This is a genomic window from Bacillus sp. AP8 (assembly GCF_000321185.1).
Classification (GTDB): Bacteria; Bacillota; Bacilli; order Bacillales; family DSM-1321; genus Bacillus_AD; species Bacillus_AD massilioanorexius.
Window position 1 is genome coordinate 173,015 of record NZ_CAPG01000027.1, and the last position, 57,671, is coordinate 230,685.

At 34.2% G+C, this 57,671-nt stretch carries 53 protein-coding genes, 1 pseudogene and 1 riboswitch (1 of these 55 cut by a window edge); of the genes and pseudogenes, 46 read left to right on the plus strand and 8 right to left on the minus strand.

Annotation, left to right across the window (positions count from 1 at the left end):
• The 8 genes from opp3C to BN349_RS23410 form a co-directional block, all read left to right on the plus strand.
• A protein-coding gene (gene opp3C, locus BN349_RS05530) for an oligopeptide ABC transporter permease (RefSeq protein ID WP_019241282.1) crosses the window boundary here: on the plus strand, positions 1-29 show its end. Its footprint begins 1,006 nt before the window's first position; only the last 29 of its 1,035 coding nucleotides appear in the window; its start codon lies off the left edge, out of view; the stop codon is at positions 27-29.
• 14 nt (positions 30-43) lie between these two features.
• Positions 44-1,087, plus strand: coding sequence for an ABC transporter ATP-binding protein (locus BN349_RS05535; RefSeq protein ID WP_019241283.1), 1,044 nt, complete (start codon positions 44-46; stop codon positions 1,085-1,087).
• Between the two features lies 1 nt (position 1,088).
• Complete coding sequence (locus BN349_RS05540) at positions 1,089-2,036, plus strand: ABC transporter ATP-binding protein (RefSeq protein ID WP_019241284.1); 948 nt, start codon at positions 1,089-1,091, stop codon at positions 2,034-2,036.
• A 302-nt stretch (positions 2,037-2,338) separates the two neighbouring features.
• Entirely contained in the window at positions 2,339-3,571 is a 1,233-nt protein-coding gene (locus BN349_RS05545; RefSeq protein WP_019241285.1) for an aminopeptidase, read from the plus strand.
• 67 nt (positions 3,572-3,638) lie between these two features.
• Positions 3,639-3,822, plus strand: a riboswitch (cobalamin riboswitch).
• 325 nt (positions 3,823-4,147) lie between these two features.
• Positions 4,148-4,696 carry a cob(I)yrinic acid a,c-diamide adenosyltransferase gene (locus tag BN349_RS05550; protein WP_019241286.1) on the plus strand — a complete coding sequence of 183 codons (549 nt, stop codon included), beginning with the start codon at positions 4,148-4,150 and terminating at the stop codon, positions 4,694-4,696.
• 108 nt (positions 4,697-4,804) lie between these two features.
• Positions 4,805-5,779, plus strand: coding sequence for an ABC transporter substrate-binding protein (locus BN349_RS05555; RefSeq protein ID WP_019241287.1), 975 nt, complete (start codon positions 4,805-4,807; stop codon positions 5,777-5,779).
• Positions 5,745-6,812, plus strand: coding sequence for a FecCD family ABC transporter permease (locus BN349_RS05560; protein WP_019241288.1), 1,068 nt, complete (start codon positions 5,745-5,747; stop codon positions 6,810-6,812). The genes BN349_RS05555 and BN349_RS05560 overlap by 35 nt, the downstream gene beginning before the upstream one ends.
• 14 nt (positions 6,813-6,826) lie before the next feature.
• A complete protein-coding gene (locus tag BN349_RS23410) occupies positions 6,827-8,188 on the plus strand; it encodes an ABC transporter ATP-binding protein (protein ID WP_019241289.1) in 1,362 nt (453 codons plus the stop codon).
• Positions 8,189-8,252: 64 nt separating this feature from the next.
• Here BN349_RS23410 and BN349_RS05570 read toward each other — a convergent pair whose 3' ends face one another.
• Both BN349_RS05570 and BN349_RS05575 read right to left on the minus strand, forming a co-directional pair.
• On the minus strand, positions 8,253-9,371 hold the full coding sequence (locus BN349_RS05570) for a radical SAM/SPASM domain-containing protein (protein WP_019241290.1): 1,119 nt from the start codon (positions 9,369-9,371) through the stop codon (positions 8,253-8,255).
• Positions 9,372-9,548: 177 nt separating this feature from the next.
• Positions 9,549-10,367, minus strand: coding sequence for a glycerophosphodiester phosphodiesterase (locus BN349_RS05575; protein ID WP_081591184.1), 819 nt, complete (start codon positions 10,365-10,367; stop codon positions 9,549-9,551).
• A 256-nt stretch (positions 10,368-10,623) separates the two neighbouring features.
• Here BN349_RS05575 and BN349_RS05580 point away from each other — a divergent pair, with 256 nt between their 5' ends.
• The 3 genes from BN349_RS05580 (at position 10,624) to BN349_RS05590 (ending at position 11,535) form a co-directional block, all read left to right on the plus strand.
• A complete protein-coding gene (locus BN349_RS05580) occupies positions 10,624-10,839 on the plus strand; it encodes a DUF1659 domain-containing protein (protein WP_019241292.1) in 216 nt (71 codons plus the stop codon).
• Between the two features lie 225 nt (positions 10,840-11,064).
• Complete coding sequence (locus BN349_RS05585) at positions 11,065-11,286, plus strand: DUF2922 domain-containing protein (RefSeq protein ID WP_019241293.1); 222 nt, start codon at positions 11,065-11,067, stop codon at positions 11,284-11,286.
• Positions 11,287-11,388: 102 nt separating this feature from the next.
• Positions 11,389-11,535: a YvrJ family protein gene (locus tag BN349_RS05590; RefSeq protein WP_019241294.1), complete on the plus strand. Its 147-nt coding sequence runs from the start codon at positions 11,389-11,391 to the stop codon at positions 11,533-11,535.
• A 233-nt stretch (positions 11,536-11,768) separates the two neighbouring features.
• Here BN349_RS05590 and BN349_RS05595 read toward each other — a convergent pair whose 3' ends face one another.
• The 3 genes from BN349_RS05595 to BN349_RS05605 form a co-directional block, all read right to left on the minus strand.
• On the minus strand, positions 11,769-11,972 hold the full coding sequence (locus BN349_RS05595) for a cold-shock protein (RefSeq protein ID WP_019241295.1): 204 nt from the start codon (positions 11,970-11,972) through the stop codon (positions 11,769-11,771).
• A gap of 267 nt (positions 11,973-12,239) precedes the next feature.
• Positions 12,240-12,698: a GNAT family N-acetyltransferase gene (locus BN349_RS05600; protein WP_019241296.1), complete on the minus strand. Its 459-nt coding sequence runs from the start codon at positions 12,696-12,698 to the stop codon at positions 12,240-12,242.
• A 202-nt stretch (positions 12,699-12,900) separates the two neighbouring features.
• The gene (locus tag BN349_RS05605; protein ID WP_019241297.1) at positions 12,901-14,121 is read right to left on the minus strand and encodes a NupC/NupG family nucleoside CNT transporter; all 1,221 of its coding nucleotides are present in this window, start codon (positions 14,119-14,121) and stop codon (positions 12,901-12,903) included.
• A gap of 540 nt (positions 14,122-14,661) precedes the next feature.
• Here BN349_RS05605 and BN349_RS05610 point away from each other — a divergent pair.
• The 9 genes from BN349_RS05610 (at position 14,662) to BN349_RS05650 (ending at position 30,007) form a co-directional block, all read left to right on the plus strand.
• The gene (locus BN349_RS05610) at positions 14,662-16,242 is read left to right on the plus strand and encodes a peptide chain release factor 3 (protein ID WP_019241298.1); all 1,581 of its coding nucleotides are present in this window, start codon (positions 14,662-14,664) and stop codon (positions 16,240-16,242) included.
• Between the two features lie 581 nt (positions 16,243-16,823).
• Positions 16,824-18,203, plus strand: coding sequence for a Na+/H+ antiporter NhaC (nhaC, locus tag BN349_RS05615; protein ID WP_019241299.1), 1,380 nt, complete (start codon positions 16,824-16,826; stop codon positions 18,201-18,203).
• 221 nt (positions 18,204-18,424) lie between these two features.
• A complete protein-coding gene (locus tag BN349_RS24775; RefSeq protein WP_019241300.1) occupies positions 18,425-19,636 on the plus strand; it encodes a murein hydrolase activator EnvC family protein in 1,212 nt (403 codons plus the stop codon).
• A 551-nt stretch (positions 19,637-20,187) separates the two neighbouring features.
• Positions 20,188-23,373: an efflux RND transporter permease subunit gene (locus tag BN349_RS05625; RefSeq protein ID WP_019241301.1), complete on the plus strand. Its 3,186-nt coding sequence runs from the start codon at positions 20,188-20,190 to the stop codon at positions 23,371-23,373.
• A gap of 37 nt (positions 23,374-23,410) precedes the next feature.
• Complete coding sequence (locus BN349_RS05630) at positions 23,411-24,940, plus strand: aldehyde dehydrogenase family protein (protein ID WP_019241302.1); 1,530 nt, start codon at positions 23,411-23,413, stop codon at positions 24,938-24,940.
• 312 nt (positions 24,941-25,252) lie between these two features.
• On the plus strand, positions 25,253-26,032 hold the full coding sequence (locus BN349_RS05635; RefSeq protein ID WP_019241303.1) for a TerC family protein: 780 nt from the start codon (positions 25,253-25,255) through the stop codon (positions 26,030-26,032).
• 344 nt (positions 26,033-26,376) lie between these two features.
• On the plus strand, positions 26,377-27,771 hold the full coding sequence (locus BN349_RS05640) for a purine-cytosine permease family protein (RefSeq protein ID WP_019241304.1): 1,395 nt from the start codon (positions 26,377-26,379) through the stop codon (positions 27,769-27,771).
• Positions 27,772-27,817: 46 nt separating this feature from the next.
• A complete protein-coding gene (gene deoD, locus BN349_RS05645) occupies positions 27,818-28,528 on the plus strand; it encodes a purine-nucleoside phosphorylase (RefSeq protein WP_019241305.1) in 711 nt (236 codons plus the stop codon).
• A gap of 267 nt (positions 28,529-28,795) precedes the next feature.
• Positions 28,796-30,007, plus strand: a complete 1,212-nt coding sequence (locus BN349_RS05650) for an MFS transporter (RefSeq protein WP_019241306.1) — start codon at positions 28,796-28,798, stop codon at positions 30,005-30,007.
• Positions 30,008-30,054: 47 nt separating this feature from the next.
• Here BN349_RS05650 and BN349_RS23420 read toward each other — a convergent pair.
• Positions 30,055-31,230, minus strand: a pseudogene (locus BN349_RS23420) (L-lactate permease); the annotation flags it as partial.
• A gap of 143 nt (positions 31,231-31,373) precedes the next feature.
• On the opposite strand from BN349_RS23420, the gene BN349_RS05660 reads away from it, so the two are divergent.
• Complete coding sequence (locus BN349_RS05660) at positions 31,374-31,712, plus strand: DUF2568 domain-containing protein (RefSeq protein ID WP_019241308.1); 339 nt, start codon at positions 31,374-31,376, stop codon at positions 31,710-31,712.
• A gap of 38 nt (positions 31,713-31,750) precedes the next feature.
• Here the strand turns inward: BN349_RS05660 and BN349_RS05665 are convergent, their stop codons facing one another.
• Positions 31,751-31,942, minus strand: a complete 192-nt coding sequence (locus BN349_RS05665) for an alpha/beta-type small acid-soluble spore protein (protein ID WP_019241309.1) — start codon at positions 31,940-31,942, stop codon at positions 31,751-31,753.
• 407 nt (positions 31,943-32,349) lie between these two features.
• Here BN349_RS05665 and BN349_RS23425 point away from each other — a divergent pair, with 407 nt between their 5' ends.
• The 10 genes from BN349_RS23425 to BN349_RS05710 all read left to right on the plus strand — a co-directional run bounded on the left by BN349_RS23425 (position 32,350) and on the right by BN349_RS05710 (position 39,109).
• Positions 32,350-33,315 carry an NAD(P)/FAD-dependent oxidoreductase gene (locus tag BN349_RS23425; RefSeq protein WP_051024201.1) on the plus strand — a complete coding sequence of 322 codons (966 nt, stop codon included), beginning with the start codon at positions 32,350-32,352 and terminating at the stop codon, positions 33,313-33,315.
• Positions 33,303-33,566, plus strand: a complete 264-nt coding sequence (locus BN349_RS24780; RefSeq protein WP_148335279.1) for an FAD-binding oxidoreductase — start codon at positions 33,303-33,305, stop codon at positions 33,564-33,566. The genes BN349_RS23425 and BN349_RS24780 overlap by 13 nt, the downstream gene beginning before the upstream one ends.
• A 375-nt stretch (positions 33,567-33,941) precedes the next feature.
• Positions 33,942-34,868: a stage III sporulation protein AA gene (gene spoIIIAA / locus BN349_RS05675; RefSeq protein ID WP_019241311.1), complete on the plus strand. Its 927-nt coding sequence runs from the start codon at positions 33,942-33,944 to the stop codon at positions 34,866-34,868.
• The gene (spoIIIAB, locus tag BN349_RS05680; RefSeq protein WP_019241312.1) at positions 34,865-35,380 is read left to right on the plus strand and encodes a stage III sporulation protein SpoIIIAB; all 516 of its coding nucleotides are present in this window, start codon (positions 34,865-34,867) and stop codon (positions 35,378-35,380) included. The genes spoIIIAA and spoIIIAB overlap by 4 nt, the downstream gene beginning before the upstream one ends.
• Positions 35,381-35,403: 23 nt before the next feature.
• The gene (gene spoIIIAC / locus BN349_RS05685) at positions 35,404-35,607 is read left to right on the plus strand and encodes a stage III sporulation protein AC (RefSeq protein ID WP_019241313.1); all 204 of its coding nucleotides are present in this window, start codon (positions 35,404-35,406) and stop codon (positions 35,605-35,607) included.
• A 25-nt stretch (positions 35,608-35,632) separates the two neighbouring features.
• Positions 35,633-36,013: a stage III sporulation protein AD gene (spoIIIAD, locus tag BN349_RS05690; protein ID WP_026089190.1), complete on the plus strand. Its 381-nt coding sequence runs from the start codon at positions 35,633-35,635 to the stop codon at positions 36,011-36,013.
• A 24-nt stretch (positions 36,014-36,037) separates the two neighbouring features.
• Entirely contained in the window at positions 36,038-37,231 is a 1,194-nt protein-coding gene (gene spoIIIAE, locus BN349_RS05695) for a stage III sporulation protein AE (RefSeq protein WP_019241315.1), read from the plus strand.
• Between the two features lie 13 nt (positions 37,232-37,244).
• Complete coding sequence (spoIIIAF, locus tag BN349_RS05700) at positions 37,245-37,862, plus strand: stage III sporulation protein AF (protein WP_019241316.1); 618 nt, start codon at positions 37,245-37,247, stop codon at positions 37,860-37,862.
• A gap of 17 nt (positions 37,863-37,879) precedes the next feature.
• A complete protein-coding gene (gene spoIIIAG, locus BN349_RS05705) occupies positions 37,880-38,524 on the plus strand; it encodes a stage III sporulation protein AG (protein WP_026089191.1) in 645 nt (214 codons plus the stop codon).
• 12 nt (positions 38,525-38,536) lie between these two features.
• On the plus strand, positions 38,537-39,109 hold the full coding sequence (locus BN349_RS05710; protein WP_019241318.1) for a SpoIIIAH-like family protein: 573 nt from the start codon (positions 38,537-38,539) through the stop codon (positions 39,107-39,109).
• Positions 39,110-39,261: 152 nt separating this feature from the next.
• On the opposite strand, the gene BN349_RS05715 is transcribed toward BN349_RS05710, so the two are convergent.
• Positions 39,262-40,647, minus strand: a complete 1,386-nt coding sequence (locus BN349_RS05715; protein WP_087960615.1) for a methyl-accepting chemotaxis protein — start codon at positions 40,645-40,647, stop codon at positions 39,262-39,264.
• Positions 40,648-40,992: 345 nt separating this feature from the next.
• Between BN349_RS05715 and accB the strand changes: the two genes are divergently transcribed.
• From accB to BN349_RS05790, 15 genes are all read left to right on the plus strand, one after another.
• Complete coding sequence (gene accB / locus BN349_RS05720) at positions 40,993-41,493, plus strand: acetyl-CoA carboxylase biotin carboxyl carrier protein (RefSeq protein WP_019241320.1); 501 nt, start codon at positions 40,993-40,995, stop codon at positions 41,491-41,493.
• A 13-nt stretch (positions 41,494-41,506) separates the two neighbouring features.
• Entirely contained in the window at positions 41,507-42,859 is a 1,353-nt protein-coding gene (gene accC / locus BN349_RS05725) for an acetyl-CoA carboxylase biotin carboxylase subunit (protein WP_019241321.1), read from the plus strand.
• Between the two features lie 27 nt (positions 42,860-42,886).
• Complete coding sequence (locus BN349_RS05730) at positions 42,887-43,297, plus strand: Asp23/Gls24 family envelope stress response protein (protein ID WP_019241322.1); 411 nt, start codon at positions 42,887-42,889, stop codon at positions 43,295-43,297.
• 444 nt (positions 43,298-43,741) lie between these two features.
• A complete protein-coding gene (gene nusB / locus BN349_RS05735; protein ID WP_019241323.1) occupies positions 43,742-44,134 on the plus strand; it encodes a transcription antitermination factor NusB in 393 nt (130 codons plus the stop codon).
• Between the two features lie 34 nt (positions 44,135-44,168).
• Positions 44,169-45,026 carry a bifunctional methylenetetrahydrofolate dehydrogenase/methenyltetrahydrofolate cyclohydrolase FolD gene (folD, locus tag BN349_RS05740; protein ID WP_019241324.1) on the plus strand — a complete coding sequence of 286 codons (858 nt, stop codon included), beginning with the start codon at positions 44,169-44,171 and terminating at the stop codon, positions 45,024-45,026.
• Between the two features lie 307 nt (positions 45,027-45,333).
• A complete protein-coding gene (gene xseA, locus BN349_RS05745; RefSeq protein WP_019241325.1) occupies positions 45,334-46,689 on the plus strand; it encodes an exodeoxyribonuclease VII large subunit in 1,356 nt (451 codons plus the stop codon).
• A complete protein-coding gene (gene xseB, locus BN349_RS05750) occupies positions 46,682-46,915 on the plus strand; it encodes an exodeoxyribonuclease VII small subunit (RefSeq protein WP_019241326.1) in 234 nt (77 codons plus the stop codon). Before xseA ends, xseB begins: the two co-directional genes overlap by 8 nt.
• Positions 46,916-46,919: 4 nt before the next feature.
• Positions 46,920-47,813, plus strand: a complete 894-nt coding sequence (locus BN349_RS05755; protein ID WP_019241327.1) for a polyprenyl synthetase family protein — start codon at positions 46,920-46,922, stop codon at positions 47,811-47,813.
• A gap of 222 nt (positions 47,814-48,035) precedes the next feature.
• On the plus strand, positions 48,036-49,928 hold the full coding sequence (dxs, locus tag BN349_RS05760) for a 1-deoxy-D-xylulose-5-phosphate synthase (protein ID WP_019241328.1): 1,893 nt from the start codon (positions 48,036-48,038) through the stop codon (positions 49,926-49,928).
• Between the two features lie 3 nt (positions 49,929-49,931).
• Positions 49,932-50,762 carry a TlyA family RNA methyltransferase gene (locus BN349_RS05765; RefSeq protein WP_019241329.1) on the plus strand — a complete coding sequence of 277 codons (831 nt, stop codon included), beginning with the start codon at positions 49,932-49,934 and terminating at the stop codon, positions 50,760-50,762.
• Between the two features lie 235 nt (positions 50,763-50,997).
• Positions 50,998-51,447: a transcriptional regulator AhrC/ArgR gene (ahrC, locus tag BN349_RS05770; protein WP_019241330.1), complete on the plus strand. Its 450-nt coding sequence runs from the start codon at positions 50,998-51,000 to the stop codon at positions 51,445-51,447.
• Positions 51,448-51,466: 19 nt separating this feature from the next.
• Positions 51,467-53,176 carry a DNA repair protein RecN gene (gene recN, locus BN349_RS05775; RefSeq protein WP_019241331.1) on the plus strand — a complete coding sequence of 570 codons (1,710 nt, stop codon included), beginning with the start codon at positions 51,467-51,469 and terminating at the stop codon, positions 53,174-53,176.
• 308 nt (positions 53,177-53,484) lie between these two features.
• Entirely contained in the window at positions 53,485-54,777 is a 1,293-nt protein-coding gene (gene spoIVB, locus BN349_RS05780; RefSeq protein WP_019241332.1) for a SpoIVB peptidase, read from the plus strand.
• Between the two features lie 435 nt (positions 54,778-55,212).
• Complete coding sequence (gene spo0A / locus BN349_RS05785; protein ID WP_019241333.1) at positions 55,213-56,010, plus strand: sporulation transcription factor Spo0A; 798 nt, start codon at positions 55,213-55,215, stop codon at positions 56,008-56,010.
• A gap of 150 nt (positions 56,011-56,160) precedes the next feature.
• Positions 56,161-57,138 carry a tyrosine-type recombinase/integrase gene (locus BN349_RS05790; RefSeq protein WP_019241334.1) on the plus strand — a complete coding sequence of 326 codons (978 nt, stop codon included), beginning with the start codon at positions 56,161-56,163 and terminating at the stop codon, positions 57,136-57,138.
• Positions 57,139-57,671 lie beyond the last annotated feature (533 nt).

The window sequence follows — 57,671 nt, forward strand, 5'->3', positions numbered from 1 at the left end:
ATGCACTAGATCCAAAAATGCGTGATTAAGGTAGGTGAATACAATGAAAAGTATATTACAAGTAAAGGATTTACAAGTTTCATTTAATACATTTGCGGGAGAAGTTCAGGCTATACGAGGAGTAAGTTTTGACTTAATGAAGGGTGAAACACTTGCCATTGTTGGTGAATCAGGATCAGGGAAATCGGTCACTACAAAAACTATTATGCGTCTGTTGCCACAGACAAATTCTATCATTAAAAATGGCGAAATCCTTTTTAATGGAAAAGATCTTTCTAAACTATCAGAACGTGAGATGCAAAAAATTCGAGGGAAAGATATTTCGATGATTTTTCAGGATCCGATGACTTCTTTGAATCCAACGATGAAGGTTGGTAAGCAGATTATGGAGCCGATTATTAAACATCACAAATTAAGTAAGGTAGAAGCAAAGCAAAGAACGATTAAACTATTACAGCTTGTTGGCATTCCTAATCCAGAACAACGGTTTGAGCAGTACCCTCATCAATTTTCTGGTGGAATGAGACAGCGTGTCGTTATTGCGATTGCACTCGCTTGTAATCCGCAAGTTTTAATTGCAGATGAACCTACAACAGCACTTGATGTCACTATTCAAGCTCAAATATTAGAACTTATGAAGTCGTTACAAAAGAGAACGAATACAAGTATTATTTTCATTACCCATGATCTAGGGGTAGTTGCCAATGTCGCAGACCGGGTTGCAGTAATGTATGGTGGCAAAATTGTTGAAATTGGAACCGTAGATGAAATTTTCTATAATCCACAACATCCGTATACTTGGGGACTTATAAGTTCAATGCCTGATTTGGATTCTCGAGGAACAGAATTATATGCAATACCTGGAACGCCTCCGAATTTACTACATCCACCAAAAGGAGATGCATTTGCAGCTCGTAATGAATATGCCATGCAAATAGATTTAGAAGAAGAACCACCGATGTTCAAGGTTTCTGAAACGCATTATGCGGCTACATGGTTACTTCATTCAGATGCACCAGAGGTTGTACCACCTGAAACGGTTTTAAAGAGAAAAAAATACTTCCTCTCATTAAAAGGAGGACGATAATATGACTGAAAGAAAGGTTTTGCTTGAAGTAAAAAATTTAAAGCAATATTTTAACGCAGGAAAATTGAATATGGTGAAAGCAGTAGATGATGTATCCTTTTTCATTTATGAAGGTGAAACACTGGGATTGGTCGGTGAGTCTGGATGTGGCAAATCAACAACTGGTAGAACGATAATTCGATTATATGAAGCAACAGGTGGAGAAGTATTGTTTCGAGGGAAAAATGTTCATGGAAAGAAATCTAAAGCGGAACTAAAGGAATTTAATCACAAAATGCAAATGATTTTTCAGGACCCCTATGCTTCTTTAAACCCACGAATGAAAGTAAGTGATGTAATTGCTGAAGGTATCGATATCCACGGTCTAGCCACAACGAAGCAAGAACGTATGGAAAAAGTGTATCAATTATTAGAAACTGTAGGTTTAAACAAGGAACATGCCAATCGATATCCACATGAATTTTCTGGTGGACAAAGACAAAGAATTGGGATAGCTCGGGCTTTAGCCGTACAACCAGATTTTATTATTGCTGATGAACCAATATCTGCCCTCGATGTGTCCATTCAAGCCCAGGTTGTTAACTTAATGAAAAAGTTGCAACAAGAAAAAGGATTAACTTATTTATTTATTGCTCATGATTTATCGATGGTGAAATATATAAGCGATCGAATTGGTGTTATGTATTTTGGCAAAATTGTTGAATTAACTACGAGTGAAGAATTATACAAAAATCCACTACATCCTTACACAAAATCATTATTATCTGCTATACCTCAACCAGACCCAGTAAGTGAACGTTTAAGAAAACGAATCACCTATAACCCTTCTATGCATCAGTATAGTCAAGATGAAGAAGTTAAAATGCGTGAAGTAAATCCTGGCCATTTTGTATTGTGTTCAGAGAAAGAGTACAAACAATATCAAGTTGAAGTTGCGGCTGTGAAATAAATCGCATTTAAAGAGATGGTTACTTCCACAAAAAGAAAAAGCTTAGTGGAAATTCTAGAGGCTCAAGCTGAACAATCGAACTAATTGGAGTTGAATTTTCAATAATGAAGTAAAAATAACGAGAGAGGTTGGATCTAGTTGTTGATGAATGTATAGTTTGAATCAACAGTTCTAGTAACAAACTCTCTTTTAACATGCAAAAAAAGAAAGGTATTGTTGAAAAATTACTATACTAAATCATATAAGATTTCACATTACAATGATACAATTAGATAGAATATTTAGTTTAGGAGTGGTAAGTAATGAGTAATTTCGAACAAAATTTAGAAAAATACGCTGAACTCGCTGTAAAAGTTGGAGTGAATGTTCAAAAAGGACAAACGCTTGTTATAAGAACAACTTTAGAAGGTGCTGAATTGGTAAGAGTTATTACAAAAAAGGCATATGAAGCAGGTGCTCATAATGTTATTGTGCAATGGAGCGATGACGCGATCACACGCTTAAGATATGAACATGCAGGTGATGAAGTCTTTAAAGAATACCCAGTTCATCAAGCTAATGAAACGAATGAATTGGCTGAACAAGGCGCTTCATTCTTATCCGTAATTTCTTCATCGCCTGATTTATTAAAAGGAATTGATTTAGAACGTTTAGCGAATAGTCAAAAGGCTTCTGGTCAAGCACTAAGCAAATTCAGACAAATTATGCAAGCAGATAAAGTATGCTGGTCAATTGTAGCTGTTCCTTCGCAAAGCTGGGCAGATATGGTATTCCCAGAAGCAGCGAAAGAAGAGCGCATCGAATTATTGTGGGATGCTATATTTAAAGCGACTCGTATCGATTTGGATAATCCGGTTGAAGCTTGGAAAAAACATGATGAATCTTTACATACAAAAGTAGATTATTTAAACGAGAAGCACTATAAAAAGCTACATTACAGAGCACCTGGAACAGATTTAACCGTGGAACTTCCAGAAAAACATATTTGGTGTGGTGCAGGTAGCATCAGTGAGGCTGGCGTTGAATTCATGGCAAATATGCCGACAGAAGAAGTGTTTTCAATGCCATTAAAAACAGGTGTGAATGGAGTAGTATCTAGTACAAAACCTTTAAGCTATGGTGGTAACATTATTGATAAATTTACATTGACTTTTGAAAATGGACGCATTGTGGATGCGAAAGCTGAAGTAGGCGAAGAAGTGTTAAAAGGATTAATTGCAACTGACGAAGGTTCGCATTACTTAGGTGAGGTGGCATTAGTCCCTCATCATTCTCCTATATCTGAATCAAATATTTTATATTATAATACATTATTTGATGAAAATGCGTCGAACCACTTAGCAATTGGAAGTGCGTATGCATTTAATTTAGACGGTGGTAAAACAATGACTCGTGAAGAATTAAATGAAAATGGTGCAAATGAAAGTATAACACATGTTGATTTCATGATTGGTTCTGATCAAATGGATATAGATGGAATAGCGGAAGATGGTAAAGCTGAACCGATATTTAGAAAAGGAAATTGGGCATTTTAAATTAATTTGAATGAAAAAAATGACAATTTATTATATTTTCAGTACAATAAAAAAGATTGTACAATTAACTTAATATCACTTAATGAGTGCCTTGTATTCAAAGGGTAATAGGGAAATCGGTTAGAATCCGATGCAGCCCCCGCTACTGTAAGCATGATTCGTATTGCTCGATATGCCACTGAACAAATGTTTGGGAAGGCTTGAGAGAAATAATGCTAAGCCAGGAAACCTGCTCATTAAGATTATTCTTGTTTTTCGGTGGGAAAAGTAAGTCGAGAGTGAATTTGTATTGTATGTTCGAGCCTTGACTGTTTTTCAGTTGAGGCTTTTCGTTTTTGTATGGGACGAAGGAATTAAAAAGTGAACAATGGATTATTTTAAATCTAACAGCATAATTGTGGTGTTAGTAAGAGTTGAATTGTCTGTTAGATGATAGGTTCACATTGTCTCATATTATTAGTACTACTTATTGATGTAAATGACTAGAGAAAGATAAGAATCTACTTGATGAGTACATTCTAAGGGAAGTTATTTACGTAACAAATGATTTATTCATACTGAGGAGGATGGCTACTAATGAAAAGAGATTCAAAATCTGCTGGGAAAGTGTTGGTTTATACGGGAAATGGAAAAGGGAAGACAACAGCCTCATTTGGTTTAGCAGCAAGAGCATTAGGGAGAGATTTTAAAGTTATTATTCTTCAATTTATCAAATCTCCTGATCGCACATATGGAGAACAAATTTCTCTTGAAAAACTCGGGGCTGAGGTGTATCAACTAGGAATCGGTTTTACTTGGACAAAAACCCCAGAAGAACATCGTCAATCCTTGAAACAAGCTTGGGAATTTGCAAAAGAAAAGCTGAATAGTGAAGAATATGATCTTGTTATTTTTGATGAATTAAATAATGCCTTAAGTATTGATAGTTTTCCTATAGATGATGTTTTACCTTTGGATGATGTTATTCAAACGATCAAAAATAAACCATTTAAAACACATGTTGTTGTAACAGGGCGAGACGCAAAACAAGAAATGAAAGATATCGCAGATTTAGTTTCTATTATTGAAGAGGAAAAACACTATTACCAAGAGGGTGTAGATGCTATTTACGGAATTGAGTATTAATAGTAAAGGAGTACTGGATTTGTAATCAAAAGATAGAATGACAAATGATAATTTGAACAATCGCACATGCGTTTTTTTACATTACATAACTTTGGAGGATTTTTCATCATGAAAAAGCGTTTATTAAAAGGATTAAGTATATTTTCACTATTATTCATCCTGCTACTAGCTGTGTTAGCAGGGTGCGGATCGACATCTGAAAATAAGAAAGATGACTCAGGAGCATCATCAACAACACAAGCAAAAGGTTTTCCTGTAACTATTAAAGATGATGTTGGAAATAAGGTTACAATTGAAAAGAAGCCTGAAAAAATTGTATCACTACTCCCAAGTACTACGGAAACATTATTCGCCTTAGGTCTTGATGATCAAATTGTAGGTGTATCAGATTATGATAATTTTCCAGAAGCTGCTTTGAAAAAAGAAAAAGTTGGCTCACAAGACATGAATATCGAAAAAATCTTGTCGCTTCAACCAGATGTTGTGTTTTTACAGGAATATCAATACAAAAATCATGCGGATATGATTAAGCAATTGCAAAATGCAGGGATAACAACAATCATTATTGGTTCACAGGAATCCTTTGATAAAGCATATAAAGGTATTAGCCTCCTCGGTAAAGCTACAGGAACTGAAGAGGAAGCGAATGCTATTGTCAATAATATGAAAGAAAGAATTAATAATATCAAAGATAAAGCGAAAAAAGTGGAATCAAAAAAACGCGTTTGGGTAGAAATATCCCCTCAACCAGAGATTTTTACAACAGGTCAGAATACTTTTATGAATGAGATGCTTGATATGATAGGTGCAGAAAATGTTGCAAAAGGTCAAGTTGGCTGGGTGAAAATGAGTGAGGAAGAAGCGGTTAAATTAAATCCTGACGTGATTCTTACAACATATGGTAGCTATGTTGGAAATGCGACAAAGCAAGTTCTAGACCGAAAAGGCTGGCAACAAGTGAATGCAGTGAAAAACAAGCAAGTTTTCGACGTAAATAATGATACCACCTCTAGACCAGGGCCTCGCTTAGTAGATGGAGTTGAAGAAATTGCAAAAGCAGTCTATCCGGAAGTCTTCAAGTAAAAAAATAATTGTATTATCTATATTTACCATTTTATTTGTATGTACGGCTCTTATTTTAGGTGTTTTTGTAGGATCGGTTACGATTTCTGTTTCGGACATTTTAAAAATTATTTTTGGGAAATTAACAGGAATGTCTTTTTATAATGGAGATAATAGTACAGAAATGATTATTTGGGAAATTCGTTTTTCAAGAGTCATCTTAGCCTTTTTAGTGGGAGCATCCTTGTCATTAGCAGGAGCAACGTTTCAAGGATTATTGCGAAACACTTTAGCCGACCCATATACAATAGGTGTATCTTCAGGTGCATCCTTAGGTGCTGTTTTAGTTATATTTTTTCAAATTCCATCCACACTTTTATTAGGTTTTACTCAGCCTGTCATTGCTATTTTATTTGGATTAGGCACATTATTAATTGTGCTTTTCATTACTAATTTTGCTACAGGCAAACTCTCGAATGAAACAATTATTTTAGCGGGAGTTATTATTTCTTCTTTTATGAGTGCGATTATCTCGCTGATGATAGCTTTAACACCGAGAGAAGATATTGCTAATATTTTGTATTGGATAATGGGAAGTGTGGCTATGAGGGGATGGGGGCATGTACAATTGATTTTTCCTTTCTTTATCATAGGTACTGGAATTGTTTTATATCACTATCGAGAATTAAACAATATGGCACTTGGGGAACAATCTGCTCAATTTGCAGGAATGGATGTACGAAAAAAGAAAAAGGTTATTTTAATTGGTGCATCTATACTTACTGGATCGGCCGTTGCCGTATCAGGTGCAATTGGTTTTGTAGGATTAGTTATTCCACATCTTGTTCGATTAGTGACAGGTGCTAATCATCGTTATGTTTTGCCGTTTTCTTTATTTATTGGTGGAGCTTATTTAGTAATGGCGGATTTAATCGCAAGAACAGTAGTTGCTCCCAGCGAATTACCAATCGGTGTAGTGACGGCATTAATTGGTTCGCCTATTTTCACCATTTTATTAATTAAACAAAGAATGAAGAAAAATGATGTACATTAATCGGGGGTTGGAAAATGATCACACTTAAGAATGTTACAGGTGGATATAACGCTTCTACTGCGATTGTTAAAGACCTATCGTTTACTGTTGAGAAAGGTTGTTTTTTTGCTTTACTTGGACCGAATGGAAGTGGGAAAACGACGATTGTTCGTCTGATTATGGGGGCTTTACATTTACATCGTGGCTCTGTTGCAATTGATGGTAAAGAAGTAAAAGAGTTTAAGCCAAGAGAACTAGCGCAAAAAGTTGCTGTCATGACTCAAGAAAATGAAATTGGATTGGATTTTACCGTTAAAGAAATTGTTAGTTTAGGCCGTTATCCTTATCAGAAATCTTTATTCTTGAAAGAAAATACAAAAAGAGATGAAGAAGTAATAAAGCATGTTATGGAGCAAACAAAGGTTTGGGAGTTCCGTCATAAAATATTTGGTAATTTAAGCGGTGGTGAAAAGCAACGGGTTTTATTAGCAAAGGCGCTTGCACAAGAGCCGAAGTTACTGTTGTTAGATGAACCTACAAATCATCTAGATGTACGACATTCGATGGAACTATTAGATTTATTGAAGAACTTACAATTAAAGATGAATTTAACGGTTTTTGCTATTCTTCACGATTTAAATATCGCTTCTTTATATGCAGACAGTATCGCGCTCTTGAATGAGGGACAGCTACAAGGAATTTACAATGGTTTATTAGATGAAAATCAAGAAGAATTCAGTGATGTTTATCAAGTTCGCATGAATTTTCATCCTCATCCGGAGGTGGCAAAAAATCAGATTTTAATATCACCTGATTTCTTATTAGAAAATCGTTCTGATATTATACGAAATAAAGTATTTGTTGAAATTCAGCAGGAGAGAAAGAAGATCACTTTTCATAAACCTTTAAGAACCTTATCGATTGGGGCAAAGGGAAGTGGGCTAACATGGATGAAGGGCTGGACAAACCAATACAAAGAGGATAATCATGAGAACGCTGTATTAGTTGGAGATATTTATGCGTATGCCTATAATAAGCAGAACGAATCATGTGAAAAATGGGAGCTGGAGGGAGAAATTAAATCTGATTGGACATCTTTAATATGCCTAGCAAAATCTCATCAAGAATATCATATCGCATTTGTTACAAATCACGCTTTTAATGATGTGCAATTAATGAATCAGGCAGCTAGAATAGTTGCATTAAAAACAAAACTAGATGTTGATAATACTAATTCCTTTGATACTGCGATGCCTTTATTATCGATTAGTACTTGTTCAAGTGAGAGGTATGATGAAGAAAATGGAAATGAGCTATTGCGATTATTTCAATATGCCTGGAATAGAACAAGAGAAGCAAGTAATAATTGTACGAAGTATGAAGTGAAAATGAATTAATGTGAAAAGGGCTGACTAAAAGGATCTAAATCATTTGTCAGTCCTTTTCTGTTTCGATGTATCTTTAAATCTTATTTTTTTGCAGTGCTTTCGGTGTGTAGGCACAATAAGGTTCTTCAGCCATATAATTACCTGATTCATGATAAGCTCGTGCACGGCAGCCCGAGCATACATTTATGTATTCACACACTCCGCATTTTCCTTCAATGGACGTTGGATTTCGTAATTTGTTAAATAAAGAAGAATGGTTCCAAATCTGTTCGAATCCTTCGTCTAAAACATTTCCTGCTTTCACTGGTAGATATCCGCATGGTTGGACGTTTCCTTTATGTGAAATAAAGCAAACTCCTGTCCCAGCCAAACACCCTTTCGTTACTGCTGCCATACCATGTGATTGGACAGTAATTCTTTCACCATTTTCCTTAGCTTTTTGACGCATAATACGATAGTAGTGTGGCGCACATGTGGCACGTATTTCGAAATTAACTTCACGAGAACGATTGTAAAACCATTCTAAAACTTCTTCGTATCTTTTATCACTTAACATATTACTTTCAACAATTTGTACCCCACAGCCGACAGGGACTAGCATAAACAAATGCAAGGCATCTACATCCATATCTTGACTTAAAGTGATCATTTCCTCCAAATAATCAACATTATGTGATGTAATAGTTGTATTAAATTGAAGCTGTAGGCCTTGTGCTTTAACATGAGCAGCTCCAGTAAGTGCTTGTTGGAAGGAACCTTGTAATCCTCTAAAGTGATCATGTATGGAAGCTGATGGACCATCAAAACTAATGGCTACACGACGAATACCAGAGGCTTTGATTTTCTTCGCGATTTCTTCTGTGATTAATGTACCGTTTGAAGCCATTGCAAGTGTAATACCCTTTAAATGGGCATAGGAAGCGATTTCAAAAAAGTCAGGTCGATATAAAGGCTCGCCTCCTGTGAGAATTAATATTGGGCTACAAAAGTCGGCAATTTCATCAATTACTTGAAATGCTTGTTGTGTTGTTAACTCATCCGGAGATCTTTCAGGCTGTGCTGTTGCTCTACAATGGATACACTTGAGATTGCATCCTTCAGTTAATTCCCAAAAAATAATTCTCGGACCATTTTCATAAGAGACAAAATGATTATTAGCAGTCAAATGTCTGTTGATGTTCTGTGATTTCAACTTCATCGGCTCCTTTTGAGTCATATATTACTATTGTAAAAGAACCATAAGATAGAATGTTTGAATTAACGTACATTTCTGTGAATTTTATCTTATAAAATGAAATCCAGCTCGATAATGGCTAACTTATCTGGAGCTGGCAATGAACGAATATATTAAGGTACAATGTACTCTATTTCAAGTTTGAGATTTATACCATTCTGGGTAATCTGTCACGATACCAGTAGGATGTAATCTTTCTAACTTTTGGAAATCTTGTTTGTTTTTTACTGTCCATATAAAGCAATGGGCACTATGTTTAAATATTTTTGAAAGAAGCTGTTTATTTGCCATAGTAATTTTGGGATTTATAAAAGTTGCAAATGAGGACATTTCTTTAATTCTCGCTTCTGACAATCCGTGATATTGATGTCTAACTAAAACGCCTATTGCGATTTGTGGCATTTTTTTATGAAAGGCTCTTAAAAATGAAACGTTAAAACTTTGAATAATAATATCATCCCATATGTATTGGTAATCATCTAAGAGATTGACAAGCAAGTCAGCGTATTTTGGTTGATTTTTAGCAAATTTTACTTCTATTAAGAATTTAGTTTTACCATGATACTTTTCTAATACCTCTAGTAAGGAGGGGATTCTTTCTGTAGAAAAAGTAGGGCTTTTCCACGAACCAGCATCTAATTCTTGTAATTCTTTTAGAGTACAATCACTTACTTTACCTTGACCATTTGTTGTTCTTTCTAATGTTTGATCGTGAATAACGACAAATTGTAGGTCTTTTGTTAACTGTATATCAAATTCAATAAAATCTGCCTGACAATCTATAGCTGCCTGAAAAGAGCTATGTGTATTTTCAGGATAATCCCCAGAGGATCCTCTATGTGCAATCACAAATGGTTTATTTCTTAAGCTTTTAGATGCATGCTGACTTCGCTTAAATAAATAGAATGATAATACTAGAGTAATGATTACTAGTAGCAGATAAATGAACATCATTAACCTTCCTTTATCAATACAAAAATGTATAGCGTTTTTATGGTCTAAATACCCGTTTTTTCGTTGTCTTGTTTGTAAATGCCTATTTACGCAAAAATATGTTGCCTGTAAACAAGGAGTAAGTATAGGCTGAATTCTGCGCCAAGATGCTCGCTTCTCATTCCATAGAAGTCTCGTAAAAATTATCCACTTACTTTTAAATACGCTACTTTTCCCTTGCTTGTTTATATAACAAGTGTGAAGGGAGGTGAAAGATATGGCAAATGAAACAATAGTATCTCAACAACTAAGATTATGCTTTCAAGAAGGCTTTGATACTAAAGGCAATCCTATTATTAAAAGAAAATCATTTACAAAAATTGATGAATCAGCAACAACTGCACAATTGATAGCAACAGCAAATGCTATCGCTGTTTTACAAACCCTACCAATGGTTAAGGTAGAGAAACAAGAAATCCAAGCTTTATCGTAGTGAACGACATCATTCTAAAGAAATAAGCAATGAGTATAGGTAGAATAGGATTCTCCAGGATGCTCACTTTCCGATGGCTAGGAGGGTAGCATCCAAGATTTATAACACCTATGGATTGTAGCTATTCCGTTGTTTCTGCAGGTATCTCACATCTTACGTTCCTATAGCTATTTCCTGTACTTTATAAAAATCAAATCCGTTTAAAGGAAAAGAGGTGAAGAAAAAATGAATACAAACCATACACTCGAACTAGTGTTTACCACGGCTAATAACAAAACTTCTACGATTACTATTGAAAATCCTAAGTTACCGATTGATCTTGATCAAGTGAAGGCTTCTATGGATGAAATTATATCACAAAGTACTTTAACAACTACTAGTGGAAAACTAGCGGTTAGAAAACAAGTTCGACACGTAGAAAAAAACGTTCAAGAATTTACAGTTTAAGCATTTCAGCTTGATTTTATACCGTTTTTGGGGGGTGTATGGCAAGAGCGAATCAATTGCTGCATCCTCAAATTCTTTTTCTAATAGATGGAGGTGATAGGGGTGGAAGCGGTTATTCCTCTAATAAGTGAAGTAGGCTTTCCGATTATTGTAAGCTTGTATCTATTGTACCGAATTGAAACAAAATTAAATACATTGATAGAAGCAATCCTAAGCTTACCAGTGAAATTAAAGGAAACGAATGAATAGTGTATAAAAGAAAGAGAACGATAGAATCATTAGATACATCGTTCTCTTTTCCTATATGAAAGAAGGATGTGAAGTTGGCAGAATAGTAAAATATATCTATAGGATGTTATGAAAAGAAAATTTATTATAGGGTAGTGAATGTAAAAAGAAGAAAATGCTATTAGTGGATCTTAAACAGAGCAAAGACGTTACTAAAATAGTAACGTCTAAATAAACGTAAGTGAAAGTTTAAATTAAAGTTTTACCACGTTTTTAGCTTGAGGTCCACGGCTACCATCTTCGATTTCGAATTCAACTTCTTGACCTTCATCAAGAGTTTTGTATCCTTCACCTTGGATAGCTGAAAAATGTACGAATACATCGTTTCCGCCTGGTACTTCGATGAAGTCAAAACCTTTTTCGCTATTAAACCATTTTACTTTACCTGTAACTGTCATTCGATAAATCCTCCTAAATTTTAAACAAAAATTAATATGCTACTGTATTACTTCCCAAGTGAGAGAATAACATTCACACATTATCAAGCTTCAAAAATAGCGTTTGATTCTTGATAATATGTGAATTATTTAGAATCGTTTGATAGAATTTATTATACATGATTAATATTTAAATAACAAGTTCCTGAGAGAAAAAAACTGAAATTTATAAAGAGTGTTTTTCCTTCTCTCAGCCTTGTGAGAGAAGGATGTAAACGTTTTACATTTTTAGAGCTTTTTCTCGTAGCAATCGACAAAATTATCGTTAAGTTTTGATTGTTTAAAATAGGTGAAATTAAATTTTTTCCAGAAAGATTTTCCTATATGGTTTTTTTCTAATACTCCTAATCTAACAGTTTCTATCCCTTTTGATTTGAGTTTTTGTTCAAACTCTCCATAGGCAATAGAACCGTAACCATATCCATGATAATCATGATGAATCATAAAAAACCCAATCCAGGGTGTATTGTCTTTAGGATTATTCTCTAAAAAACTTAACACTCCAATATAAGTATCATCCGCTTTAATAAAGTAATGCTCACTTATTTCATCTAAAACATCCTTTTGAATCTCTTCATCTGTTCTATGAGGTTGTCCATTTTCAATTTGATTATACTCCTTATTTGAATTAACAATTTCTTTTACAATATAAAGGTTTTCTTCTGTAATTGGTTCAAATGTAATCATTGTATCGTCTCCATCTTATACATAATCATTTTTTCAAAGTTTTGAAATAAACTACTATGTATTATATTAAATGTTAAGTTTGATATCGAAAAGAGGATTGACAAAGAATCTTAATAATTAAAATAGAAAAAGCGATTTATAAAGAAAACTTCTCCTTATAAATCGCTTTAAATAATCTGTATATTTCGGATTGAATTGAGAGTTACAAAACAAGCATTCCAGCGATAGCGGCGCTAAGGCATGATGCTAATGCACCAGCAATAACAGCTTTCATTCCTAATTTCGCAATTTCTGGTCTTCGGTTCGGAGCCAATTTACCCAAACCTCCGAGTAATATCCCGAAGGAAGAAATATTAGCAAATCCACATAACGCAAATGAAATAATAGCAACCGTTTTTTTAGAAAGATCTGGAATATAAGGTGCAAAAGAAGAATAGGCAACAAATTCATTTAAGATCAATTTTTGTCCAATAAAATTACCGGCGAGTAATGCTTCATTCCATGGTACACCAATAACAAATGCTAATGGAGAAAAAATATAACCTAAAATAAGCTCCAATGACAGTTCGCCAAAACCGAACCATCCACCAATAAAGCCTAATAATCCATTCAATAAAGCAATTAGGGCGATAAATGCTAGCAACATTGCGCCGATATTTAAGGTTAGTTGTAGACCAATAGAAGCTCCGTTTGCTGCTGCATCAATAACATTGGCAGATTCTTCATCTTTATAAATAGCAAATTCTTCATCAGTTGTGCTTTTTTCTGTTTCTGGAAAGATAATTTTTGAAAGCACTAGTCCAGCAGGTGCACTCATGAAGCTAGCAGCAAGTAAATATTCAAGTGGTACTCCAAGTAGTGAATAACCGATGAGGACACTTCCGGAAACAGAAGCTAAACCGCAAACCATTACAGCAAACAATTCTGATTGAGTGATTTTTGCTAAGTACGGTTTAACTACGAGAGGTGCTTCTGTTTGTCCAACAAATATATTGGCTGTAGCAGAAAAGGATTCTGCTTTTCTTGTACCTAATAATTTTGATATAGCGCCACCAATATATTTAATAACTATTTGCATAATTCCGAGATAATACAAAACGGAGATTAAAGCAGAGAAAAATATAACTACGGTTAAAACGTTAAAGGCAAAAACAAATGAAATTCCTGATTCAGGTGTATAAATGCCTCCGAAAACAAAATCAATCCCTTCATTTGCATATGTAATAATGGCATTCACAACATCTGTGAGTTTTTGGAGGACAAATCGGCCCCACGACCATTTTAATACCATAAAGGCAAACGACAGTTGTACTATTAGGCCAACAATAACAGTTCTTTTATTAATTTTTCTCTTATTGTTTGATAATAGAAAAGCGATTAAAAGGATACATAGCATACCACATAATCCCCATAAATAATTCATAAAAACACCTCAAAAATAAAATGGAATAGTTGCTTAAAGTAAATGTGCATCATAATCTATGAGATAAACAGGCAAACTTACACATTCCATATTGTGAGCGAATTAAGAGAAATTATTCGAAATTCATTTTGGAAAGGAATATTATGAAAGAAGATATTTTGAATTGGCGAAAGATTATTGTGTTTAAATTAGTTCTGTAAAGTCAACTAATTGATCAAAAGGTAAGTTGATTGGTGAATGTAGGAGAATTCCTGGATAACAAGAATTTAAAACGAATGTCAGCCGTTTCGCTCTGACTGAATTAAAAAGAAATAAAAAGTATGATAACAAGCCATTTGATTATGCTGGAAAACGTGTGAAACCATTTCAAAAAGGATTTCATAAATAATTTTTTAACACCGCTTTTCTTTGCTTCTATAAAAAAATAAGGAAAATATGAAACAAGACCTTTAAAAAGATAGATATGATAAAGGAGTTATGGTATATTTTTTAAGTCAAGATTATGAATCGGGTAGATTTAAATAGATAAGGATGTATAAAATGAACTTTTCACTACAAAATGAAGTCCAATCAAGAAAGACTTTTGCAATTATTTCCCATCCGGATGCTGGTAAAACAACGATTACAGAAAAGCTATTACTTTTTGGTGGTGCTATTCGTGATGCTGGAACTGTTAAAGCACGTAAAACGGGTAAATATGCAACATCTGACTGGATGGAAATCGAAAAACAAAGAGGAATTTCTGTTACTTCCTCCGTTATGCAATTTGAATACAAAGATTGTAAAGTAAATATTGTTGATACACCGGGTCACCAAGACTTCAGTGAAGATACGTATCGAACACTAACTGCTGTTGACAGTGCAGTCATGGTAGTTGATGCGGCTAAGGGTATAGAGGATCAAACAATGAAGCTCTTTAAAGTGTGTCGTATGCGAGGAATTCCGATCTTTACATTCATTAATAAAATGGATCGACAAGGTAAAGAACCGTTAGAATTACTAGCTGAACTAGAAGAGGTTTTGGAAATTGAATCATATCCTATGAATTGGCCTATTGGTATGGGAAAGGACTTTGAAGGAATATATGATCGTTATAATAATCGTATTGAACAATTTAAAGTTGAAGGTGAAGACCGATATTTGCCACTAAACGACGAAGGTGAATTGGAGATTGATCACCCAATTAAAAATTCTCCATTATATGAGCAAACACTTGATGAAATTATGCTTTTAAATGAAGCTGGTAATGAGTACAGTATTGAAAAAATTGCTGAGGGTGAGTTAACCCCTGTATTTTTTGGAAGTGCATTAACGACTTTTGGTGTGCAAACCTTCCTAGACGCATTTTTAGATTTTGCTCCATCGCCACAACCTAGAATGTCATCCGCTGGAGAAATTAATCCAGTTAGCGAAGATTTTTCTGGTTTCATTTTTAAAATTCAAGCTAATATGAATCCAAAACACCGTGATCGTATTGCTTTTTTACGTATCTGTTCAGGTAAATTTGAACGTGGTATGAATGTGAATTTAAGTAGAACAGGAAAATCCATTAATTTATCTTCATCTACACAATTTATGGCAGATGAAAGAGCGACTGTAAATACTGCTGTAAGTGGAGACATTATTGGTTTATACGATACAGGAAATTATCAAATTGGTGATACTATTACTACAAGTAAGGATGTGTTCCAGTTCGAGAAGCTTCCTCAATTTACACCAGAGATTTTTATGAAGGTTTCTGCGAAAAATGTTCTAAAGCAAAAACACTTTCACAAAGGTATTAATCAATTAGTTCAGGAAGGTGCTATTCAATTGTTTAAGACCGTTTCAATGGAAGAATATTTGCTAGGAGCTGTTGGACAGCTTCAATTTGAAGTGTTTGAAAATCGTATGAAAAACGAGTACAACACAGATGTTATAATGGAACGTATTGGAAACAAAATGGCTCGTTGGGTTGAGGGAAATGTTGTCGACGAAAAACTAAATAGCTCAAGAAGTATATTAGTAAAAGACCGATACGATCAATATGCCTTTTTATTTGAAAATGAGTTTGCATTACGTTGGTTCCAAGATAAGAACCCTGATGTTAAATTATATAATCCTATGGATGGAAAACAATAAAAAGAAAAGACTTACATACAGATGCATTCTGTATGTAAGTCTTTTTTGTTATTTAATACTATTTGAAAGGATAATTGATGGCGAATTGAATGGTTTTTTAGGCTGTTTTATACGAACAAGTAGTGTTAGTGTAAATAGGATAAGTTATACTGCACCATCGATCGTTTTATACTAATTTTTATTCAATGAACGTCTTTATAAACAATAAACTTTTTGGTGATATCCCTTTTTAAGCTGTAAATGATGTTATTTCGAAATATTAATGTTGACAAAATAATGCTTATCCATTACATTAATGATATGCTTTAGCGCTAAAAAGCGTTTAAGCAAAAAAGATAATCTGTTTGCAGATTGAGTAGCGATGTTTTTGCAGCAAAAAGAGACCAGATGAGTGGTGGAAATCTGGGCGGAAACAACAGTGAATTACAACTGCCTTGGTAAAACAGAAAAAATGAGTGGGCAAGGTTAACTTGTCAAATAGGGTGGTACCGCGAAGTTTCTTCGTCCCTATGTGGAGAAGGGGCTTTTTTGTTTTTTCTCCTTTATCATCATTGTCATGCAAATTGGGAGGAATTGAATTCATGTTACAATCCGCTAAATTAAGGCTACCTTTATGGGAAGCTGCACTAGTATTAGTTATTATCTTATCGATGGTAAGCTATGGCATCATTTTTCTAGGTGTTAAACCGCATTTACCAATGATTTTTGCCATTATGATTTTGATGGCTTACGGCATAATAAAAAAAGTTCCGATTGCCGATTTAGAAAAGGGGATTATGAATGGTGCTCGTACAGGGCTTGGAGCTGTTTATATATTCTTTTTTATCGGTATGCTAATTAGTAGTTGGATGGCTAGCGGGACAATTCCAACTTTAATGTTTTACGGTTTTGAATGGTTTTCAAATTTACCGTTATATTTTTCAGCTTTTGTAGTGTGCGCTATAGTTGGGACATGTATAGGAAGTGCATTTACTACATCAGCAACTATTGGTGTTGCATTTCTAGGTATGGCAACAGCAATGGATGCATCACTAGCCATTACAGCCGGTGCAATTGTATCGGGTGCATTTTTAGGGGATAAAATGTCTCCTTTATCAGATACTACTAATCTTGCATCTGAAACGCTAGGGGTTCCACTTTTTGAGCATATTAAAAATATGTTATGGACAACAATTCCTGGTTTTGTTATTACAGCCATTATCTTTTTCTTTTTATCGCCAACTAGTAGAGGTAAAACGGAAGAAATCACCACTTTTTTACAAGCATTACAAGAACATAGCTATATTAGTTGGGTATCATTAATTCCTTTTATTATTGTAGTCGTATTAGCAATTAAAAGAGTGTCTGCGATACCAACACTTTCTGCTGGAATTATAAGTAGTGTTATTATTGCCTTAATTGCTGATTCTTCCTTAACTTTATCAAAAATGTCAAGCATTCTTTTTTCTGGATATGTCATGAACAGTAACTTAGAACAACTAAATACCGTCTTATCAAGAGGTGGAATTGAAAGTATGATGTTCTCTGTGTCACTTGTGTTGTTAGCATTAGGTATGGGAGGTCTCCTATTTTTATTAGGAATCATTCCTTCATTAATAAAAACAATAGAAGGGCTATTAAAAGGAGCACTTTCGCTAATAATTGCGACAGCATGTACGGCGATTGGAATTAATTTTTTAGTAGGTGAACAATACTTATCTATATTATTAACTGGTAAGACCTATGAAGGACAATTTGAAAAGCATGGCTATAGTAAGAAAACATTAGCACGTGCTTTAGAAGATACAGGAACTGTCATTAATCCATTAGTTCCTTGGGGAGTGTCTGGTGTATTCCTTGCAGGCGTATTAGGTGTCCCAACATTAGAGTATGCACCATTTGCCTTTTTCTGTTTGTTGTGTCCACTATTAACAATTTTTAGCGGTCTGACTCAAATCGGAATATCAAAACATAATTCATAGTTTTATAGAAAACCTTTATTAATCGTTTTGGATTACTAAAGGTTTTTCTTGTGCATAGGGATAAAGTCAATCAAAAGTCATGGATAAACATTATTAAAACAGTCTTTTTTAATGATTAATAAAAGTGCTTTATATATTATAATAATATTAAGATATTATATTGATTGTATAGTATCTATGTTTAATACGATAGAGTATTTTTTTGATAAGAGGTGAAGTAGTTGCAGCGGATAACAAAATGTATGTTCAGTACGGTACTTATTAGTACTTTTTTGTTTTCATTTACTGTTCATGCGAATCCGAATACAAAGCAAGAGGTTAGTCAACAATTAAAGAATGTAGGCGATGAATTACAAACTAAAACAGCCGAAGCTAAAAGTTTAGAAAATAAAAAAAAGCAAGTATATCGTGAGTGGAAAGATTTATCGATTGAAATTGCCGCTTTAGAAATACAACAATATCAACAGACGTCTGATTTGCTACAGGTACAATCAAATATAGCCAATCTAGAAGTACAAGAGAAAACGTCAAAAGATAAAATGGATAAAAGATACACAATGTTAGCAAAACGTTTAACAATTATGCAAGAGGAACAAAGTTATAATAATATTGTTTCCATTCTTCTTAGTTCTAATAGTATTGCTGATTTTTTCAGTCGATATTTAGCTGTTTCTTACATAATGAAAGCAGATCAAGATTTAATAGATTCATATGAAAAAGAAGTAAAACATTATAATGCCCTAAAAATCGATGCGAAAAAAGAATTAGAAAAAGAAAAGGCTATTCAACGACAGTTAAAGTCAACAAAAACGGCATTAGTTGAGCGAGAACGTAAACAAAAGCAATATATGAATGAGCTAAACACACAATACGGTTGGACAATAAAGGATGTTCAATCATTGCAAACTCGATATGATCAGTTAGAACAGCAATCAGCAGCAATGAAAGAAAAAGAGAAACAAGAAGCTGAAAAAAATACCTCTAATAACATTCAATATGATGGAAAAGGAGGATTTGATGTAAGAGGTAACTCAGGAGTCACTGTTGCAGATTTAGATAAAGTGTTAAGTGGTTATTTAAAAGGTTATGGTTCTGTGTTTTATGAAGTTGGAGAAAAGTATGGAATTAATCCGGCTTTCCTAATGGCGGTTGCTATGAGTGAAACCGGTGGGGACAGTAATTGGCTGAAGCAATATAATAACGTAGGTGGTTTTACCCATAATGGTCCAATGAAATTTGCTTCAATAGAGGATAGTATTCACTATATGGGCTCTTTATTATCTCGATTGTATATAAGAGATGGATTATATACAGTTGAAGCTATTCACTCTCGTTATTCACCTCAGGGTGCTTCGAATGACCATTCTAACTCAAATGCTATTTGGGTTAACAATGTTTATAAATTTCTTTCAAAAGCAGGTATAGCCGTTTAAAAATTATATAAGATGGGAAAAGCCATATACGTTATATGGCTTTTTCTATGTTTTAAAGATTAATTTGATACTATAGTTGTTTATTAACATTTTATAGTCGATAGTGGATGAGTGCTTTGAGTCAGAGGAATAGAATGGCTGTTAGAAATAAATCAATTAGGATCATTCATTATGTCAGATATGTTAAGAATATTAAAAGTGTTGTCAGAAAAGTGATACGTTCTTTCTGCTAATTGAAATCAAGAAAACCGTCGAGTATAGTTGGTAGTAAGATACAATAGTTGAGGAGTTTATATAATATCGTATGAATCATTTTATTTTACATATACCTTATCGATAAATAAGGCTGTTTTCTAAAAGATTTTTGTTAAATAAGTTCGCTTAATAAATAGAGTATAAAAAAAGTCGAATGGAGTGTAAGGTGCGAGACTCCTACGGGAGCATATGCTCACCATCCTGGAGCGGAATTCAACACTGCCTATATTCGGGTACTTGTTCATAGGCAGCAAAGTATGTGAACACAGCCATAAATAAAGAGAGAGGACGTACATATGAAATTAAGTAATTTTTCCATTAGGAGACCAGTATTTACAATTGTAACAATGATTTTTGTTTTATTATTAGGAACTGTGTCACTTCTAAATATTCCTTTAAAGTTGATTCCTGATATTAATCCCCCTGTTGCTGTCGTCGTTACATCTTATGATGGTGCTAGTCCTATTGAGGTATCAGAAAAAGTGGCCAAACCATTGGAGGCAAATCTTTCTACATTACCAGGACTAAAAACAATGACGTCTTCTTCTCAAGAAGGAGCGAATTTAACTCTTTTAGAATTTTCATGGAATACAAAGTTAGAAGAAGTTGAAAATGATGTCTTACAAAGTATAGATCGAACACCATTACCAAATGATGTGAGCAAGCCAAGGTTTATGAAATTTAATCCATCACAATTTCCGGTTATTCAATTAACATTAAGTTCGGATGTTGATAATAAGGTTCTTCAAAAATTGGCTGAGGATCTAAAGCGTCAATTATTAAAGGTAGATGGGGTAGCAAATGTTAATTTGTCCGGAACTTTAGTTGAACAAGTAGCAATTGAACTAGATCAAAATCAATTAAAAAAATACCAATTAGCGCAATCAGATATTGTCAATATTATTTCGGCAAACAACGTTAGTATGCCTGGAGAAAAGGTTCAAATAGAAGATAAGCATTTAACTACAAGAATTATAAGCAGTATTTCGTCTATAAATGATATGAAGCAGCTTGTTATTAGATCAACCCCATTAACAGGGGAGAAAATTACGGTAGGTGATGTCGGTAAGGTTGAGCTTGTTAAGCAAGATGATGGTACAATCACTAGAACAAATAAAATACCTTCCGTTTTATTGAGCGTCCTGCAGCAATCAAATGCGAATACAGCTGAGGTTTCAAAGGATTTTCAACATGAATTGAAGCAACTATTATCTGAAAATAAGTATAAAGACATAAAAGCTGATGTACTATTTGATCAAGGGGATTACATAAAATTAGCCATCAGTAATATTTCATCATCCTTAGTTATAGGTGGAATATTAGCAATGCTTGTACTTGTTCTTTTTTTAAGAAGTGTGAAGAGTCCAATTATTATTGGGGTCGCCATACCATATTCGGTAATAGTTACATTTGTTTTAATGTATTTTTCGAATTTTACATTAAATATTATGACATTAGGCGGATTAGCACTTGGTATAGGTATGTTAGTCGACAATTCGATAGTAGTAATAGAAAATATATATCGCCATTTATCGATGGGGAAAGATTCAAAAACGGCTTCCAAAGATGGAGCCAAAGAAGTGGGTTCAGCCATTATAGCATCAACTTTAACGACGGTGGTTGTCTTTTTACCGGTGGCCTTTATTTCTGGAATTATTGGGGAACTTTTTTGGGAATTTGCATTAACGATTTCTTTTAGTTTGTTCGCATCTTTATATGTCGCATTGTCCATTGTGCCGATGATGGCGAGTAGATGGTTGAAAAAGCCACCATATGATTTGGAGAAGAAAAGACAGAGTTCTCGTCCGATGGTACTGCTTAGAAAAAGTGTGAAATGGACCTTGCACCATAGATGGGTTACTCTATGTATTGTAGTTTTGTTATTAGTATTAGGCGGTTTTGGACTTACGACAGTTGGTACGCAATTTTTACCTAGTACAGATGAAGGATATTTTTCGATAGATGTTGAATTAGATAATGGTACGGCATTGTCGGAAACAGAAAAAGTAGTAAATAATATAGAGAAAGAGTTACAAGAGGTTAATGAAGTAGAGGTATTTGTTAGTTATATTGGCTCCTCTCAAGAAAATGCATTTCGTGGCTCTGCTCAGGGAAATAAAGCGGAGGTTTACGTTAAATTAAAAGATCTTAAGCAAAGAGATAAATCCGTATTTCAAATCGCAGATGATGTTAAACCTGAAATTGAAAAAGTAGCAAGGAAGACAAATAAAAGTGCAAAAATTTCTATTGTTATGCAATCTACTCATGGAACAGCACCAAATACGTTAACCTTCAATTTGCGTGATACCAATAAAGAAAGGCTAAATGAAGGAGTAGATCAGTTACAGAGTAGATTACAGACATTATCTGATGTAACAGAGGTGTCTACGGATTTAAGTGAGAAAGTAGAAGAAATAAGCATAATTGTCGATAAAGAAAAAGCTCTACAAAATGGATTTGCTCCTGCTCAAATTGCGAACCTTGTAACTGATGTAACACGTGGTTCTTTAGCAACTCAAATCGTCACGGATGCAGGTGAAATACAGTCTGTATATGTTCAATACGATTCAAATGTAGTTCAAAACGTTGATCAGTTGAAGAAATTGACAATTAAAAAAGCAGATGGGTCATATATTACACTTCAGGATGTAGCACGTTTTTCGAAGGGAGAAAGTCCTTTAAAAATACAACGAATAAATAATCAAGATGCGGTACAATTTACTGTGAAATATAAATCAAGTGCTACACTTGGGGAGATTACAGAACAAGTTGAACAAGCCATGAAAGATATTCACTTATCTGACGAAACACAAGTAGTATATAGTGGTGAAAGAGATTTAATGAATACAGCTACTGAACAAATGGGTATGGCATTTCTTCTTGCCATAGCGTTTATTTACTTAGTTATGGCAGCTCAGTTCGAATCTTTCAAATATCCTTTTGTTATCATGTTTAGTGTCCCACTCATTGTAATTGGTGTATCTATTGCACTTACGATAACAAGAACACCTATTGGTATAACAGCTATTATTGGTTTAATCGTACTTGCTGGAATTGTTGTTAACAATGCCATTGTTATCGTTGATTATATTAACCAGCGGAAGCAATTAGGAATGTCTTCTTATGAGGCTATTATAACGTCCGTTGTAGACCGGGCTCGCCCAATTTTGATGACATCTTTAACAACAATACTTGGATTAATTCCACTAGCATTAGGTTTTGGAGAAGGAACCGAAATTAATCAGCCAATGGGTATCACTGTAATAGGTGGTCTAATAAGTAGTACATTTTTGACATTATTTATCATTCCGATTATTTATAGTTTTTTTGATCGTGAAACAAGACGGAGAAAGAATATTGTAAAATCTGAGCGGAATTTAATAGGAGCATTGGAAAATGCAAGTCCTGCCAGAAGTTCGAAAGAAAAGACAGATAGCCTTGAAGAGCTTATGGATATTATTCATCAAAATTCTGAAAAGTAATAGGATGTAAAAATTTGATAAGTGTGAGGGACGATTTATGAATGAACGATGGGATGTGTATTCTCCATCAACAGGGGAGAAAATTTATACGATGGAAGAAACAAACATAAGTGATCTTCCTATAGTTATCAAACAATCGAAAAAAAGTTTTATTTCTTGGAGTCAGTTAGATATTTCCGATCGGTTAATTTACTTTACAAAATTACGAAATGTTATTATCAATCAATTAGATAAAACAGCAGATATTGTTTCACAAGATGCAGGTAAAGTAAAACTGGACGCATTAGTAGCAGATGTAATGCCAGTTCTTGATTTTTTAACTTTTATTGAAAAAAATGCTAAACGAATGCTTCAACGGCAGAAAGTAGCGACACCAATACTTTTTATTGGAAAAAAATCATATATAGATTATATGCCAAGAGGAGTAGTACTTGTGATTTCCCCTTGGAATTACCCTTTTCAGCTTTCTATGGTTCCGATATTGAGCGCATTAATTTCTGGTAACACTGTAGTGGCAAAGCCATCAGAAGTGACTCCTTATGTCGGAAAGCATATGGAGGATTTATTTAAACAAGCAGGATTTCCAGATGGTGTTGTCCAATTCGCTCACGGTGGTAAAGATTTAGGGCAAGCATTAGTCGAATCTAACCCAGATTATATTTTCTTTACTGGATCTGTAGCTACCGGTAAAATTATTGCCCAACAAGCGGTAAAACACTTGATTCCTTATACTTTAGAATTGGGTGGGAAAGATCCAATGATTGTCTGTGAAGATGCTAATATTGAGAGAGCTGCTAAGGGAGCAGTCTGGGGTGCCTTTACAAATAGTGGGCAAGTATGTATGAGCGTAGAACGTTTATATGTCCATGAAAAAATTCACGAATCATTTGTAAGTGCGGTTAAGCGTGAGATAGCATATTTAAAGCAGGGTAGTACGATAGACGATGATATTGGAAGCATGACCTTTGATAATCAAGTAGAAATTGTTAAAAAACATGTGAATGATGCTTTAAATAAGGGAGCAACATTAGAGACTGGTACTCCACCTGATCAATGGAATGAAAGCAGTATGTTTATTAATCCGATGGTATTAACCAATGTGACAAACGATATGAAAATAGTCAATGAAGAGACATTTGGTCCGATTATGCCTATTATTCCTTTCAAAAATGAAGAAGAGGTTATTTCACTAGCCAATAATTCTTTGTATGGTCTAAATGCTAGTGTTTGGTCAAATGACCTTACTAGGGCCAATCGAATTGCTAATCAGCTTGTTTCAGGGGCTGTCATCATAAATGATGTCATTATTTCTGTAGCGAATCATCATCTTCCTTTTGGAGGAGCCAAGCAAAGTGGTATAGGTCGATATCATGGTGAAAATGGACTACGTATGTTTTGTCATGAAAAAGCTATTATGATTGACTCAGGAAAAAAAGTGAAAGAGGTTCAATGGTATCCTTATCGAGGGAAATATGAGGACTTTAAAAATCTAATAGTAGCCTTCTTTGGTGACTCCAAAAAATGGCCAACTTTTTTGAAAAGCTATCTTAAATTACAAAAAAAATAAAAATAGCAATCTTGTAAATGATTTTTCAAAGAAAAAATGTTGCAATATCTTTTTTGATGAAATATACTACTAATATAAATTAATAAAGTGTTCCTTTTCAAAGGGGAGTAGCGTTAGGGTTCGCCCTAAAACAAAGTCGTCAATTCGTGGAAGTGATCTTCCTCCGGCTTTGTTGGCTTAATTACTTAAATTATGCTCAGCAAGACCTTTGCCATTTTACTGGCAGAGGTCTTTTTTGTTTGCTTGTAATCCAACTTTTGGATAAGTACAAATGGGAAGAAAGAAGAACACTAATATTGGAGGTTGAAACATATGGAAGCAGCAGTTTTATTAGAGTATGGTTGGGTTCTTCTTGTTTTAATTGGACTTGAAGGTATACTTGCAGCTGATAATGCCGTTGTATTAGCAGTAATGGTTAAACATTTACCACCGGCTGAAAGAAAAAAAGCATTATTTTATGGTTTATTAGGAGCATTTGTATTCCGTATAGGAAGTTTATTCTTAATTTCTTATCTTGTAAACGTTTGGCAAGTCCAAGCTATTGGTGCGGTGTATCTATTATTTATCGCGGCTCATCATTTATACAAAAAATGGGCACATAAAGATGAATTATATGAAGCACAACCAAAGGTTGGGAGTGGATCTGGCTTTTGGATGACAGTGGCAAAAGTAGAATTAGCAGATATTGCTTTCGCTGTAGATTCTATGTTAGCAGCAGTAGTACTTGCAAAAACATTACCTGCAACTGGATGGTTTTCTGTAGGTGATATTGACGGTGGACAATTCCTTGTAATGTTCTTAGGTGGATTTATCGGAGTTGTTATTATGCGGTTTGCAGCTCATTTATTTGTTGATTTACTTCATAAAAGACCATCATTGGAAACAGCAGCATTCTTTATTGTCGGTTGGGTAGGGGTGAAGCTAGCAGTATTCACATTAGCTCATCCTTCCATTGGAATTATTCCACATGAGTTCCCAGAGTCACTTACTTGGAAACTAATTTTCTGGATTGTGTTACTTGGTATTGTAGCTTGTGGTTTTATCTTTTCAAAAGAGAAAAATTCCAAACCTGAAGAGAAAGGATTAATGTAACCAATTAAAAATAGAAAAAGCTGAGTCAATCTGACTCAGCTTTTTTATATTATAATAATTTTTATTATCTTATTAAAGTGAAAAATTATAGTAATTTGATTTATTTGTCATTAGTCACAATTTAGACGCAAAGCTATGAAAATCTCAAAATAATATACCAAAATAATAATAAAAGTGTTATTCTATAAACAAGAAATGAAACCCCTTACAAAACTAAAAAGAAGTACTAGTCATAATTCTATTAATCTTACTAATAGGGGTACTATTTTTTTTATTAAGAGTTGTCTGACATCAGATGACTTATCTCTAAAAGGTTTTTGTAAAATGAAGTGGAGGGAACTACAGTGAGTACACAACATCCAGATTTAATTGCAGAAAATGAAAGAACCGGTAGTCCAAAACAACTATTTTGGATATGGTTTTCATTGAACATTGGCGTAATGGGCTTAGTGTATGGAGGAATTATTGTAAGTTATGGTTTAAACTTTGTTCAATCTGTCATTGCAGCATTAGTCGGAGCGGCTTCGTTTTCACTAATTGGATATTTAAGCTTACCTGGTAAATTAGGCAAAGCCCCAACATTTGTCCTATCAAGAGCAGCCTTCGGTGGTAAAGGCAACTTAATTCCTGCTGTTCTAGCGTGGATTTGCTTAATCGGATGGTTAAGTATGGGGAATGTACCTACAGGGATTTTTTCTCTTAATGCAATCGTTACAGCTGCTGGTTTTGAGGTTACAACAACTACTCAAATAATTGGATTAATAGCCTTAACAGTTGCTATTATGGCACTTTCTTTAGTGAAGCAAGAAACATTAGTAAAAGCACAAACGATTTTCACATACATTTTTGGAGCATTGACAATAGTAGTATTGGTGATTCTTGTACCACAAACTGATTGGTCTGCTCTTGTTAATATGCCAAATGGTGATTGGATAGGAGGAGTACTACCAGCTATCTCCATTATTATTGCAGGATCAGCTTTAAGCTGGGCAATGGTAGCCAGTGACTACTCATGTTATCAAAGTCCAAAGTCATCAAATAAATCCATTTTCTGGACAACAACATTAGCATCCTCTATTCCATTGTTTGTTATTATGTTTTTAGGAATTTTAATGAATGCAACGAATCCAGAATTAGTAGATTCTGCGGATCCAGTTGCAGCATTAGCATTACAAATGCCTAAATGGATGGTAATTCCGTATTTCTTTACGGCACTAGGAGGAATTGTTCCACCAGCAGTTATTTCATTACGTTCAGGACGTCAAGCTTTAGAGGCGACTAATATTAGAATTTCAGAACGTACATCTATACTGTTCCATGGTGCAATTATGATTCTACTACCATCATATGTATTATTTATTAACGGTAACTTCTTAGGTTCATTCCAAATGTTCTTAGGTTTAGTTGGTATTGGTTTAGCGGCTTGGACAGCAGTATTTATGGCTGATTACATTATTTTACGTAAGAAAAATGGTTATGATCCTGAATTAATTACAGGTGAGAAAAATAATGGAATTAATGTAGGAAATGTAAGTATTTGGGTTGGAAGTGTTATTGTTGGTTTCTTATTTACAACAAATGGAATCATTCCAGCTCCATTTGCAAAAGGGATATTTGAAGGAAACAGTCTTGGGGTATTATTAACGTTCGCAGTTGGTTTCGTTGCAAGCTGTATTTATTCTTCAAGTCAATTAAAAAAACAAAATGTGAAAAAAGAATTAACTAAAAAAGTAGGATGATTTTTAAATCATAATAAAGATTCAAAACGGTTTGGAGGACATAATTATGAGTATTCATTTAAATGCAGTAGAAGGCCAGATTTCAGAAAAGGTGTTAATGCCAGGAGATCCACTTCGTGCCAAATATATTGCGGATACATTTTTAGAAAACGTAGAATGTCATAATACAGTACGTGGAATGTATGGCTATACTGGCTATTACAAAGGAGAAAAAATTTCTATTCAATCATCTGGAATGGGTGCTCCTTCAATGAGTATTTACGCAACTGAATTAATAAAGGATTATGGTGTGAAAAATATTATTCGAATCGGTACAATCGGAGCAATGAAGCGTGAAGTAAAGATTCGTGATATTATAATGGCGATGGCGGCAACAAATGATTCAAAAATGCCAAATCGTATTTTCCCAGGAATTAATTATGCTCCAAATGCAAGCTTTACACTTTTAGAAAGAGCATACCGTTTATCTAAACAATACGAAGATATGACAGTTCGTGTTGGGAATGTATATACGGGCGATGCATTCTATGAAGATGATGATTCTATGATTCATAAATTAGCTGACTACGGTGTATTAGGTGTTGACATGGAAACTTCAGCTCTTTATACGTTAGGTGCACGTTATAACGTGGATGTATTAAGCATTATGACTGTAAGTGATCATGTTATTACTGGGGAAGAAACAACAGCAGAAGAAAGACAAACTACTTTTAATGATATGATTACAGTAGCATTAGAAACTTTAATAAATGAATAAATAAAGAATGAAAAAGTATGAGTTGGTTTGGACAACTCATACTTTTTTTATTTAGAGTCTTTTTTTCGTCATTGCTGATTACAAATTGTCCAAATTTCCTTCAAGAAAACAATAGCACACTGCAAAGAATGAGTACGATGTCTTGGCGCTACTTGTATAAAGCGAAAAGCTATCAGTAAAAGTCAGAAAGATACATATAGACAGAAATGAAGCGAGAAGGTAATATATTTAGTATTACGAAATATTTGTTTTAAAGGTTGGTTGTAGATGATAACAAATAAAAATGTGTGGATATTAATGATGGGGGAATTCATAGCAAATTTAGGATTATGGCTTGGAACGATTGGAAATCTAGAGTTTCTGCAACATCTTGTGCCATCTGATTTACATAAATCTTTAATACTGCTCTTGGGGATGCTTGCTGGAGTAGTGATAGCACCTCTTGCTGGCAAATTAATTGATAATTCTTCTAAAAAGAAAATTATGATTTATTCAAGTGGACTTCGAATTCTTTCCGTTTGGTTTATGTTTCTCGCGATTGAAGCAAATAGTATCATGTGGATGTGTGTGTATATGGTTGTTATTGGGATTGCGAATGCCTTTTATATGCCAGCATTACAGGCTGCAATACCATTGATCGTTGAAGAGCGACAACTAATGAATTTGAATGGTTTACATATGAATGTCGGGACTGTAGCTAGAATTATGGGTACAGCTTTAGCGGGAATTGCTTTGTTGTATTTATCGTTATTTCAAGTATATTTCTTATCGATGTTAACCTATTTATTTATATTCGTTTGTACTTTTTTTCTACATATTAAAGAAGGTTCTACTAACAATTCTGAGAAAAACACACATGCCAGATCAAAAGGTGGATTTAAAGAAATTATACCTATTCTTCAACGAACTCCTACAGTTTTAATGGGACTCGTTCTATTACTAGTTCCCACGTTATTTTTAGGTAGCTTTAATTTAATGGTATTAAAAATTGGTGAATTACAAAACGATCCCGCTGTCAAAAGTTGGCTATATACAGCTGAAGGTATAGGATTTATGGTAGGTGCTTTTTTTGCTAGGAAGATTACAGGTAATAAAAATCCAATCCATGTAATGCTACTAGCAGCAACGGTTATGGCAGCTTCGCATTTATCGCTTTATTTTGCTGATATAAAAATTGCTTCTATTATAACCTTTGCGATGTTTGGATTAGCAGCGGGTGTATTTTTCCCGATTTCTGCAACTTTATTTCAAACGATGGTTGCAAGAGAAGTACATGGTACTTTCTTTTCATTTAAAGGCATGGCCGATCGACTGTTATTTCAAGGTATATTAGTAACAGCTGGTTTGTTTTTAGATACGATTGGTTTTAAAAATATGGTTCTAGTGTTTGGAACAATATCTGTTTGTATCGTTCTGACCTTTTTGTATAGTCAAAGGAGAAGAGAAAGACAGTCATTATTAAAAAATAGAGCCATATAAAAAGTGTCCTAAATACTTAGGACACTTTTTTCTCATTTGTTAAATTGTTATGGAACCATAAAGGATAGTACATTGCTTTGTAGGAACGTAATAATTGCTACTAACAGAAGTAAAAATATACTATGTTTGAATGTGAAACGTAATAACTCAGATTCTCTACCTGCTAGTCCAACCGCAGCACACGCTACAGCAATCGATTGAGGAGAAATCATTTTACCTGTTACCCCACCTGAAGAGTTCGCAGCAAGCGCAAGAACTTCGTTCATACCGATCCCATTGGCAGTGATTTTTTGTAAATTTCCGAACAATACGTTTGCTGAAGTATCAGAGCCAGTAATAAATACCCCTAACCATCCGAGGAATGGAGAGAAGAATGGGAATAGAGCACCCGTTTTAGCTAATGCCATACCTAATGTAGTACTCATACCTGACGCGTTTGTAATATAGGCAAATGCTACAACGGCAGCGATTGTAATGGTAGGGAATTTTAGTTCGTTTAAAGTTTCACCGAAAGTGATGAACCAATCTTTAAATGAAATTTTAACAATAAATTTTGTAATAAATGCTGTAATAAGGATAGCAGAACCGGCAGCAGCAAGTAGTTCTAATTTATACACAGCTGCAATTGTAGCACCAGCGCCATTCAAAATTTGATTGTGAACAAATGGTACTTCCGGTAGGAATGATAGTGCACTACCAATTGAATTTACAGCCTTTAAAATAACATTTGTACCTTCATAATGTCCTTGAAGAGCAATTTTGACTGTTGGAATACCCCATAAGGAAATGATTGCTGTTAAAACTAAAAATGGTGACCATGCCTTAAATATTTGACCACCTGTGTATTTTTTCTCTTCAACTTGTGCTGTTGCAGCAACTTCTGATTCTGTTTTAAAATGGAACGTGTTTTTTGGTTTCCAGAATTTTAAGAAAATGGCTAATGCAATCATAGATACTAGGGCTGAAATAATATCAGGAAGTTCTGGTCCCATGAAGTTAGAAGTCAGAAATTGTGTAACAGCAAAAGAAACACCTGTTACTATAATAGCTGGAAATACTTCTTTTGTTTTTTTCCATCCAGCCATGATAAAGATTAAATAGAATGGAATAAAGACTGATAAAAATGGTAATTGTCGTCCAAGCATTTTACTGATTTCAATCGCTGAAACACCAGTTGGCCCTTCTAGAGCGATAATCGGTGATCCGATTGCACCGAAAGCAACTTAAAAATATAACCGTTCTTATAGGTATATTTGGTTTATATAATAATGAGAATTAAGGGATATCTGCTATCTATAGTTATTTATCATGAAGTTATTTATTTGGTGATAGAAATAGACCGTTTAACTTTAGGAGAGTCGTTAGCATGAGTATGTGGGGAATCGTTTTTATTAGACTAATGATGGTGGTCATATGTTTCATAATAGTAAGTTTTTGGGGTTTTTGTTATGGGAAAAATAAGATGACGCGTATTCTTTTATCTATAGTTGTTCCGTTCGTTATCGGTTATTTAGGGGTGAACCTCGTTATACCTTTATCTATTTATTATTTAACAGGATTAAATAGGCTATTTTTAGATTTACTTCTGTATTCAATTTGCTTCGCAGCCCTATTAGATATGGGTTATAAAAAACTTTCACTTCTTTTTGCTATTACGTCTTTACTTTTTTCCTTTTTGATTTTCTTGCGGATTTGGATTTATTAAAAAGGCTCCTATTCAGGAGCCTCTTTTAGCTATATATGTTATTGTCCTGATTTAAATTGAGATTGTGCTTGTTGTACTAGGCGTTTTGTAATTTCTCCACCTACAGAGCCATTGGCGCGAGCGCTAGTATCTGAACCTAAAGTTACTCCGAATTCTTGAGCAATTTCATATTTATATTGATTAAGCATTTGTTCTACTCCAGGGACTAATAGTTTATTACTATTTGACATATCGTTCACTCCTTATATCTTATACAGAGTTTCCTCTGTAAGATTAGTATGGCATTTGATATATTTATTATGTTTATGCTTTAGTGGGAAAAATCCCTTTTAATGAGATGAACGAAAAAAAATGTCAAAGATGTTTGATAATGACCATGAATAGGGGATATTAAAAAAGGTTGGTGGATGAAAGATTATTATTTAATTGCACTTTGATCATAAAACAGTTGGTAAATGTTGTTCGATAGGATGAGGACGATGAGTCAACTCTGGGAGCTGTAGGACAAGCTTGATTCTACAAGATCATTGTATGAAGGAGTTTCACGACCTGTGGAAAGCAACCTTCCTGCAATGGGATGTAATAGGCGATAAAGTGAAAACAACCTGAAGAATACACGAATAAGGGGATAAGATATATGGATTTATCGAGCGGGAAAACATTTTGGAATCATACTTTTAAAGGATGGACATACCCTTCTTTAAATGAGAATGTAGATTGTGATGTCTTGATTATAGGAAGTGGTTCCTCTGGGGCACATTGTGCTTATTTTCTTAGTGAAACAAATGTATCTGTTGTATTAGTTGATCAACGAGAAATTTGTAGCGGTAGTACAAAAGCCAATACTGGATTATTGCAGTATTCAAACGATGCGATGTTAAGTACATTAATAAATGGTTTTGGAAAAAAAGCTGCCGTTAGGCATTATCAATTGTGTAAAGAAGCTATAGAAACATTAGAACAGAAGGTAGTTCCGACGTTGGAAGAAAATTCGGATTTTAAAATCAGAAAAAGTTTATATTTTGCATCAAGTGAAAATGATCTTGAAAAGCTTCGGAAAGAATATTATACACTTAAAAAGTATGGATTTCCTGTTGAATTTCTTTGGGAAAATCAAATAGAAGAGAAATTTTCCTTCTCTAAACCTGGAGCGATTGTTACTGATGGAGATGCTGAACTCAATCCTTATAAGCATGCTCAATTACTTATTCATTATGCTCTTAATAATGGAACGAAAATTTTCTCAAATACTAAAATTAATGGTAGAAAACAGATGAAAGATTCAACGGTTTTATATACTGATAACGGTTTTGAGATTAAAGCTAAATATATCATTTATGCAACTGGTTACGAATCTCAGGAAATAAAAAAAGATCCTAATGGACAGGTTGTAAGTTCATATGCTATTTCTACAAACGTTATTGAAAACTTACCTGGATGGTATGACGATATGATGATATGGGAAACGGCTAGACCCTATATATATGCAAGACGAACAAAAGAGAACCGAATCGTATTTGGAGGTCTCGATGAATCAACAATACACAAAAAAAAAGAGACACCATGCTTATACATAAACGAGATCTTTTATTGGAGAAGTTGATTGAGTTATTTCCAGAATTACATGGCAAAGTTTTTGCTGATTTTTATTGGGGTGCTTTTTTTGGAGAAACTCATGATGGGCTCCCGACTATCGGGATATATGAAGATTATCCAAATAGTTACTTTTTAAGAGGATTTGGAGGTAACGGTACCGTCTATAGTATTATTTTATCTCAAATTATTAAAGATTTAATTGTAAAAGGTTATCACAATGATGCCTATATATATATGAAAGAAAGGGCTTATAAATAAGCACTGTAAAAAAATGTTTTTACGAATTTACGTATAGTCTAGAAAGGAGTAACCAATTTAAGTTATCTCGGTGATGTAAGGCGGTTCGATAAAGTACTGTGATGGAACATCGCAAATAATAAAATAAGTTAACGGAAGGCTTCTTCAAATTCATGGAACATCATGATGGAGGAGCCTATTTTTTTGTTCACGGAAATTAGATTCAATCGTGTCTCTCATAAAGTGTAACTATTCGATATGTTCTTATTACCTGTGAATATCTAATAGGTCTTTTGCCAAAAGGGGTTTTATACAAATAGTTTTGGTTTATAGGCATAAAGTGTACATGCTGCCCATACATTGTAAAAGAATACGTTAACAAGAGAGGGGGCTTGTATGCAATCTATTTTTTCATTATTTCCAAAAAGAATCACAGCCTTTTTGCAAAACATGCCTTCTGAAAAATGGGAATCAATTGAAGAAATCCGAATACGAATTGGTCGAAATATTGAGATTTCATCTGGTAGGTCATACGAGCTTTTACCTTTAGTCATAACAGAAGAAGATGCTGAGCAGTTATTAAATACTATTACTCATTTCTCTATGTACACGATGGAGGAAGAATTAAAAAGAGGCTACATAACTATTGAGGGTGGACATCGAGTTGGAATAGCTGGGAAAGTTATTTTGGATCAAGGTAATGTTAAAGCCATTATTCATATTTCCTCTTTCAACATTCGGATTGCTAAAGAGAAAATAGGCTGTTCTGAACAGTTAATACCTCATTTATATAATGCTGGTTGGGAAAATACATTGATTATTGGACCTCCTCAAACGGGAAAAACAACGATTTTACGAGATTTAGCAAGAATTATTTCAAGTGGATGTTCATCCAAATACATTACTGCATTAAAGGTGGGTATTGTTGATGAACGTTCTGAAATAACGGGATGTGTTCGAGGGGTACCTCAATTGCAATTTGGACCGAGAGTGGATGTTTTAGATGCGTGCCCTAAAGCTGAAGGTATGATGATGTTGATCCGTTCCATGTCACCTGATGTTATCATCGCTGATGAAATTGGAAGAGAAGAAGATGCCCTATCGGTTCAGGAAGCCATTAATGCAGGAATAAAGCTAATCATTTCAGCCCATGGCTTCTCAATAGAAGATGTACTAAAAAGACCAACCATTCGCAAAATAATGGAGTTAGAAGTCTTTAATCGCTTTGTTTTATTAAGAAGAAATGTAAGAGATGGTTTTAGTTTTGCTGTTTATGATACTAACGGTAACCCTTTATTAACAGAAAGAAGCGTGAAGGTATGATTAAGCTTTTAGGGGCAGCACTCATTCTTATCGCTAGTACAGTGATAGGTTTTGAAATTTCACGCCATTTAGGAAAGAGGCCTAAACAACTTCGATATTTCATTACAGCTTTGCAAGCGCTTGAAGCAGAAATAATGTTTGGACATATGCCTTTACAAGAGGCTTCCTATCGAATTTCAAAGCAATTACCTTTCCCGTTGAATAAGTTTTTCCACTTATTTTCAGATAAGTTAAAACAGACAGATGCCAGTGTGAAAAATATGTGGGAAACCTGTTTTATTGAATTGAAGGACTTTTTAGCTCTTAAGCAAAATGATATCGAAATCCTCGCACAATTCGGTGAAACTTTAGGAAAACATGATCGCTATCAGCAACAAAAACAAATTCTTCTTACGATGTCACATATTGAGAGAGAAGAAAATGAAGCTCTTCAACATCAAAAAAAATATGAAAAGATGGTAAAAAGTTTAGGATTTTTAACAGGTTTACTACTTATTATTTTACTTTTGTAAACAACATGTAGGAGGAAACTAGAATGGGGATAGAAGTTGGTTTAATATTCAAAATCGCAGGTGTTGGCATCGTGATAGCATTCATAAATACATTGCTAGAGCAAATCAACAAAAAAGAATATTCACAATGGGTAACTTTATTTGGTTTTATCTACATTTTGTTTATGGTGGCACAAATCATTGAACAGTTATTTGACAAAATTAAGTCCGTTTTTCTGTTTCAATAGCAAGGAGGGATGAGCAATCGAAATTATAAAAATAGTGGGTATTGCTTTATTAGCTACCTTCCTAGCAACCATAGTAAAAGAGCAAAAACCGAATTTCGCTTTTCTTCTTATTATATTTGTTGGTTGTTCAATCTTTTTATTATTAGTTGAGCAAATATCAAACATAATTAAAATGCTGTTAGCTATTGCTCAACAAGCAAAAGTAAATATGGTCTATTTAGAAATAATTCTAAAAATAATTGGAGTAGCCTATGTAGCTGAATTTGCCTCTCAAATCACTAAAGATGCAGGTCAAGGTACGCTAGCCTCTAAGATTGAATTAGCAGGAAAAATCATTATATTAGCTATGGCGATTCCAATCCTAACCGTCATGATTGAAACGATACTAAATTTAATTCCTAGCTAAGGATAGGTAAGAAGAGGTGAAGAGATGAAGCGATGGTTTCTATTTCTATTTATGGCAATAATATTGTTTTTGGTTGTTCCACAAAATGTCCAAGCTTCACCAGAGGATAATAAAACGAATGAGACGGTATCAAAAGAATTGATCGATAAAGGTTTAAGTCAAATAGATATCGAAGAATTAAAGCAATTTTGGGATGAAATTATGGAGGAATATGGTGTGTTTCTCCCAGAAGGTCAAAAAGGTAGTTTAATGGATTTTATTAGTGGAGAAAAATCATTTTCGTTAAAAGGCTGGTTTTTAGGTGCTTTAAAATTTGTCTTTCACGAATTGGTGGTAAACGGTAAATTGTTAGGTATGCTGATTCTTCTTACGGTATTTAGCATGTTTTTACAGTCTTTGCAAAACGCTTTTGAGCAAAGCTCTATTAGTAAAGTTGCCTATAGCATTGTGTTTATGGTTTTGATCATTATTGCTCTTAATAGCTTTCATGTTGCGATTCAATATACTAAGGAAACGATTGATACGATTATATCCTTTTCGATGGCATTAGCACCATTACTAATTGCATTGATAGCTGCTTCTGGAGGATTGATATCAGCCTCCTTTTTTCATCCTGTTTTACTTTTTTTAATGAATACAAGCGGTCTAATCATAGGTAAAATCGTTCTACCACTTTTATTCTTAGCTACTATTTTAAGTATTGTCAGCACATTAACACAGCACTACAAAGTGACTCAATTAGCTGGTCTGATTAGAAATTGGAGTATCGGACTGCTTGGAGTATTCATGACTGTTTTTCTTGGTGTTATTTCGGTGCAAGGTGCATCAACAGCAATAGCGGATGGAATTACGATTCGGACCGCGAAATTTGTTACAGGAAATTTCATTCCAGTTGTCGGTAGGATGTTTACGGATGCTGCTGATACGGTAATCAGTGCTTCCGTTTTACTGAAAAATACTGTAGGCATCGCTGGTGTAGTCATAATCCTTCTTATTAGTGCATTCCCAGCCATTAAAATTCTTGTGATTGCATTTATATATAAGTTGACTGCGGCTGTACTTCAACCGCTAGGAGGAGGACCAGTCATACAGTGTTTAGATATTATGAGTAAAAGTATGATGTATATTTTCGCTGCATTGGCTATCGTTTCGGTGATGTTTTTCTTAAGCATGACAATTATTATTGCAGCTGGAAATGTCACATTAATGGTCAGGTAGGTGAGGTGTATAGATGAGTATACTAACCGAATGGATCACAAGTATTATTGTTTTTATTCTATTAGCCACCGTAATTGATATGTTATTACCAAATTCAAGCTTTCAAAAATATGCCAAAATGGTAATCGGTTTATTGTTAATCGCCATATTGATTTCGCCTATTTTTAAATTACTTTCAACAGATTTTGAAGATATTGTTGCATCAATGAATGATGCAAATAATGTCGAAAAAGGTAGCATGGAAAATGAGATTAATATGAAGAAAAAAGAAATACAAGAGGCGCAAACTGCATATTATTTAGAAGAAATGGCTGTCCAATTAAAAAAAGAAGGGGAAGAGGAGTTGATTAATCAATACAATTACCAAATCAAGCATATAGAAGTTTCTACAAAGAATCAAAATAATCCTGAAAATTCAAATGATTTAGATCGGGTTTCGGTTGTACTTGAAAAGGCAGAGAAACAAAATGAATCGATAGAAACGATTCAGAAGATTGAAATAAACACACAAGAACCTCTGCCAATAGAAGAATACAAAACCGAAGAAATTACAAAATTCTTAGCAAATGTATGGAAAATGGATGAAGAAAAAATCGAGATCGTATTTGAAAGGAGGGGTTCAGAAAGTTGAAGGAGGATAACTCATTTTTGAAACGGATCAAGAATTTCTTTAAACAAAACTCTAATAAAACAGATGAAGCAAAAAATAAAAAACCATCACTCTATTTCTATATGTTAATTGTACTCGTATTAGGTGCGGTGTTTATGGTAGGTAGTGAATTTTTGTCTAAGTCACCGTCCACTTCTTCCTCAAATGTTTTACCCACAATGAAGCAGCAAGAGTCTGAGAATGTTGAAACTTTTGGTCAAAAAGGAGATAAAACAGATAGAGAAATTGCTGATTACGAACGTGATTTTGAAAATCAAATAAAAGAAGCGCTAGAAACTGTTGCTGGAGTTTCCGACGTTACCGTTGTAGTCAATGTGGATGCTACGGAACTTAAAATATATGGGAAAAATAACGTCACCAATAAACAAGTGACAGAAGAAACCGATCGAGAAGGTGGCAAAAGAACGGTCGAAGATACATCTAAAGATGAGCAATTTGTTATTGTAAGAGACGGTGAAAAAGAAGTGCCACTAATTCAAGAAACAAAGAAACCAGGAATTCGAGGTGTTTTAGTAGTTGCAAAAGGCGCTGACAATATTACCGTGAAAAAATGGATTATAGATGCTGTAACGAGAGTCTTAGACGTACCAAGTCACCGAGTGGCAGTTCTGCCAAAAAAATAAGGAGGAAATGAAATGTTATTAAAAAAACAAACTGTTTGGTTGTTAACGATGTTAAGTTTAGTTATTGTATTGTCTGTTTATTATGTTATAACTCCACCAAAAAACTCGAATGATATGGCAACAACTGTCCAAAATGAGGACAAACAGGAAGAAAAAAATACATCTGAATCTAGATCAAAAGCTGAAGGCAAAACGAAAGCAACTTCGAGTGAAATTACGATATCCAATGAAAATGAGTCATTTGAAAATGCAAGATTGGAAATTAATGATCAAAGAAATAAGCAGTTAGAGGAGTATTCAAAAGTTATGGCAAATACAGAATTAACTGCTGAAGAAAGAAAAGAAGCGAATGATGCGATGGAAGAAATTAATGAAGCTAGTAATTTAGAAACAATGCTAGAAACATTTATCGTAGGTATGGAAGACTATCAAGCAGCCTTAGTACATGTTGATAACGGAAAAGTAAAAGTGACTGTTCAAGCAAAAGATTTATCTAAAACAGCGGCCAACCAAATTATCCGTCTAGTTAATCAAGAAGTACCTAGTGTAGGGGATGTTGCAGTAGTTTTACAACCAACTGAATAAGATGAATAATATTATCAATGTATATCATAGATAATAAAAAGTGGTTGGATCAAAGCTTTGCTTTTGATCCAACCACTTTTTGATATGTTTTATTCTTTTTCTTATAAATACACTTAGTCGTTAGTTGGTGAGAATGAACTAAACTCTACCATTCAAAGCTTCGCTTTCACTTCATATAAATTAACTAGATTTTGAATGGAGTAATCAGCATCTTTTATAGCAGAAATTAAATGAAAGTTTTGATCGGTTTGATTACTAGTAGTATATGATAGTTCTTGAAGTTGAGCATTTTCTTCTTCGAGAATACCTGTGAATTGATCGATTGCAATTTCTACTTTTTGTGAAGCCTCCTGAATAGATACAATGAAAGAATGTGATTCAACTAGTTGAATTTTTAAACTAGTAATATTTTTTGCGATTGTTGTGAATCTTTGTTTGGCGTCTTTAGCTAAAGATGTATTCTCTGAAATGGTTTGGCTGGCATTCTGTATACTTTGATTTGTAGCATCTGTTTCATTATTTACTGTGATTAAATTTTTGGAAATATGTTCGGCAGTAGCATGTGAAATTTCAGCAAGCTTTCTTACTTCTTCTGCAACTACTGCAAAGCCTTTTCCACTGTCCCCAGCTCTAGCGGCTTCAATTGATGCATTGAGTGCCAATAGATTCGTTTGCTTGGCAATTTGTTGAATATCATTTACATAAGCGACTGCTTCATGAACTTCGTTTGATAGCGCATTCATTTTTTCTGAAATTTTTTCCATTTGTTTAGCGTATAGGTTCATTTCATTTTCTAATTGTGCCATAAATATATTTCCGTCTGTTGCATCTTTTTCGGTCGTGTTTACTTTATCTAATGATTGCGTGGAAAGGTACGTATATTGATCAATCATGTTACTTGATTCTAGTAAAGATTCTCTTATTTCGATTACAGTATCTGATTGATGTTGGATACCTGCTGCTAACTCGGAAAAACCTGCTGTCATTTCGATATTTGCTTGGTGATGTTCTTCACTTTTTGTACGTACAGTGGTCATCATACTAGAAATGACGGTTGTATTCTCTTGAAGCATCTTCTGATTTTGTTTTTGTTGATCGAGAAGATATTCCGTCTCTTGTTGAAATGTATGAACATCATTGGTAAGTTGTTTTGCTAATTTAAATTGAAAGTGTAAAAGGATACAAACAAGGGTATGGATAAGAAAGATGGTTACATAACTTTTAGTTTCAAGCCCAATGGCATCGTGATGTCTTAAAGTAAATGAAATAAGCATTAAAACGCCAAAAATATAACCAAGCCATAAAATTATTTTATCAGTATAGATAGCACAGGTGGCGACTACGAAGTAAACAAGTAATATGGCTGTTGGTGAAACGCTATTTTCCATAATGACGTAAAGGACAATTGCAACAAACACTGAGCACAAGTAGGGAATGATCGTAATACCTTTTTGGGCTTTATGTAAGATTGCAATGATTCCAACCGCAATAATTCCACCAATTAAAATCGATAAAATAATTGCTAATTCTTTTTTCATAGCAATATCGACAATGGTTGCAAGAATCGTTGAAAGAAAGGTCGCTTTAATAACTAAACTATTTTTTCGATTTAAGTCTTTCAACTTAATTTGGTTAATTTCTCCCAAAAAAATCCCACCTTTTTCAAAAATATGAATATCTTGTGAGATAATATTAAACTATTTAGAATATTTTGTGAAGATTGTACTAGTTAAAATGTTTTTATTTCTAAATAGTTTAAAAATTTTGGATTTGATATTATGATTAAAGAAATGATGTTATGAAAATAATACATTGAATTCTCACTAGATATTATATTATGATATTAGTATCTAGTCACAAAAACAACGAAGGGGTGTCTTAAGGTGTTAAAAGTACAAGAAATTAGAGAAATTATTAAATTAGTAGATGGATCAAGTATACAGGAGTTTGTTTTCGAACAAGATGGTACGAAAATTAAATTGAAAAAAAATGATGGTACTGTAGTGACTGTTCCAGCGGTTCAGCCACAAGCACAAGTTCAAGTTGCTCCGGTTGTAGAAGCAGAACCAGTTAAAGAAGTTAAAGAAGTTAAACCAGCAGTGGAAGCAGCACCAGTTAAAGAAGCCGCTCCAGTAGAAGAAGATTTACATCAAATCGTTTCTCCAATGGTAGGAACATTCTATGCTTCTCCATCTCCAGATGCAGAAGCATATGTAAAAGTAGGATCAAAAGTTGGGGAAGAAGATGTAGTTTGTATTGTTGAAGCAATGAAACTGTTCAATGAAATCAATGCTGAAGTAAAAGGCGAAATCGTTGAAATTTTAGCTAAAGATGGTCAGCTTGTAGAATATGGACAACCTTTATTCTTAGTGAGAGCAGAGTAAGGAGAATACAGCCATGATAAAAAAAGTGTTAATTGCAAATAGAGGAGAAATCGCAGTTCGAATTATTCGTGCTTGCAAAGAGCTTGGTGTAGAAACAGTTGCTGTTTATTCAGAAGCAGATCGTGATGCATTACATGTGCAATTAGCAGATGAATCTTATTGTATTGGGCCTACACTTTCAAAAGATAGCTATTTAAATACTGTAAATATTATTAGTACTGCCAAAAAAACTGAATGTGATGCAATACATCCAGGCTATGGATTCCTTGCAGAAAATGCGAGCTTTGCTGAACTTTGTAGAGAATGCAATATTACTTTCATTGGCCCGTCACCAGAAGCAATTACAAAAATGGGTACGAAGGATATTGCTAGAAATACAATGGAAGCTGCAGGAGTACCAATCGTTCCTGGTTCAAAGGGTATTATTAAAGATACAGATGAAGGACTAGAAATCGCTAAATCTATTGGATTCCCAGTTATTATTAAAGCTACTGCAGGCGGAGGCGGAAAAGGTATCCGTGTTGCAAGAGATGAAGAAGATTTAGTTAAAGGTATTAATATAACTCAACAAGAGGCAGCAACTGCTTTCGGTAACCCTGGTGTTTACTTAGAAAAGTATATCGAGGACTTCCGTCATGTGGAAATCCAAGTACTAGCTGACAATCATGGAAATGCTATCCATTTAGGTGAAAGGGATTGTTCAATTCAAAGAAGATTGCAAAAACTTCTTGAAGAAACGCCATCTCCAGCTTTAAATGAAGAAACTCGAAAAAAAATGGGTGAAGCAGCAGTAAAAGCTGCATTAGCTGTTGATTATTCGGGTGCAGGTACAGTAGAATTTATATATGATTACCGTGATAATAAATTTTATTTCATGGAAATGAATACTCGTATTCAAGTAGAGCATCCAGTAACTGAAATGGTAACCGGTGTAGATTTAATTAAAGAACAAATCTTTGTTGCATCTGGAGAAAAACTTTCTTTAACTCAAGATGAAGTAACATTTAATGGTTGGTCAATCGAATGTAGAATCAACGCTGAAAACCCTGAAAAGAATTTCATGCCGTCAGCTGGTAAGATTAAAATGTATTTACCACCAGGTGGCTATGGTGTAAGGGTTGATTCAGCGGCTTACCCAGGCTACACGATTCCTCCATATTATGATAGTATGATTGCTAAGGTCATTACTCATGGTAAAACACGACAAGAAGCTATTGATCGTATGAAACGTGCGTTAAGTGAGTTTGTAATCGAAGGCATTCATACAACAATTCCGTTTCATTTGAAGTTACTTCAGCATGAGAGTTTTGTAGAAGGAAACTTTAATACAAAGTTTCTTGAAAACCATGATGTTATGGGCTCTTAATGATTGAGAAAAGCTGGAGGTGTTTTTATGGCAGAGCAAAACAATATGCTCGAAATGATGCAAGGAAACAATAGTTTAGGGAAAGTAGAAATTGCTCCTGAAGTTATTGAAGTCATTGCAGGAATTGCGGCTTCTGAAGTAGAGGGAATCGCTCAAATGCGTGGAAACTTTGCGACAGGTGTTGTGGAAAGATTAGGAAAGAAAAACCATGGTAAAGGGGTTAAGGTTGAACTGGCGGAAGATGGAATTAAGGTTGATATCTTCTGTACAATTAAGTTCGGCGTTTCTATTCCTAAGGTGGCACAAGAAGCTCAAGACAATATCCGCCAAGCTTTAATTAATATGACTGCTCTTGAAGCAGAAGAAGTAAATATTCATGTTGTTGGTGTTGTTTTTGATGCACCAAAAGCAGAAGCAGATGTAGAAGCAGAAATCTAATGTAAACAGAAAAGGCCTGACTTCTTATATTACAGACAATATTTGTTTTGTAATAAAGAGTTAGGCTTTTTTCTGTTTACGTCTAAAATTATTATTCTTTGAATAGTGTTTAGGAGCCTTGTTTACACTGTGAATATCATCTTGAAATAATAAAATGCAAAATGTTTCCTCAGGAAAAATAGAAAATACATAGTCTGGAATCAAAAATCAACCGTTCAGTAGTATACATTTAAGTAAGAAGGAAGTTTATAAATTAGAGTTGGATTTTATTTTACAAAGTGATAGATAGTTGATAATCATTCATTATGTTAAGAAAAATGCACTCTTCCATAGGAAGTTTCACTGTATTATTGCATGAAACACTACCTTTCAGAGTTTGTTTATGCTATAGTGTGTACTATAAAAAAGCTACGATTTTTTGTTAGTGGTTAAAGGAGTAATTATATGAAGCGCAGAACAGCACGTGAGAAGGCATTACAAGCCTTATTTCAAATTGACCTATCAAAGGCAGATGTACAAGATGCAATTGATAGTGTTTTAGAAGATCAAAAAAATGATGAATATTTAGAGTTTCTAGTTAGAGGAACTGTAGATCATTTAGAAAAAATAGATGAAATTATTAAAGATAATTTAGAAAACTGGACTATTGAAAGATTAAGTAATATTGATCGTAATGTTTTACGAATAGCAACTTTTGAGATGTTAAAATCTACAGAGGTTCCTGTTAATGTAGTTATGGATGAAGGCATTGAGATTGCCAAAGATTTTGGTGATGATCAATCTGGTAAGTTTGTTAATGCAGTACTTTCAAAAGTAAAAGAGCATTTACATTTATAGAGATAATTCATACACAAGAGAGGGAGATTATGGCATGGCAGGCATCATAATTGACGGGACAGAGATATCTAAAAAGGTACGTGAAGAAATAGCTAAAGAGGTGGTAGAGCTTAAGGAAAAAGGCTTAACGCCAGGTTTAGCTGTTATATTAGTAGGTGATAATCAAGCATCTAAAACATATGTAGCTTCAAAAGAAAAAGCTTGTCAGCAATTAGGAATGCATTCCGTTTTATTGAAATTACCTGAAACGGTAACTCAAGAAGAATTATTAGAAAGAATTCAAGAGTTAAACGAAGATCAAAGTATTCATGGTATTTTAGTACAATTGCCTTTACCAAAGCATATCGATGAAAATCAAGTAATTGAATCGATTGTACCAGAAAAGGATGTAGATGGATTCCATCCTGTAAATATTGGGAAGTTATTAACAGGACAGGATACATTATATCCATGCACACCTTATGGTGTTATGATGATGTTGGATTATATTGGATGTAACCCGGCGGGTAAACATGCTGTAGTAGTTGGAAGAAGTAATATTGTTGGTAAACCAGCAGGTCAATTATTATTAAATAAAAATGCGACTGTTACATATTGTCATTCGAAAACTGTAGATATGGAAAAGTTTACGAAAGATGCTGATATTCTTGTTGTTGCGGTTGGTAAGCGAAACGTAATAACGAAGGAACATGTTAAACCTGGCGCAGTAGTAATTGATGTAGGTATGAATCGTGATGAGGCAGGCAAGTTATGTGGAGATGTTGCTTTCGACGAAGTGAAGGAAGTGGCTTCTTATATCACACCAGTTCCAAAAGGTGTAGGACCAATGACTATCACGATGCTCATGCATAATACAGTAAAGGCTGCTAAAAGCATACACTCTCTAATTTAAATCGTTTTATCTAAGAAAAATGACATTCATAAGAAGAAACGCTTAAAGAAAGTTGTCCAATTGTTTATAATAGCAGAGGGACAACTTTTTTATTGTGAGGAAATAAAAAAAGTTCATCATGAAATTAGCGGTTATACAAAATGTATACTATAGTCTAGTCGAATCGTTATTCACTCGGCTAGCTATTCTAAAGCCGACCTTTTAATATTTTAATAAAGATTTGAGAATATATTAAAAAGATTGAGCAAAGTTTGCGTATATTCGCTCTATTGGTTTTAGAACGCTTTTAAATGAAAAGAGGAATCGTATGACGGTTGAAAAATATGTGACTGTATCAGCATTAACTAAATATATCAAAAGAAAATTTGATTATGATCCCCATCTAAGAGATATGTATATTAAGGGTGAAATATCGAACTTTAAACAGCATTCGAGTGGTCACATGTATTTCACATTGAAAGATGAGCGGGCTAGAATCTCTGCCGTAATGTTTTCTTCTAGTAATCAGCAGCTTGTTTTTAAGCCTGAAAATGGCATGAAAGTTTTAATAAGAGGGGAAATCTCTGTTTTTGAACAAAGTGGCAATTATCAGGTATATGTTAGAGAAATGCATCCTGATGGAGTAGGTGACTTATTCGTTGCCTTTCAACAACTGAAAGAGCAATTAGAGAAAGAGGGACTTTTTCTAGAAGATCATAAGCAAAGTATACCGCCATACCCAACCACTATAGGAGTTATTACATCACCAACTGGGGCTGCTGTTCGTGATATTATCACAACCTTAAAAAGACGATACCCAATGGGGAGAGTGTTGATGTATCCAGCTTTAGTGCAAGGGCCACAAGCGCCAGATTCGATTGTTAAGGCAATTAATCAGGCTAATGCCAATAGTGAGATAGATGTTCTTATCGTTGGAAGAGGTGGAGGTTCCTTAGAAGAGCTGTGGGCGTTTAATGAAGAAAAGGTTGCTAGAGCTATTTATCACTCGAAAATTCCTATTATATCAGCTGTTGGTCATGAGACAGATACAACGATCGCTGACTTTGTGAGTGATATGAGAGCAGCAACGCCAACAGCGGCAGCAGAGCTTGCTGTCCCACATATAGTAGAATTAAAAAAACTCATTACATTGTATGTGTCAAAGTTAACTACTTTTGTAACTAATGAATTAAAACAAAAAGAACTAATATTATCTCGATTAGATAAATCTTATGCTTTTCGTTATCCTGAAAAACTATATGAGCAAAAGGTAGAACAATTTGATCGAGTTTTTGAAAGAATGCAAAAGGAAAATCAACGTTTTTTTGAAAGAAAAAAAGAGCAGGTTGAACAATTGCATCAGGCTTTAGTTAAGTTTCATCCGAGTGATCGTATACATTCTCAACAAGAGAATATACAGAAGTTAGAAAAACAAATAAATAGAAGCATGAAAATGATTATTCAAACGAAACAACAGTGTTTTTCTAGTACGTTGAGTAAATTAGGTGTTTTAAACCCTTTGAATATTATGGAGAGAGGATATAGCATCGCCTTTGATGAATCTAACCATGTTATAAAAAGTCAGATTCAAGTGAATAAAGGAGATACCATTTCTGTTGTGTTAAAGGATGGTCAATTAGTATGTGAAGTGAAAGATTGTAAGGAGGGTGCTATAAATGAGTAAGAATAATGAGTTGTCTTTTGAAGAGGCAGTTGAGCAATTAGAACATATTGTTGAATTACTAGAAGAGGGTGATGTACCTCTTGAAGAAGCAATTACAATATATAAAAAAGGGATGGACTTATCAAAAATATGTCATGGTAAGTTACAGCACGCCAAAGAGCAGTTGGTTGAAATTGTTGATGAAAATGGTGAATTAAAGCCTTTTCAAGTGAAAGAGGAGGAATAGAAGGATGCCTTCACTATCATTTGACAGTTTTATGAAAGAACATAAAGAAATAGTAGAAGCTGAACTAACAAGGCAAGTAGATTTATTAGCAGCTCCAGCAGTTTTAAAAGATTCGATGGTTTACTCTTTACAAGCTGGTGGTAAAAGAATTAGGCCATTATTAGTATTTGCGGTATTGGATGCATTCGGTTCGCCAACATCTAGAGGATTAGCTGCTGCATGTGGTATAGAAATGATTCATACCTATTCGTTGATTCACGATGACTTACCAAGCATGGACGATGATGATATACGTCGTGGAAAGCCAACTAATCATAAGGTTTATGGTGAAGCTAATGCCATTCTTGCTGGAGATGCATTATTGACATTATGCTTCCAAATTCTTGCTAATATGAATGTAGAAGAACTATCTGCGAACCAATTAGTAGAAGTAATCAAAGTGATTTCTACATGTGCGGGAGCAGAAGGAATGGTTGGGGGACAAACGGCTGACATGGAAGCGGAAGGTAAATCCATTTCCTTATCAGAATTAGAATATATTCACGAGCATAAGACGGGTAAACTTCTTACTGCGAGTGTTTTAACTGGTGCAATATTGGCAGGAGCGACAGAGGAACAAAAAAACATACTTTCTAAATTTTCTTACCACCTTGGATTAGCTTTTCAAATTCGAGACGATATCTTAGATATTGAAGGAGTGGAAGAAGAAATTGGAAAACCAGTTGGAAGTGACCTTGAAAATGATAAAAATACATATCCAGCACTTTTAACGTTAGAAGGTGCAAAAGAACGGCTAAATGAAGAAATTAATTTAGCAAAAGAATATTTACAAAGCCTACAATTAAACGATGAGCATTTAATGAATATAACAAAGCTAATCGCTGTAAGGAATAAATAATAAAGTACGAGAAACTGTATTTGTTATAAATAATATTTTGTGGTATATTGACGTAGAATAAATCTACATTATACAGTATTTAAACCGTATTTAAACAATAATTTTACTTTAATAATAGCCGATTGATTATTAGCTAGGCCGTTATCACAAGTGTGTTAACGGTTTTTTTCAAAACTAACGGACATATAATAGTTATAAACCGAAAGAAAGTGAGTGATCCTGTTGGATCTTCTAACGATAAAGGACCCTTCATTTTTGAAGAATATGAATACAAAGCAATTAGAGGAATTGAGTCAAGACGTAAGGGATTTTTTAATTAATAAGCTTTCTGTTACTGGCGGCCATATTGGACCAAACTTGGGTGTAGTCGAACTTACGATAGCATTACATAAAGAGTTTAATAGTCCAAAGGATAAATTCCTCTGGGATGTGGGTCATCAATCATATGTGCATAAAATATTAACAGGTAGAGCTAGTCAATTCGATAGCTTAAGACAGTATAAAGGACTATCTGGATTTCCAAAAATGGTAGAAAGCGAACATGATGTATGGGAAACTGGACATAGCTCCACGTCTTTGTCTGCTGCTATGGGAATGGCCATTGCACGCGATTTAAAAAAAGAAAAAAGTTATATTGTTCCGATTATTGGTGATGGTGCATTAACAGGTGGAATGGCCTTTGAAGCATTAAATCATATTGGCCATGAAAAGAAAGATATTATTGTTGTTTTGAATGACAATGGTATGTCTATAGCACCAAATGTCGGTGCTATTCATAATGTATTAGCTCAGCTTCGTACTGCTGGTAAATACAATTGGGTAAAAGATGAACTAGAATATATTCTTAAGAAAATTCCAGCTGTTGGAGGCAAATTAGCTGCTACTGCTGAGCGTGTGAAAGATAGCTTGAAATATTTAGTTGTCTCAGGGATGTTTTTTGAAGAGCTTGGTTTTACGTATTTAGGACCTGTAAATGGCCATAATTATGATGACTTAATAGAGCATATACGATATGCGAAAAAAACGTCTGGGCCTGTTCTTTTACATGTCATTACGAAAAAAGGTAAAGGCTATAAACCAGCAGAAACAGATAAGATTGGTACTTGGCACGGAACAGGTCCATATAAAATCGAAACAGGAGCATTTGTGCAAACGAAAGCAAAAGCGCCTGCGTGGAGTTCATTAGTAAGTGAGACTGTGAGAAGACTTGCTCGTGAAGATGAGCGAATAGTAGCAATCACACCGGCTATGCCAGTAGGATCAAAATTAGAAGGCTTTGCGTCCGAGTTTCCAGATCGTATGTTTGATGTTGGTATTGCTGAGCAACATGCTGCAACAGTAGCTGCAGGATTAGCAACTCAGAAAATGAAACCGTTTCTAGCGATTTATTCAACATTTTTACAGAGAGCATATGATCAGGTTGTGCATGATATTTGTCGTCCAAATTTAAATGTTTTCATAGGAATTGATCGTGCTGGTTTAGTCGGTGCAGACGGCGAGACACATCAAGGTGTATTTGATATCGCTTTTTTACGGAATTTACCTAATTTAGTATTGATGATGCCAAAAGATGAAAATGAAGGTCAACATATGGTGAATACCGCCATTAAATATGAAGATGGCCCAATAGCAATGCGTTTCCCTCGTGGAAACGGTTATGGCGTGAAAATGGATGAACAATTAAAAACGATACCAATTGGAAGCTGGGAAGTATTAAAGCCGGGTAAAGATGCAGTTATTTTAACATTTGGACCGTCTATTCCAATGGCTTTAGAAGCAGCTGATAAATTAGAAAAACAAGGAATATCGGTACAAGTCGTTAATGCAAGATTCATTAAACCATTTGACGAAACGATGTTAATGGATATTTTGAAAATGAATGTACCAATTTTAACGATTGAAGAAGCTATTCTTCAAGGTGGTTTTGGTAGTGCTGTACTTGAGTTTGCTCATGATCATGGCTATCATTCTGCTGTTATAGATCGTATGGGTATACCAGATCAATTTATTGAGCACGGCAGTGTCAATGAACTATTAGAAGAAATTTCATTTAATACAGAAGCGGTTGTTCTTACAATTCAAAAAATGACACCGCAAAAACAAAAAAGGGCTTGAAGTATGAAGATTAAAAAAGAAAGAGTCGATGTTTTACTAGTAGAGCAGGGACTTGCTGAAACGAGAGAAAAAGCAAAAAGAGCTATTATGGCAGGTCTTGTTTATGCGAAAGAAGAGCGTTTAGATAAACCTGGTGAAAAAATATCAGCAGACACAGAATTGTCTATAAAGGGCAAGGTTATGCCTTATGTATCAAGAGGTGGTTTGAAGCTAGAAAAAGCGATTACCGAATTTGATATTCACTTACAAGACAGGGTCATGCTTGATATTGGCTCTTCAACTGGTGGTTTTACGGATTGTGGTTTGCAAAATGGTATTAAGCAATCATATGCATTAGATGTAGGGTATAATCAGTTAGCATGGAAATTAAGGCAGGATGAAAGAGTTGTTGTTATGGAAAGAACAAATTTCCGTTACGTTACTCCTGCAGATTTAGTAGGAGAAATGCCGAGTTTTGCTAGCATTGATGTTTCCTTTATTTCACTTACATTAATATTGCCGGTTTTAAAAACTTTACTCGTACCAAATAGTGATGTTGTGGCATTAATAAAGCCTCAATTTGAAGCAGGTAGAGAACAGGTTGGGAAAAAGGGAATTGTAAGAGATTCAAAAGTTCACTTACAAGTCATTGAGAAAATTGTTGATTTTGCATTACAGCTAGGCTTTGATTGTGAAAACCTAACTTTCTCTCCTATTACTGGGGGAGATGGAAATATAGAATTTTTAGTTCACCTGAAATGGCAAGGAACGAAAGAGATAGGAGATAATCATTTATCTGTCACTATCAATGAAGTGGTTGAAAATGCGCATCAACAATTTAAGAAAGTACAATAAGAAAAAAGCTCATTGTTGATACAGGTCATGATTTTTAGAGAAGGGTGTCTTAGGACACTCTTCTCTTTAGTTGAATATGAAGTGAGCATTTTATGCATAAAACAGATGTTTTATGCATTTTTATAGAGATTAAAGATGTACAAGTTGCTTTATTTAAGCTATGATTTGTAATATAAGACTAATCACTTTATGCATTATTACATGTGCTTAAATGGTATTAATATTGGGAGGTACAATGAACAAAGGTCAACGTCATATTAAAATACGCGAAATTATTGTAAACAATGATATAGAAACGCAAGATGATTTAGTAGATGCATTAAAGAATGCAGGCTTTAATGTTACTCAAGCAACGATATCTAGAGATATTAAAGAGCTGCATCTTGTAAAAGTGCCATTATTAGATGGGAAATACAAATATAGCTTGCCGGCAGATAAGAGATTTAATCCGTTACAAAAACTAAAAAGAGCTTTAATGGACGCATTTGTAAGTATTGATTATGCAAATAATCTAATTGTATTAAAGGCGTTACCAGGTAATGGAAACTCTATTGGTGTATTAATCGATAAACTAGATTGGCCAGAAATATTAGGTACAATTTGTGGAGATGATACTTGCTTGATTATTTGTAGAACAGAAAAAGATTCTGAAATGATTTCTCAGAAATTTTTAGATATGTTATAAGGGAAAAGGGTGATCGTCATTGTTAGTAGAGCTTTCAATAAAAAACTTTGCAATCATAGAAGAGTTAAATCTTTCTTTTACCAACGGTTTGACTGTTTTAACTGGAGAAACGGGTGCAGGTAAGAGTATTATTATTGATGCGATAAACCTGTTAGCTGGTGGAAGAGGATCTTCTGAATTTGTAAGACATGGTGAAAGTAAGCTAGAGATTGAAGGAATGTTCTTAGTTCCAGATGATGACCATCCCATTTATGAAAAAGCTCTACAGTTTGGTTTAGAGATTTGTGAAGGTGCAATCATTTTAAGACGAGATATTTCGCAAAATGGAAAAAGTGTCTGTCGTATAAATGGGAAATTGGTTACTATTAGTGTTCTGAGAGAAATCGGAAGAACGTTAATCGATGTACATGGACAGCACGAACATCAAGAATTAATGGATTTTCATTTTCATTTGCCATTATTGGATCAATTTGGTGGTCAAGAGATCAGTTCTGCTTATGAAGAATATGAAGAAATTTATGGGAAATATAGCAGTGTTTTGAAACAATATAATAGTTTAAATCAAGATGAGAGACAAACTGTTCACCGTTTAGATTTTCTTACTTTTCAATATAACGAAATTCAAAAAGCTAATTTACAATTAAACGAAGATGAAGAATTAGCAGAAGAAAAGAAACAAATCAATAACTTTGAAAAAATCTATGAAGGGTTACATACTTCTTATCAAGCTTTAAGAGGTGAGCAAAAGGCTCTTGATTGGTTGTCGATTGCAATGAATCAAATGGATGAACTATCTGAATTAGATTCTAATGCTAAATCATTAGCTGAAGCAATTTCAAATAGTTATTATTTGTTAGAAGAGACATCACTTTCAATAAGAAATACATTTGAAATGTTAGAATATGATCCAGAAAGACTAAATATTATTGAAAATCGTTTAAATGAATTAAACACATTAAAAAGGAAATATGGTAAGACAATTGATGAAATATTAGCCTATTATGCTGATATTGAGGTGGAAATTGAAACTCTTCAAAATAGAGAAACACATCTTTCTCAATTGGAAAAAGAATTAACTTCTCTAAAAGCTGATTTATTAGTAGAAGCAGTGAATTTGTCTAACATTAGGCAAAAATATGCTAAATTATTAACAGAAAATATTCATCAGGAGCTTAAAGAGCTCTATATGGAAAAAACAAAATTTGAAGTGGTTTTTCTTCAAAAGCCAAGTATGGATGCACCATTACGGGATCAAGACATCGCTAGAAATGGTTTGGATGAAGTGGAGTTTTACATTAGTACCAATCCAGGAGAACCATTAAAACCATTGGCCAAAACAGCATCAGGTGGAGAACTTTCTCGTATAATGCTTGCGCTTAAGAATATCTTTTCGAAGCATAGTGGTATAACAAGCATCATTTTTGATGAGGTAGATACTGGAGTTAGTGGTAGAGTTGCACAAGCGATTGCTGAAAAAATTCATAAAGTATCAGTTGATTCACAAGTATTATGTATATCACATTTACCACAGGTTGCTGCAATGTCTGATACACATCTTTATATTGAGAAGAAAACGAAAGATGGTCGTACAAAGACAAGTGTACAATCGTTAGAATATAATGAGAAAATTAAAGAAATTGCTAGAATGATTTCTGGTGTTGAAATAACGGATGTTACGAAAAAACATGCAGAAGAATTATTACAACAAGCAGGTCAAGCAAAAATTTAATTATCGGTATGGAAAAAAGACTTACAAGCTTAGCTTGTAGGTCTTTTTTGTACAAAAAAACTGAAAATATAAAAAATATGTTTAATTAGATGACACATGTCAAAAATAAGGATAGTTACAGAAAAAATGTTTAACGTTTCGTTGGCTATTGAGTTTTTATGATAAAGGAGCAACTTATACAAAATACTAATTGTACCCAAATTCGGTTTGCTTTTATTTGTTTAACCGGTTATAAATGCCCCTTTGAAAGGTAACATTAAACATGTAGCCATAAAGTATTATCAATTGAAACGAGGAGAGTGACATGATTGAAGTTTATTTCCATAAAACATATATTAGGCGCAATTCTCCTTGTTTCGTTTATTAGTTTAGGTATATTTAAGCCTTATGCTTCTTTCTTTACAATTCCGAAAAAAATAACCCTTTTCGAAGGTCAGACATATGAAATTTCAAAATCTTTGCCAGTTACGGCATCTATAACAAAGGGAAAAACGGCAACCCTTTCCGAAACAAAAGATACAATAAAAATCGATGGTGAATCCACTGGATCAAATCAGCTATTGTTGGATATAGCAGGGTTTCCTGTGAAAAAGGTCGATGTAGAGATAATTGAAGATTTTAAAGTGGTGCCTGGTGGTCAATCAATTGGTGTGAAATTAAATACAGTAGGAGTGCTTGTAGTGGGGCATCATTTAATTGAAACAACAAGTGGTAAAAATTCACCAGGAGAAATAGCGGGCGTAAAAGTTGGAGATGTCATTACTGAAATTAATGGAAATGTTATTAAAAAGATGGCGGATGTAGCAGAGTATGTCCAAAAGGCTGGGGAAAATAATCAACCGTTACAATTACAAATACAGCGTGAAAATAAAACAATTAACACCGAATTAACCCCTTTAAAAGATAAAACTGAACAAATATATAAGCTTGGCTTGTATATTCGAGATTCAGCAGCAGGTATTGGAACAATGACCTTCTATCATCCAGAATCAAAAAAATATGGAGCATTAGGTCATGTTATTTCTGATGCTGACACAAGAAAACCAATTGTTGTTAAAGATGGTCAAGTCGTCTCCTCGACAGTCACCTCTATTGAAAAAGGAAGCAATGGTGACCCAGGTGAAAAATTGGCTAGATTTTCGGCAAATAAAGAAATAATAGGAAATATCAAGAGAAATAGTCCTTTCGGAATTTTTGGTTCATTAAAAAAACAGGTTCCAAATGGAAATATGGATGATGCGATTCCCATTACGTTATCTCATCAAGTAAAAGAGGGACCTGCACAAATACTCACGGTCGTGGATGGAACAAAAGTAGAGAAATTTGATGTTGAGATTGTTAGTACAATACCGCAGAAATTCCCAGCCATAAAAGGGATGGTTATAAAAGTAACAGATCGTGAATTATTAAAGAAAACAGGTGGGATTGTTCAAGGAATGAGTGGCAGTCCAATTATTCAAGATGGAAAATTAATCGGTGCTGTTACACATGTTTTCGTAAATGATCCTACAAGTGGATATGGCGTTCATATTGAGTGGATGCTACATGAAGCAGGTATTAACATTTATAAAAAATCTGAAGAACGCTTTCAAGCAAGTTAACAAGGCTGATATTTCAGCCTTGTTTTTTTGACTTGTGGATAGATTCAATGTACACCCTTGTGATTATAAGCCAATTCGTATAAAACGTAATTTTTTTTAGCTAGCTTGGATTTTGCTCGTTGAGGATGATCAAGGCGTTTTTGGCTTTTGTTCATGGCCTTTGGAATAACTTGAAAAGTATTTACATCTTTTTGATTTAAAAAGTGACTATTAAGGAAATAAAATGAGATATGTGGTATAGTGTAAAAATATAGAAAAGGAAAATTATATCAATACGCAGAAAACGTCGAAAGAACATGGAAAATAGAGATAAATATTATTTTTTTGCTGTTTGTCAATAATTTAAAAAATGGAAAAGGGTTTTTTTATATAATTGTCGAAAACTTCATATTAGAGTGAATTAAGCAGTGCTATTGGATATGAGGAGGAAATCGGGTGAAGAAAGTCAAAGTATGTATTGTAGATGATAATCGAGAATTAGTTCGTCTATTAGACGATTATATTTCTGCACAAGAAGATATGGAAGTAGTAGGTGTGGCGTATAACGGACAGGATTGTTTAAACTTACTTGAAAATGTTCATCCAGATATATTATTACTAGATATTATCATGCCGCATATAGATGGACTTGCTGTCTTAGAAAAAGTCCGAGATAGTCGAAGAAGTCATACACCAAATGTTATTATGTTGACTGCATTTGGTCAGGAGGATGTAACGAAAAAGGCAGTAGAGCTCGGTGCGAGCTATTTTATTTTAAAACCATTTGATATGGAACAGCTTGCCATTACAATTCGTCAATTTAGTGGCAATATTGCAACGAAAACTGGAATTAAAACTCCTATCCAAAACAATTATCGTAGTTCATTTGAAAGTAAACCAAGAAATTTGGATGCAAGTATAACAAGTATTATTCATGAAATTGGAGTTCCTGCTCATATAAAAGGATATCTTTATTTAAGAGAAGCTATTTCTATGGTATATAATGATATCGAATTATTGGGTTCTATAACCAAAGTGTTATACCCAGATATTGCAAAGAAATTTAATACGACAGCTAGCCGTGTTGAAAGAGCGATTCGTCATGCAATAGAGGTTGCTTGGAGCCGAGGTAATATAGAATCCATTTCTTCGTTATTCGGTTACACCGTATCCATGTCTAAAGCCAAACCTACTAACTCAGAGTTCATCGCGATGGTCGCAGATAAGCTTCGATTAGAACATAAAGCTTCTTGAAAGAGTTAGGGGCGTAGGTTTGACGGGAATTTTTACGTCAAGACAACAGTCACTCAATACCGATAAATATACATTGCATACCGACTAATCACCGGATTATGTAGCGATAAACTGCGTCTTTCTTTTCATTAGAAAAGGGAGGCGTTTTTTATGTTCAATGAGTTACACTTTCAAATTGATAATTTTATGAACTACTGCGATTCAAAAGGCTTGAGACGTAAAACAAAAGCGTCATACGAACAAGCTCTCCGTTTATTTACTATGTATTTAAAAGATACATACTCCATTGATACTCCGAATGAAATAAAGACCGCACATATTCGCGCCTACATAAGTTACCTTCGCCAAAGAGGTAAATATACCGTAGTAGCTGTTGCTGAGACTAAAAATATCAATTTTCCCGATTCTCGTACAGACAGGAATAAACCAATTAGTGACTCTACAATCGCAAACTATATGCGCAATATTAAAGTGTTTTTCAATTTTTTAATTGAAGAAGGCGAAATTAAAGAAAATCCAATGAAAAAAGTTCCGACTATAAAACCTCAGCGGAAGCAGAAAAAGTTAATGACACCTAAAGAAATCAAAGATTTAATGCAAGCTTTTGACATTACCACTTTTCATGGGTATAGAAATTGGTTGATAACACGGGTTATGCTCGACACCGGTATTCGAATTGGTGAATGCCTTAATTTAATACCGGAGAATATTGATTTTAAGGAACGATCCATCTTAATTGTTAATCCGAAGAATCGTCGAGATAGATATGCATTCTTTTCTGCGAAATTAGCTTTAGATTTAAAACGTTGGTTAGAATACCGGGATAGGTTTAGCGATAGTGAGTATTTATTCCCTACAACGAGAGGTACACAGTTAGATTCGAATGTATTTGAAAAATCTTTAAAAGGAGCAGGAACAAAGGCAGGTATTACGAGTATTCAATCACATCAATTACGAAATAATTTTGCGAAATATTACCTTCTAAATGGTGGAGATTTTGTTACTTTGAGTAGAATATTGGGCCATAGTAGTCCAGACGTTACGATGAAAGCTTATCTTGATTTTCAAAACAATGAGGTTGCTAAGAAGTATCAGAAGCATTCGCCGTTTAATCATTTCGACTTTTAATTTGCCTATAAAAATAAAAGTGGCGCAAGCTGTTCCCGCAGCCTACGCCGATACACACAAACATTATAAAATTGAATAGGAGTATACCTAACAATCCCCTTCATTATAAAATTTTTTAAAATAGAAATCAAGGGGTCTAGTTTCGTATTGTCTTTTTTAGGTAAATCCCTTGTGAGCAGCCGTTTAAGCACAAGTAAATAAATTACGTCAGGTATTGATCCAGCCGATGCAGTAAGTGGATATAGGTAACGAATAAGCATTTCCCTATTTATGCTTGTTACTGAATGGTGCGAACGACCACTAACGGTTCGGTGGGAAAGTTTGAGGTTGATATACCTGCAAGATAAACCACAAGTAGCCAGCGTTATTGCTGCGCGAAACTGTCATGGGCGGACTTTTGGCAGTAGGTTTATTGAGAAGAATAATCTCGCAACAAATAGGGTGCTACGAATACGGATACCATAGGTCGATATACAAAAGTACAGTTGCTTGTCTATGTTCATTCAATATTATTTTTATCGCTTGAATATAGG

What these genes read in the sequence shown, in the direction of transcription:
- ahrC (WP_019241330.1), top strand. Translation starts at nt 50,998, where the DNA reads ATGAACAAAGGTCAACGTCATATTAAAATACGCGAAATTATTGTAAAC.
- BN349_RS05660 (WP_019241308.1), top strand. Translation starts at nt 31,374, where the DNA reads ATGAGTATGTGGGGAATCGTTTTTATTAGACTAATGATGGTGGTCATA.
- spoIIIAA (WP_019241311.1), top strand. Translation starts at nt 33,942, where the DNA reads ATGCAATCTATTTTTTCATTATTTCCAAAAAGAATCACAGCCTTTTTG.
- BN349_RS05595 (WP_019241295.1), bottom strand. Translation starts at nt 11,972, where the DNA reads ATGACAGTTACAGGTAAAGTAAAATGGTTTAATAGCGAAAAAGGTTTT.
- BN349_RS05715 (WP_087960615.1), bottom strand. Translation starts at nt 40,647, where the DNA reads ATGAAAAAAGAATTAGCAATTATTTTATCGATTTTAATTGGTGGAATT.
- BN349_RS05710 (WP_019241318.1), top strand. Translation starts at nt 38,537, where the DNA reads ATGTTATTAAAAAAACAAACTGTTTGGTTGTTAACGATGTTAAGTTTA.
- BN349_RS05765 (WP_019241329.1), top strand. Translation starts at nt 49,932, where the DNA reads ATGAAGATTAAAAAAGAAAGAGTCGATGTTTTACTAGTAGAGCAGGGA.
- BN349_RS05550 (WP_019241286.1), top strand. Translation starts at nt 4,148, where the DNA reads ATGAAAAGAGATTCAAAATCTGCTGGGAAAGTGTTGGTTTATACGGGA.
- spoIIIAE (WP_019241315.1), top strand. Translation starts at nt 36,038, where the DNA reads ATGAAGCGATGGTTTCTATTTCTATTTATGGCAATAATATTGTTTTTG.
- BN349_RS23425 (WP_051024201.1), top strand. Translation starts at nt 32,350, where the DNA reads ATGGATTTATCGAGCGGGAAAACATTTTGGAATCATACTTTTAAAGGA.
- nusB (WP_019241323.1), top strand. Translation starts at nt 43,742, where the DNA reads ATGAAGCGCAGAACAGCACGTGAGAAGGCATTACAAGCCTTATTTCAA.
- BN349_RS05650 (WP_019241306.1), top strand. Translation starts at nt 28,796, where the DNA reads ATGATAACAAATAAAAATGTGTGGATATTAATGATGGGGGAATTCATA.
- BN349_RS05630 (WP_019241302.1), top strand. Translation starts at nt 23,411, where the DNA reads ATGAATGAACGATGGGATGTGTATTCTCCATCAACAGGGGAGAAAATT.
- BN349_RS05635 (WP_019241303.1), top strand. Translation starts at nt 25,253, where the DNA reads ATGGAAGCAGCAGTTTTATTAGAGTATGGTTGGGTTCTTCTTGTTTTA.
- BN349_RS05555 (WP_019241287.1), top strand. Translation starts at nt 4,805, where the DNA reads ATGAAAAAGCGTTTATTAAAAGGATTAAGTATATTTTCACTATTATTC.
- BN349_RS05600 (WP_019241296.1), bottom strand. Translation starts at nt 12,698, where the DNA reads ATGATTACATTTGAACCAATTACAGAAGAAAACCTTTATATTGTAAAA.
- BN349_RS05540 (WP_019241284.1), top strand. Translation starts at nt 1,089, where the DNA reads ATGACTGAAAGAAAGGTTTTGCTTGAAGTAAAAAATTTAAAGCAATAT.
- BN349_RS05790 (WP_019241334.1), top strand. Translation starts at nt 56,161, where the DNA reads ATGTTCAATGAGTTACACTTTCAAATTGATAATTTTATGAACTACTGC.
- spoIIIAF (WP_019241316.1), top strand. Translation starts at nt 37,245, where the DNA reads ATGAGTATACTAACCGAATGGATCACAAGTATTATTGTTTTTATTCTA.
- folD (WP_019241324.1), top strand. Translation starts at nt 44,169, where the DNA reads ATGGCAGGCATCATAATTGACGGGACAGAGATATCTAAAAAGGTACGT.
- BN349_RS05625 (WP_019241301.1), top strand. Translation starts at nt 20,188, where the DNA reads ATGAAATTAAGTAATTTTTCCATTAGGAGACCAGTATTTACAATTGTA.
- BN349_RS05545 (WP_019241285.1), top strand. Translation starts at nt 2,339, where the DNA reads ATGAGTAATTTCGAACAAAATTTAGAAAAATACGCTGAACTCGCTGTA.
- spoIIIAB (WP_019241312.1), top strand. Translation starts at nt 34,865, where the DNA reads ATGATTAAGCTTTTAGGGGCAGCACTCATTCTTATCGCTAGTACAGTG.
- spoIIIAC (WP_019241313.1), top strand. Translation starts at nt 35,404, where the DNA reads ATGGGGATAGAAGTTGGTTTAATATTCAAAATCGCAGGTGTTGGCATC.
- nhaC (WP_019241299.1), top strand. Translation starts at nt 16,824, where the DNA reads ATGTTACAATCCGCTAAATTAAGGCTACCTTTATGGGAAGCTGCACTA.
- xseB (WP_019241326.1), top strand. Translation starts at nt 46,682, where the DNA reads ATGAGTAAGAATAATGAGTTGTCTTTTGAAGAGGCAGTTGAGCAATTA.
- BN349_RS05585 (WP_019241293.1), top strand. Translation starts at nt 11,065, where the DNA reads ATGAATACAAACCATACACTCGAACTAGTGTTTACCACGGCTAATAAC.
- BN349_RS05575 (WP_081591184.1), bottom strand. Translation starts at nt 10,367, where the DNA reads ATGATGTTCATTTATCTGCTACTAGTAATCATTACTCTAGTATTATCA.
- BN349_RS05755 (WP_019241327.1), top strand. Translation starts at nt 46,920, where the DNA reads ATGCCTTCACTATCATTTGACAGTTTTATGAAAGAACATAAAGAAATA.
- BN349_RS05665 (WP_019241309.1), bottom strand. Translation starts at nt 31,942, where the DNA reads ATGTCAAATAGTAATAAACTATTAGTCCCTGGAGTAGAACAAATGCTT.
- BN349_RS05580 (WP_019241292.1), top strand. Translation starts at nt 10,624, where the DNA reads ATGGCAAATGAAACAATAGTATCTCAACAACTAAGATTATGCTTTCAA.
- BN349_RS23410 (WP_019241289.1), top strand. Translation starts at nt 6,827, where the DNA reads ATGATCACACTTAAGAATGTTACAGGTGGATATAACGCTTCTACTGCG.
- BN349_RS05605 (WP_019241297.1), bottom strand. Translation starts at nt 14,121, where the DNA reads ATGAATTATTTATGGGGATTATGTGGTATGCTATGTATCCTTTTAATC.
- BN349_RS05535 (WP_019241283.1), top strand. Translation starts at nt 44, where the DNA reads ATGAAAAGTATATTACAAGTAAAGGATTTACAAGTTTCATTTAATACA.
- BN349_RS05730 (WP_019241322.1), top strand. Translation starts at nt 42,887, where the DNA reads ATGGCAGAGCAAAACAATATGCTCGAAATGATGCAAGGAAACAATAGT.
- accC (WP_019241321.1), top strand. Translation starts at nt 41,507, where the DNA reads ATGATAAAAAAAGTGTTAATTGCAAATAGAGGAGAAATCGCAGTTCGA.
- BN349_RS05610 (WP_019241298.1), top strand. Translation starts at nt 14,662, where the DNA reads ATGAACTTTTCACTACAAAATGAAGTCCAATCAAGAAAGACTTTTGCA.
- xseA (WP_019241325.1), top strand. Translation starts at nt 45,334, where the DNA reads ATGACGGTTGAAAAATATGTGACTGTATCAGCATTAACTAAATATATC.
- deoD (WP_019241305.1), top strand. Translation starts at nt 27,818, where the DNA reads ATGAGTATTCATTTAAATGCAGTAGAAGGCCAGATTTCAGAAAAGGTG.